This window comes from Flavobacterium sp. MFBS3-15, from assembly GCF_026107645.2.
Lineage (GTDB): Bacteria > Bacteroidota > Bacteroidia > Flavobacteriales > Flavobacteriaceae > Flavobacterium.
In genome coordinates, this window is sequence record NZ_JAPCHV010000023.1 from 1 (window position 1) to 49447 (window position 49447).

The following is a 49447-nucleotide window of genomic DNA, read 5'->3' on the forward strand; positions in this document are numbered from 1 at the left end:
ACAGGATAAAGTCAAACTAATATCTTTTAAAAAGAAAAAGTTCAGACAACTTGAAAATGTCTGAACTTTTATCAAATTTGTATAATCAAAAAATAGTCAACCTATTTTAGGACTAGTCATATTAAAGGGTGTTGATTAACCTCCCTACCGGCAGGCAGGTCTGTGAAATCAGTGTTCCCTTCTAAATAAGGCAATCGCCCTATTGAATACTCTTTTACAGTCTGTTAGCTTTGCTTCATACTAAAATTTACATTTATGAAAGCAAAACTACTAATCAGTGCAATGCTCATTTTTGCCGCCATCGCGACACAGGCGCAAACACTGGGCGAATTCAAGCCGAAAGACCAGTCGTATGGCATGGGCAAGCTTAAGGGAAAGAACCGGATATACATTTCGGGCTTCCAGGTCAATTTCCAGGTATATAATGAAAAGGAGAAGTTCAAACAGGGTGGCTCGATGCTGGGCGGTGGCATGAAGGGTGATGCGCTTACAGGGATTTCTGTAGGACTGGAGGGGCTTGATGAGAAAACAGTGCAGGAAATCACCGACCAATTATACCAGGACTACATCGGCAAGCTAAAGGCGAAAGGTATGACGATCATCCCGGCAGATGAAGCCGGTAAAATAGAAGCATACGAAGGTTTTACCCGAATGAATGGCGGGAAAATAAGCGTTGCTGAAATACCGGGCGTACTCACCTGCACACCTTCCGGTTTCGATTACTATGTAAAAGGGCTTGACAAAGACGGCAAAGAAAAGAAAGGTGGCTTTTTAGGCAATGAGGCCATGAAATTCCCACGCCTGTCTAAAGAACTGAATGATGCCGTTATAGGCAATGTAGACATCACGGTGCTGTTTGTGAGCGACAAAGAAGCTTTTCAGGGCAATGGCGCCAAACTGAAGATAAAGACAAATCTCCGCCTGGTAGACAGCGAGGGCGTGACGATGACCAATGACAGCAAGATCAAGTTCAAAGGCAGCAACACCGTAACGATGGTTACAAGCCAAGTGGCGTTTTACCACGGCAAGATGGGCGCGGGTTCTACATCCGCCTATGTAGGCACACTGGGCAAGCCGTTAGCAATCAACGGCGTGGTAGATGAAAGCACGGTAACAAGCTATGCGGCAGGAAGCAGGGATGCACTCGGTACAAAAACCCTATACGGCACCATGTACAGCGTTACCGACGGCAATACGCAAAACGCTAAAATCATTACGGTTGACCCTGCAAAATACAAGGATGGCGTGTACAAAGCGGCTAAGCAATTCTTAGATTTCCATACAGATGAATTCCTGAAGGCTATATAAATACAGTCCTCAAGACCGTTCTCGATGATTTGTGTGTTGTTAATTGAGTTAGGGATCCCATAAGCCAAAACTTATGGGATCTTCTATATTAAACCGCGATACTGTCAATCGCTTTTTGCAGGGCAATGTCTTTAAGGTTGGGCATGTTTACGCCTTCGGCACGGACAGTCGTGATGTCTGTAACGCCAATGAAGTTAAATACTTTTTCAAGGTATGGAGCGGCAAAATCGAAGTCTTTCATCGGTCCTTCCGAATATATGGCACCTGAAGCCACTGCAAGATACACCTGCTTTCCGGTAATGAGCCCCTGCACGCCATTCTCGCTATAGGTAAAGGCAACACCGGGACGCACCACATTATCCAGCCAGGCTTTTAATGTTGACGGTATGCTAAAGTTGAATAGCGGCACACCAATCACAATGATGTCGGCATCCTTAATTTGCTGCACTGCTTTGTTGGAGCGCACCAGCGCTTCATCATCTGATGGCGCTGCAGAAGAACGCGTCGCTTTTATCAGGTTTTCCTCAAGGTGCGGGAACGGGTCTTTTGCCACATTTATCTCGATGACAGAACTGCCGGGGTATTCGGCTACCAGCTTTTCCACAATGGCATTACCAAGTTTGATACTTATAGAATTTTCGCCACTTGGGCTGGAAATTACATGCAATATATTTTTCATGATTTTTGGTTTATTATTATTGGACAAAATTACGTAACTTTGCTAACTAAAAGTTAGCACTATACTAAAGGTAACTACTTACATTTTTGTAACCGATAAGAAATCATGGAAACTGTATTGGAAACCCCGCTGAAGCTAAAAGCAATGTCAACCTCCGAATGCCAAAGCAGATTGACTGCCGTGGGCGACGCACTATATGTAATTGGGGGTAAATGGAAACTGCGCATCATCATTGCTCTTTGTGAGGGCCACCACCGCTTTAATGAGCTGCAGCGTGTAATCAACGGCATATCGGCCAAGGTGCTTTCTCAGGAGTTGAAAGACCTCGAGATAAACGGCCTTGCAGAACGCCGCGTTACCGCCGACATTCCCGTAGTGGTAGAATATCTTCCTACATCTTACAGCCGCACCCTGCAACCCGTACTCGAGGCATTGGGCAACTGGGGCATGCAGCACAGGGAAAAGTTGAGGGAGGAGGCGAAGTAAGTAGCCTAAGCTGCTTCCTTTCCAAACTTTTTCAGCATCTTATAATGCGATTTTAAAGCGCTGAGGAATGTGGGATTTTCAGTATAAGGCAATCCAAATTCCAAAGCCGTTTCTTTTACGATCTTCCCTATTTTGCCGTAATGGATATGGCAGACTTTTGGGAACAAATGATGTTCTATTTGGCGGTTCAATCCACCCAGGAAGAATGCGGCAAGCGGGCAGCCCGAAGCAAAATTGGCAGTAGTGCGCATTTGGTGCTCGGCCCAGGCTTCTTCCATGTTGCCGGTGGTATCGGGCATGGGGAAATCGGTTCCTTCTACTACGTGCGCCAATTGAAAAACCAGCCCCATGGTAAGCCCCTGCGAAAAATGCATAACCAAAAACCCAATTAGAAACTGCCACCAGGTAATATCCAATACCACTAACGGAAGCACTATGAACAGGAAATAATAGATTCCCTTGTAAAAAAACAGCTTAAAATATTCCATTCGCGGATGATGATTTTCCAGTTGCCCTACCCTGGCCTGGAAGAATTTTTTATAATCCTTACGGAAAGCCCACGAAATGGATGCAAGGCAATACAAGGGGAATGCGTACCAGTGCTGGTACCGTTGCAGGCGGTTTATCGGCTCTGTCTCTGAAATACGGATGAGCCCAGGCGCTACATCAATATCCTCATCATGACCGGGTATATTAGTATAGGTGTGATGCACAATGTTGTGGGTAATGCTCCAAACATAAGGGCTTGCTCCTAAGAGATTGAATACAGCGCTAAAAATTTTATTGGTGATTTTGGAGGATGAAAACGATCCGTGTATGGCATCATGGCACACATTGAAGCCTACAAAAGCTTTGGCCATTCCTAGCAGTACCGCCAATCCAAGCATAGCCCAAACTGGAAATATATTCGAAATGATAAGAAGATACAAGCCGATGAATACCGTGAGGAATATAGCCGTTTTTATCCACATGCCCAAATTGGCATTAGGCGATGTTTGCGAATCTTTGAAATACAGATTTACCCTTTTTCGGGTTGTTGCCAGAAAAGGTGTCCTGGCGGTGTTGTTGAATTTTACTGTAACCATAACATTGGAGCCGCAACATTTATTTACTGTCCAATCGGTATGATTATAAGCTTTTTAGAAGAATTACTGTGTGAGGGATGCTACACTTTTTTCAGGAATTCCTTTTTTGTTGAAGTATATATACAAACGCTAAAATAGTGCCATTAGTTGGAATTTCAATATTATTAACATATTGTTTACGTTATTTCTGTTCTATGAGTACTACATCCTCTTTTGTAATTACATAAATAATATCATTTTCGGCAGGCTCCATTACATAGTTACCGGTAAATTCGCCAAAGGCAGGTAATATCATCTGATTTGGTGAACGGAAAAAACACGGCAGCTTTAGGTATTGCCTACCCATGCCTTCTAACAATACTGCCGGATGTATGTGCCCCGACAGCGTAAAATAATTTTCGCGCTCTTCAGGATGGTGCGTAAGCAGGAAACCGTCGAGAAGCCATTCGCTTACTACGGTAATGCCGAGTCCTTCATATTTATGCGGGGAAATAATGTCGTGGTTACCAGCCACCAATACTATTGGCAATTGCGTTACCCCTACCCAATCCTCGAACAATTGCCACTCATTGTTGAGCGTGCTATGGAAAAGGTCGCCCAAAAAGCAGATGCTTTCAGGATTAAAATATTCTACTACGCTGTCCAGCTTCAGGAAGTTGCGGAATATAGCGTTGCCCGGCAGCGCCGACCCAAACTTGCGGAAGTGTGATATCTTGCCCAGGTGTACATCGCTTATCAGGAGCATGCGTTTTTCTACCCAATAAAGGGCTCCGGAGCAATGGAGGACAAAGGCGCGGTTTTTTATGGTTACTTCGAGGGTCATCGGCTACAGGCAGTCTATCATCTATTATCTCTCATCTCAATTCTACTTCATATAACTCGCCGTCATTTTCTTTATCCTTTCCGCCAGTGTTTCGCTGGAAAGCCTTTCGCGGAGACGGTCGGTAATGATAGGGAAGCTGAACGGCGTAGGCTTTTCGCACTGCTTCCAAACGATCTCCTGCTGCTGTATGCGTTCGAGCGCCATGATCAGGCGGCCTTCCTCCAGCTGGTGTTCGAAGGTTTCCCTGTACGCCTGCTGGAAAAGCAGGTTGGCCGGCTCATAGTCGCGGAATACCTCAAATATAAGCTGCGAACTGCTTTGCAAGTGCTTGGTCTTGACCACTTTTCCGGGATAGCCGGTAAACACTAGCCCTGCTATAACTGCAATGTCCCTGAATTTCCGTCGCGCCATCTCGGTGGCATTGAGGCTGGCCTGCAGGTCGTGGTGAAGGTGCTGCGGCGTGAACAGGTTGTTGTCGAGCACCTGCTGCATATCAATCTCCTGGTCCGACAGCAGCTCGAAGCCATAATCATTATACGCCAGCGAAAAGGTTATTGGCGTGAGCAGGCTGATGCGGTAGGCCATAAGGCTTGCCAGTGCTTCATGTACAAACCGTCCCTCAAACGGGTAAAATATAGCATGGTAGCCTTCGCGGGTTTTGAAAGTTTCAATTAAGAACTCCCCTGCATTGGGGATGATCGACTCTTTTCTTTGTCGTTTGAACATTGGTCCAAGCGCTTGCATCTCCACCGACATATTGTCGGTATTGGCGGCATACAGTTCTTCCCGTAATAATTCGCTCATCTGTGCCGAAAGTGTAAGCCTGCCTCCCATCCAACTGGCGTGGCGTGCTTTGGCTCCGGGGTCGGCGCGGCGCACAATGACTTCGGTGTTCTTCACGCGATGCAATTCCAGCTTTCGTCCCGCAAAGATAAAAATATCGCCGGGATTCATTTTCGATACAAACCATTCTTCGATTGTACCTATATAGCCCCCGCCCAAAAATTTTACAGTCATTACTGCATCGCCCACAATCGTTCCCATCTGCATGCGGTGACGAAGTGCTACGGCCTTGCTGTTCACTTTGTATTTGCCATCAGGCTCCACCTCCACTTTTTTGTATTCATCGTAAGCCTGCAAACTCTGGCTCCCTTTGGTAATGAAGTTGAGGCAAAACTGCCAGTCGTCTTCATCCATCCCCTGGAAACAGAAAGTACTTTTCACTTGCTTAAAAATTTCATCGGGATAAAAACCATCACTTACTGCCAGGGTTACGAGATATTGCACTAATACATCCCAACTGTTGAGGTAAGGAATTCTATCTTCCACTACAGTATCTTTAACCGCACGCTGCAGGGCCGATGCTTCGGCCAGCTCTATGGCATGGGTTGCCAGGAAGTAAATATTGCTTTGCTGTCCCGGACGGTGCCCGCTACGCCCTGCCCTTTGCAGGAAGCGCGCTACGCCTTTGGGACCGCCTATCTGTATTACCGTTTCCACAGGGGCGAAATCTACGCCAAGGTCGAGGCTGGAGGTACACACCACGGCCTTTAACTGGTCATCACGTATGGCCTGCTCTACCCACTGCCTTGTCTCCCGGCTGATGCTGCCGTGGTGCATGGCCATATCGCCTGCAAACTCGGGGTATTTTTCCAGTAAAGCCTGAAACCATATTTCGCAGGCGGAACGGACATTGGTAAACACCAATGTAGACCTGCTTTTCTTTATGATCTTCGCCACCTCGTGTATCAGGTGCAGCCCCATGTGGCCACGCCACGGGTAGGCATCCATTTTTTCAGGGATAACGGATATGACATTAATGCGCTTGTTGATGTGCGCCCGTATCATGACAGAGTTCTTCAACGCCTGTGAGTCGGGCCCGAGTAATACCTCCATGGCCTGCTGCAAATTGCCAATGGTAGCCGATATGCCCCAAACGCGCATTTTGGGAGCTACTGCCTTCAACCTTGATAACGCAAGTTCTACCTGTACGCCACGCTTGGTACCCAGAAGTTCATGCCATTCGTCCACAATGATGGCCGAACAGTTTTTAAATACCGCATCATAGCCTTTGGAAGCCAACATCAATTGCATGCTCTCGGGGGTAGTGACAAGCAAATCTGGCATCTTCGTTTTTTGCCTGCTGCGTTCTGACGATGTAGTATCGCCGGTGCGTATACCCACTGTTAGTTGGGTTTCTAAATCTTCAGCGACACGTTCGGCAGCTTGCTTTATTTCGACCGATAAGGCCCGCAAAGGTGTTATCCAGATGGCTTTCAGGCCGGCCTTGTGTTTCGTTTTGTAATCAGGATTCTTTTTGATGTAGTCGAGAACAATGGGCATCCACAAGGCATAGGTCTTGCCGCTGCCGGTTGGGGCATTCAGCACGCCGTTCTTCCCTTGCAGGAAGGCGGTCCAGGTTTGGGTTTGGAACGGGAAAGGTTTCCAGTTTTTAGACTCAAACCAGGTAGTTGCTATGTCGAAAAGTTGTTCCCTGTTCATTAATTATTAACTATGTTTTATTTTTAAGTCCTCTTCCCAACCCTTCTCCCAAGGAGAGGGGTCGGGGGGTGAGGATCATTTCGGTATCATCGCCTTCAAATCGTCCAATGTGTTCGCGTCCTCAATGGTTTTGTCGGTGCGCCAGCGTAGGATGCGGGGGAAACGCGTCGCCACACCGCTTTTGTGTCGTCCGGAAAGCGATATGCCTTCGAAGCCTATCTCGAAGACCAGTTTTGGCGTGACACTGCGCACGGGGCCAAACCGATCCAGCGTATTTTTCTTGATGAAATCATCCACCATGCGGAATTCGGCATCCGTCAGGCCGCTGTATGCTTTTGCGAACGTGACGAGTTCTTTTGTGCCATCTTCCTTCGTTTCCCACAGGGCAAAGGTATAATCGGTGAATAATGCTGCCCTGCGCCCACTGCCCCGCATGGCATAGGTAAGTACCGCATCGATGGAAAACGGGTCAAGTTTCCATTTCCACCAGTCGCCTTTTTTGCGCCCCACCAGGTAAGGCGAATCCTTTCGCTTGAACATCAGTCCTTCGCTGCGCAGCTCCCTGGCCTTTTCACGCTCCATGATGATATCGTCCCAACACCCGAAATCCACTTGGTCTGAAAGCTGTAAGGGCAGTTCATAATCCTTTACGGCTCCATATAATTCCTCCAAAAGCTGCCTGCGTTCGGTGTAGGGTTTTTGGCGGATATCCTCACCCTGCCATTCCAACAGGTCATAAGCTTTGATAATAACGGGCGTTTTTTTGAGCAAGGCGGCAGATACGGTTTTCCGCCCGATGCGCGTCTGTAAATCATTAAAGCTGCCGATGTTGCCGTCGATCCACGGAAGTATCTCGCCATCGATGACCGTACCATCAGGTATAACTCCCAAAAAACTATTGAACTCAGGATATTTATCGGTTACCAATTCTTCCCCGCGGCTCCACACATACAGCCCGCCTTTCCGAATAATGGTCTGCGACCGTATACCATCCCACTTATGCTCTGCTGCCCAGTCGGCACAATTGCCCAGGCTTTCGGGCTCGCCCTCTATGGCATACGCCAGATAGAATGGATAGGGCTTTGAAAGGTAATCCTCTGCCCTTTCCTCCATCACAAGATTTTGAAACGTAATGCGGTTCGGGTCCCATTCGCCCATAAGCTTATAGGCAAGCAAATCCTCGTCCAGTCCCGTAGCTTTAGAGAGCGCACGGGTCATTAGCTTTTGGCTTACGCCGATACGGAAGCTGCCCGTAATAAGTTTCGTAAATACAAAGCGTTCGTAATAATTCAACGCAAGCCAGTTGGTGCGCAGGTATTCCCTTTTTTCCTCATCGCTCTTCTTTTTCAGGGCGATCATTTCCTGCACATATTCCGTCAGTGTTTTCTCCGAATGGTTTTTTGAAACAGGAATAACAAGCGCAATAGTTTCTGCCAAATCGCCCACAATGTGGTAGGACTCCTCGAACAACCATAACGGGATGTTGGCCAACTCGGCAGCCCATATCCGCAACAATGTAGTATTTACGGGGCGCGGCGGGCGGCGGTGGGAAAGTATGGCAATCGTCCAAACCCTGTCGGTATCGCCCGCATTGTGAAAGTATTCCGTAAGTGCATCCACCTTTACGGAAGTCTTATTGGAACTGTCGAGCGCTTTTATGAGTTCGGCAAAATTTTTCATTTATCCGTCTGCATTTTCATCGGCCAATTCTGCCGGGGTTTTCGTTTTGGCATCGTCTTCATCGCCTTCGTACTGGGTATGTTCGGTGCGGGCATCATAACCCTGCTCACGCAGGTAAGCCGAAAAAATATCGCTGTAGCCGTGCGTGCAGATGATCTTCTCAGCGCCTGTAGCTTTTATACTCTCGAGCAGTCCCTGGAAATCGCAATGGTCACTCATCACAAAGCCTCTATCAATTGCCCTCCTGCGCCTTGCTCCACGAAATGCCATCCACCCACTGGCTGAACCGGTAACATAGGGTGTCATTTTCCGTATCCAGATACTGCCGTGAGCACTTGGCGGGGCAAGAACAATACTGCCTGCAAAGTCTTCTTTCTTGATAAGGCTGGTCACGCGTGTGGTTTCCGGAAAGTCAACCATGGTGCGGAGGACTTCCGTCATGTTCTCCACCGCCCCGTGAGTGTAGATGCGTCCAATTGACGGGTCGAGGTACTTTAATAACCGCTGTGCTTTACCCAAGGTATAGCCAAACAATATCGAGGTGCGCCCGTCGGCTTTGTTCTGAGCCCACCAGTTGTTCACATCAGTCATTACCTCATCCTGAGGTGTCCATTTAAAGGCAGGCAGCCCAAAGGTGTTTTCTGTAATGAATGTATGGCACTTTACTACCTCATAAGGGGTGGAAATGCCATCATCTTCGGTTTTATAGTCTCCCGTAAAAACCCATATCTCACCTTTATGCTCTACCCGGATCTGCGCGCTGCCGATGATATGACCCGCAGGGTGAAAGGAGAACTTTACTCCATTGATGGTAAAAGTCTCGTTCCAGTCCTTGCCCGTCACCACGATGTCACCAAGGCGGTGCTTGATGATAGGCACGTTCATGTGATGGGTTATGTATTGCTTGTGCCCCCAGCGCGAGTGGTCGCTATGGCCATGGGTAATTAGGGCATTGTCCACTGGCCGCCAGGGATCTAGGTACACGTTGGCCTGCGCACAGTAAATACCTTTGTCGTTGAAAGCCAAAAGGGGTTGTTTCATAGTTTCGTTGCCAGACTTATAAAGTTACGAAGTGTTGGCATTTGGCGTAGCGGGATTGACGGAAGTTTAACTTTTGTCTACCCGTTACCTATGCAAAAACGAGGGTTACCGCCATAACAGTCGCCATTAATTTCCAAGTCACTATCTTTGCCGCTTAAACATTTGAAATGTCAAGAGACGAACAACTGAAAGAACGCTGGGAGCAGCTTGTCACAATATTATCTGACCGTTTTGCCGATGGCGACACCCTGGACCTCGATGCCATCATTTACCTAATCGGTGTGCAGGAACTGGGCAAATTCAACCGTAAATTCAAAAAGGATGAAAAGCTGAACCTTATGCACATTGCCATATGTCGCCTATTGGAGCCTTACGGCTACTATGAGTTTGATTTTTTTGATGAGGACGGATGGCCTCACTACACTGTTAAGGAAGAATTGCCACCGTTGAAGGCCGGTGAGCAGAGCATCCTGATGAAAGGCGCAATAGTGGATTATTTTTTGGAAAAAGGCCTTATCAAATAAAAAACCTGTGCCGATAGAGTAGCACAGGTTTTACCAACTTAAAACCAAACCAATTTCTGACGAAGGTCATACAGCTATAACGGCATTGTAGCGCACGTATTTAAAAATTGAGGTGAAGTATCGAATTTTAGCGGTGAAAGGAAAACGCCCGCTCAATTAAAATATGAAAATACTTCCGATTAGCGGCTAAATCACTAAATTTGCGCACTTACCATAGTACACCAATGATTGACAAGATAAAAGGCTACATAGCCGAAGCAGAAGCATTTAAAGCACAAACCAAAGACGAACTCGAAGCTTTCAGGATAAAATTCCTGGGTAAAAAAGGCATCCTGAATGACTTTTTGGCCGAGTTCAAGAATGTGCCAAACGACATGAAAAAGGAATTCGGGCAGGTAATCAACAGCCTGAAGAATGCCGCGCAGGATAAGGTAGCCGCCATTCAGGAGGAAATGGAAAGCAAGGAGCAAAGTACAAGCCTTTACGGCGACCTTACACGCCCCGGAGAGCCATTCCAGGTCGGTTCGCGCCACCCTATATCTATTGTAAAAAACCAGATTATCGATATCTTTTCGAACATCGGCTTCAATGTTTCCGAAGGTCCGGAAATCGAGGACGACTGGCATAACTTTACCGCACTTAACCTTCCGGAGTACCATCCGGCCAGGGACATGCAGGATACCTTCTTTATCCAGACCAATCCGGACGTGCTGCTGCGTACGCATACCTCATCGGTACAGGTGCGATACATGGAAAACAATAAGCCCCCTATCCGTACCATTTCACCGGGAAGGGTATTCCGCAACGAGGCCATATCATCGCGCTCCCACTGCATCTTCCACCAGGTGGAGGGGCTTTACATCGATAAGGACGTTTCATTTGCCGACCTGAAGCAAACCCTGCTGTACTTCACCAAAGAGATGTTCGGCAAGAGCAAGATACGCCTTCGCCCATCGTACTTCCCATTCACAGAGCCAAGCGCTGAGGTCGATATTTACTGGGGTTTGAAGACCGAGATCGACTACCGCATTACCAAAGGGACCGGCTGGCTCGAGATTATGGGCTGCGGCATGGTGGATCCCAATGTGTTAAAAAACTGCGGAATCGATGCGTCAAAATACAACGGATTTGCATTCGGGATGGGTATCGAGCGCATCGCCATGCTCCTGTACCAAATTAGCGACATCCGTATGTTCTATGAGAATGACGTGAGGTTTTTAGAGCAATTTAAGGCGACAATATAGTACGCCTAACACTACTTTATGGTACCCATAGGATGATTTAAGATACCCTTGAAGGGGAATTTTAGGTAGCAATACATCTCCCCGCGCTTTTGACTCAAATGTGACGGTGTCTTCAGCATGTTATTCCACCCTTTTGAGGAGGTAGTTTTCCTGTGGGGCACCCTGTTCGGGGTCGCCAAACTTATCCAGCTTTTTGAGCATGCCATCGCCGACGAGAAATTTGAGGTGGTCGCCTTCCGCGTCGAGGGTAATGGTGCTTTTGGCCGTGTCGAAATGGTACGTGCCGTTGAACACCCGCGGCTTGTCTTCCTGCCCCAGTGCCTGCGAGGCTAACGTATAAGTGCTGTCGCTGCGCACCTCGATTTCAGTTTTCAGTCCGTCGCAGTCCTTCCAGCAAGGGAGGGTGCCGGCGTACTTGCCCATCCAGGTGCTTTGCGGCTTTACGGCAGGCATCGCAGTTCGGGTTGTGTCGAGCGCTGTTGTATCTTGTGTACTTGTTGCTTTTTCGCCATCTTTGCAGCCGATAACCATAACGGCGGCAGCGAGGCACAGTAGTAGCATGCTTTTCATGGTAGTATTTTTACTAAAGGTACTAAACGCCCCGGGCATCCTATCTTAAAGAAATATGAAAAAAGACATCATCATCCCGATAGTGGAAAACGTATATATGGCGGCAGTGCAGGAGTGGAACGACGACTTCATGCAGAAAACCTGGTATGCCTACCTGGTTAACGACAGCGACCATACCCTCGAAAACGGCATTGTGGTTTCGTCGGCGGAGGGTGTGATTGACGGCGAGCCCCGCAAAACCTCCATGCTGCGCCACGTGTTTCAGGAAGTGCCGCCCGTATCGGCGGTAAAGATCGAAATGATCGAGGACAGCGTAATGGTGCTCGACAACCGGTTTATGGTGACCTTCTTTATCGGGAATACGCTGTATGACAAAACCTATGTATTCAAAGCGAATACCATCAGCGAGGACAATACGGAGGAAGTGCCGGTGTTGTTTAAGGATGGGGTGATGGTTTAGAACGGCCTCTTCCTAACCCTCTTAGGTCGCTTCGTCATTCTTCCTCGTGATGACAGGGGAACTGTTGCGTGCCGACAGCCCGTAGCTAACTCATTCACTAATTCAGCCTGGGTTGTACGCTCCTATTGGCAACCCTGAACCCAAAACCCTGAACTCCAAACCATCAAAGCTCCGGATGCTCCAGCAGGTAATCCTTGAGCATTTCGTCGAGGGTCTGGTAGTATTTGGCCAGGTCTTCTGTTCCTACATGCGGATGCTCCAGTGACGGCAGCGTTTCCTGCACCTCGCCCAAATATTTGGACAGCTCGGGGTATTTTTCCTGTATCAGTACCGTAATCTTCAAAATCTTATCGGTGAGTTCCTGCCGGGTTTCCATAGTGTTGCGGTTTAAGGTAAAGGTAGGGAAAAATCCGGTTGCGTGTTTTTGTACACTGTGCACTAATTTTTATTCTCTTATAAAATCATATGTGTCCTTGACTCTGATTTCGTCTCATTTTTGGCGACAAAATGTTTAAAGAATGTAGGTGTACCTAAATTTCCACGATTCCTATACTTTTAAAGAAATCAAAAGTCCCATCATACATATATTTAGGACGTGTTATGTCTTCATCATTCCCCTGAGGAATATAAATCACCATGCCTTGCCTTGCTCTTGTAAGAAGAACACGATAAGAGTTTATAAGATACTTAACCTTATTTTGATCGGAGACATTTTGCCATTTAGTACCTTTAAACTTTTTATAATTCCATTTATTGCAATTATAAAACAGATCACCGTCCCAAGCCACACAAGTCCAGTCAAGTTCTAATCCTTGAACATCAAATTCAGTAGCAACTTCTTCAAGAAAGTATGATGACCTAATATCGTTTTTCTCATTTAGAAACCAATCAGGTGCTTTAATTTTTGCTTTGACATTCAGTCCAAAAGGCCTCAATCTGATCGCTCCTGATGATGCAACTATACCACATCTCTCCGGACCTTTAGTTTTCTCAAGAAGCCACTTCTTTGCAATCTGTAAATCTCTGGTAATATAAATAGGATAATTTTCCTTTATAAACTTGAAGTAAATATCCCTTGCCCCATTTATATTATTGTCAATAATTTCTTGAATGAAAATTGACAACTGAGCACTCCTAAATGACCTTAGTGAAACAGACAAGTGCAAGTCAGATTTAGGGACGGCATCTTTCTCTTCTAAAATAGTCAGAGAGTTTTCGTCTTTAATATAATTTGAATCATCCGTTATTTCAGAAGAATAATATATATCCCAATCTTGATAATTATTTGCAAATGGTTTTATCCATTCTTCCAAACCAGCCTCTCCTGTATTTATTTCTTGCCCTCCCCCAATCAGACAAATAATTGTACACCAATTGTTATGCCTATTCATTACTTCTATCAAAAATTCTGGTTCAGATTTATTGAAGTCTGGAATTCCTTTATTCCTTTGCATGAATTTAGACGCTTGCTCTAACGTCCAGGCTCGTTGCGCTTCATCGAAAATCGTAACTTTCTCAATAGGAGGTTTTGTGTCTTTTAAAGAGGCATCTCTGAAATGATGAATATTTTGAATAAAAGACGTAACATGTGAAGATGCAACCTTTTTAGTTATAGGAACTTTATTTTCTTTTGACGTTTTTACTTTGTCACGACTTAAGGCTTCTCTCAATACATCTACCAAAGGACCATTACCCGAAAGAAATACAGCATGCTCTTCAGCCTCATAATTTGAGCGTAAATTAGCAATATTTAGTCCTGCTAATGTTTTTCCAGCGCCAGGAACACCCGTAACAAAGCAAATAGATTTCTTGTTATTTGCTTTAGAATAATCAATGATTTGAGAAATACATTCTGATGTTGCTGACAAATTTTTAGCCCCTGCATCATTTCTGGATATCTCTTCAACATTATGCATCTTATATAAAGCTGTTGCAGCTTCTATGATGGTTGGAGTCGGCTTATATATAGAATTTTCCCATTCCTCCACATCTATCTTCTCGCAGCCTTTAAACCTGGCTAACGTCTCGACAATAATCTGTTTTAAAGAATCTGCATTTGAGCATAAGGTCTCATAAACATTGTCAAAGCTTAAAGTGTAGGAATTTTGACATATTGGCCCCTTATCCGCAACTAAAATTGGAATAATAACTTTATTATGGCTTCCCTCATGGAAGTTATTCATATCTAACGAATAATCGAAAGTTTGATCTTTTGCATGTTTATCGTATACCTTTGACCCTATTTTAAACTCTATGATAAATATACAATTATCAATAATGATAATGTTATCGACCCTTTTCCCCATACGTGGAATGGTGAACTCAAAATAAACTTTTCCTTTAAAACCTTCAATTTGGCCTTTGAGTAATTGGATTTGTTGCTTCCAAGCATTGGACTGCTGCTTGACTAAATTGTTTAAATCATACTGACCGGCAATCTTACCATAAACACTATCGGTATCTTCTAAAATAAAATTTGCGATAGAAGATGAATAATAAGCCCTATTCATCGAATAAGTCTTTTATTTTTACCTCTAATGCTTTTGCCAACTTCTCAACGACTTCAATAGACACATTTCGCTCACCCTTTTCAATTGTCGGCAAATATGTTCTATCTATTTCTGCTAAATTAGCAAGCCTTTCTTGTGAAAGTCCTTTAGACTTTCGCAGCTCTTTTATTTTAAGTCCAAACTTTTGCTTGATATCCATAAAGACAAAAGTTCATAAATGCAGACTATAAAACAACGGAGTATAGTCGGGTTTTTAGTACATTTGAAATCTATTTATTTAAAAATGAACATCAAACTAAATTACCTCTATCGTGATGCAAGCAATTATAAAAACTATGGTAGCGTGGTGTTTTCTAACTCCAATCATGTTTCATTGCGCAGCATTGAGAGTGCGATAAGGCAAAACCTGATAGATAGTGAATATTTTGTTGCGGAAATATGGCAGTTGCCATCGTTATTTTTTTCAGAACAAAATAAAGATGATCATATTTGGCACGAATATGAAAGTGTGGAGTTCACTTATGATAATGTAAACTTCATCCCAATAGAAGATTTCCTTATGAGACTTATGGTGAAATTAAATTAGAGGGGTACATTACATCCCCACCCTCATCTTATTAGCGGCAAACGCTTCGATGGCCGTAGTATAGTCGGTATCATCCCAGTCGGTTTCCTCATGGATGGCTTCAAATTCCTTGCCCCATCGGATGATTTCGGCAATGTCTTCCCTGGAATCCCCGGAGCAAAAACCCTTTTGCCCGGCAATGAAGGCAATATCGGCAATTGCCTCAAATAATTTAACCTCTTCTACGGTGTGGTGTAAAGAATGCATGTGTCTGTTTTTTTGATTGATGACTACAATGTTATAAAATTTTTCAATACAATCCTTTAACACTACATTAACTTATCAACTATTTATGCTTGCATAGTTTCCTACAAAACAGCGTGGTTACAGGAGAAAACGCAGTAATTCACGGCAATCGGTGATAATTCACAAATTGCGGGCGATAAATGCGATATGATTTTGAATAAGCCTTAAAAGTTAAGGGGCTAAATAATTAATATCTATTTAATTTTTATTTTTACCCCTGAAAAAATACAGGGTATCATGGAAAAAAAGTTAGAAAAACGCTGGATAGCCGCATTCGTCATTACCACTGCCGTTGCCATCGCGGGGTTGTTCTGGGAACATAAAACCGTTAGCGGCCCCACATCCCAATTCAACGCTACCGATGCCATAGTGCCCGCCGATGTGGCCTGGCTGCTCACGGCCTCCTGCCTTGTTTTGCTCATGACTCCCGGCCTGTCGTTCTTTTACGGCGGCATGGTCGGCAAAAAGAACGTCATTTCCACCATGCTCAAAAGCTTCATATGCCTTGGCGTCATCAGCCTGCTTTGGGTAACGGTGGGCTTCAGCCTCAGCTTTGGCGATCCCATAGGCATCACCATCGACGGCACTTACTACGGCCTCATCGGCTCCCCGTCCGACTTTGCCTTTTTTGATTATGTAGACGAGCATCCGCACGTAAAAATGGCAACCACCATCCCGTTCATCCTCTTTGCGCTGTTCCAGATGAAGTTTGCCATCATCACGCCCGCCATCATTACGGGCGCCCTTGCCGAGCGCATCCGCTTCATATCGTTCCTGCTGTTCATCTGCCTGTTCTCGATATGCATCTATGCCCCGCTGTGCCACATGGTATGGCACCCCAGCGGACTTTTGGGTGCTTACTTCGGCGTTAAGGATTTTGCCGGCGGAACGGTAGTGCACATGAGCGCCGGGTTTGCGGCCATTGCCGGCGTGCTGGTGCTGGGCAAGCGCAAAAATGTGGAATACATACCTACCAACATACCGTTCGTACTCCTGGGCACGGGCATGCTTTGGTTCGGGTGGTTCGGGTTCAATGCCGGATCGGCGCTGGCAGCCAACCATACCGCGGCCATGGCGTTTGCCACCACCACTATTGCCTCAGCGTCGGCCATGCTCACCTGGGCGTTCTTCGACAGGCTCAACGGAAGGAAAGTATCGGCACTGGGCTGCTGCATCGGGGCGGTTGTTGGGCTTGTGGCTATAACACCGGCAGCAGGCTTTGTGTCGGTGCCAAAAAGCATTTTCTTCGGGTTTGCCGCGGCCATCGTGTCCAACATCATGGTCAACTGGAAGTCGCTTAAAAAGATCGACGATACGCTCGATGTGTTTGCCTGCCACGGCGTGGGCGGCATCATGGGCATGATACTCACCGCCATCTTTGCCGAGGGCGAAAATGCCAGCCTGCTCCACGGCGGCTGGAGCGTTTTCGGGCACCACATGATGGCGCTGGTACTGGTAGCAGTATTCTCGTTCTTCGGGGCCATGCTGCTCTACAAGTTGACCAACCTGTTCATACCCCTCCGCGTTTCGGAAGAAGCCGAACACCAGGGGCTCGACCTGTCGCAGCATAATGAGATGCTGGGGTAATGCCATTTTAACCACATAGATACATAGCTTTTACTTGTGCTGTAAACCTTAGCCCTGAAGCAAAGCTTCGCTATGTTTTCTTTCACCGGCCTTTATCTTTCGTCACTAAAGGCTATGTATCTATGTGGTTAAATTTTTTGTAGATTAGGCGGTTAAGTATATCTTTATAAAAAGTTTTAGCATGAAAAAGATATACTTCCTGTGCCTGGCCTGCGTAACCATTTCTGCAGCTTATTTTACCGGAAAAAGCGACACTGCCGACATTGCCAAAGAGACCAAAGCCATCAATGCCTTCCTGAACGACTGGCATGCCGCTGCCGCAAAAGGTGACCACAACGGGTATTTTGGTAAAATTGCCGAAGATGGCCGCTATATCGGTACCGATGCCACTGAAAACTGGGACAAAAAAGCATTCCTTGCCTTTTCAAAACCGTATTTTGACCGTGGCAAGGCGTGGGATTTTAAAGCCCTGGAGCGCAATGTATATTTTAGCAAGGACGGCAAAACAGTATGGTTCGACGAGCTCCTCGACACCTGGATGAAGGGCTGCCGCGGTTCGGGCGTACTCGAAAAGGAAGGCAAAGAATGGAAAATAAAGCATTACGTGCTTTCCATGACCGTACCAAACGATGCTACAAATGACATCCTGCCCTTTAAAGGCAAATATGAAGATGCCCTGATCGAAAAAATGCGCCAACAGCCTAAACCATAATCGCAACCGTAAAACTGCGACCGCGGCTGTGACTTTTTAAGCAGGAACCGTACCTTTGTACCATGACAGGAATCGACATCATACTTGGGGGGCTGCTGGTTTACGGACTGATAAAAGGTTTTTGGAAAGGGCTTTTTGTAGAGCTGGCCTCGCTGGTATCGCTCATTGCCGGCCTTTTTATTGCCGTGAAATTCTCGCAGCTGACCGCCAATCTGCTTGAAGGCACTTTGTCCGACGACCCCGCCACGGCTGCCGTCATTGCTTTTGCCATAACGTTCCTTGCAGTGGTGATAGGCATTACGCTGCTGGCAAAAGTATTCACCAAACTTGCCGATTATTCCGGGCTTGGGCTCATGAACCGCGTACTGGGCGGCGTGTTCGGATTCATGCGGATGGTGCTGGTACTGAGCGTACTGCTCAATTTCTTCCTGAAACTAAACTTTAACCACGATCTTGTAAAGAAAGAAACCCTCGATGGCTCTTTCTTCTTTTACCCGTTGGTTGAGGTTTCAACGTATATTTTCCCGGTATTCGAAGATTGGTTCAGGGAATAGCTATTTCAGATTGTAGATTTCAGATTGAGCTGCAGTCATGCCGGCAGCTGTGAGCGTCTTATTCCCCCTTTGGGGTTAGGGGGCTAATTGCTTAATCGCCTCCGACGGTACCCATCCCTCACTATCATCCGGCATCCGCACCTTTTGCCACTGCTCTTTCGTTTCCAATACATTTACTTTTATACCCGCATGGAGAATGAAGGTATCATCCCCCTGTGCCGAGGGCTGTGCTTTTACCTGCACCATCTCGCTGAACACAATGGCAGGATGTTCGCTATCCACCTCCGATTTCGCATGGAAGCCCGCTGTGAGGCTAAAAAGCAACATAACGCCCATCAGTGTCATCCCAGCAAAAAAGCCGCGCTTAAGGGCTGTTTTCTTTGTAAAGTAGTACCCTGCGAACAATGCCAGCACAAGGAAAGCACATACAATGGCTATCCACCCCCAGCTGTCGTAATGGTACATCCCCGATAGGCCGCTCATAAACCCGGACAGGCCCGGTCGGGCCACAGGTTCGATGTTGTCGGTAATAAGCTCACGGGCATACCCGAGGTTGATCTCAATATCCTCATTGCCCGGGTCGAGTAAGAGTGCCTTTTCGTAGTTGTAAATGGCGGGCGCCACCTGTTCCTGCTTAAAGTAGGCATTGCCCAGGTTAAAGTACAGCTCCGCCGACTCCTGCCCACCTTTCAGTATGCCCTCATATGTCGCAATGGCCTGGTCGTACTGCCCCTGCCGGAACTGTTCGTTGCCTTTCTCAAACGCATCCTGTGCAAACAATGCCTGCGTAAGGAATAATAGTATGTATGCTAAGTTTTTCATTGTAATTTATATCAATACATCTCGTCTGCCATTTCCAGCAGGCCGCTTTCCCTGATCTCCATTAAGGAGCCTTCAACGGTATCGGTCTTGCCCTTTATGTTACTTTCTTTTCCCGTGGCCTCATTCATTACGAGGACACCAACGGTCTGTTTGTCTTCTTCCGCAGAGTAGTTGTAATAGATGACATATTTATAGCCGTCATTTTCAAATATGATGTTCTGTATCTCAACCCCGGCATTGGACTTACCTCCACCCCTGCGATAGTAACTGTATTTGAATTTCGGCCAGCTATTTTTCAGGTCACCGGGAAATTCCATCTCTATCTTATCCCCGGTACCAAAGCGGTAGACCAGATACTGGTCATTCTTCTCTTTCGCCAAAACAACTTTTTTGCCCTTATTTGTTTTAAATGAAAAGACAAGCTCCTCATTGTTTTTGACATACTCCGCCTGCGCAAAGATCGCCTGCGAAAGGAATAATAGTAGGTATGCTAAATTTTTCATTCCAAAGTTCCGTTAATAACCCTTTTCATCCCATTTTTGATCAGCAAGGTATTAAAGTTAATCAATAGTCCTAATTTACAGCTTGATAATTTCAGGTACGTAAGCAATTGGGCCAAATGAATATCATGGAGTTCTTCCACCGATTTAACCTCAATAATGAATTTATTTTCAATCATTATATCAACCCTGTAGCCAACATCCAGCCTGATCTCGCCATATGCCAAAGGAAGCGGTTTTTCTTTCTCAATGTATAATCCCGACTTGTATAACTCATAGCACAAACACTCACAATAAGCACTCTCCAATAACCCGGGCCCTAAGGCTTTGTGGACTTTAAGGGCACAATTGTAGACTATTTTTGCTATTTCGTTTTCCGTCATTTATTTTTTAATATAATTTAAAGGTTAGCTTCCATAGTTACTATCTTGCTATTTTTTACCACAAGGATCACAAAGTTTTTTCACTAAGGACACTATAACAAGCGAAACTTTGAAAGGGCACAAAGTTTCGCTTCGCTTTTAAGCTTCCGCATGCAAAAACATACTGCTTTGTGCCCCTCTTCACAAAATTATCCATATAGCTTTGTGGGCTTGGTGTAAATCCTTAGTGTCCCTTGTGGTAAAATAACCCAAAGTGGTTAAAAAACTACATCTGCTTTTCCAAAGCTGTCACCACCGCCACCGCGTTATCATAATCCTGCTGCATCGCCGTACTTGTCGATGGGGCGTACCTCGCAAACTCGCAGTTGTCCATGATCTTCATGAAATCATTCACTGTATCGCTGTCCGCGTTGCGCGAAAGGAGCAGCTCCCGAACGTTCTGCCTGCTCATTTCGGCGGTTTCTATGTCCAGCTTGGCCTTCAGGAAGTTGTGCAGCGCCTTTTCCAGGTGCCTGTAAAACGGCTCCTTGTCGCCCAGGTGCTTTTTCGCTTCCGCCAGGTATTTCTTAGCCAGCTTGTTGGTTTCCCGCACACGGTTGCCTTTCACATCGCCATCGTAGGCTTCTTTTTTCTTCCTTGCAAAAATGATCACCGGAACCAGCAGGAACGGCAGCGCAAGCAATACCCAAAACAGCACCGATCCAAGAAACCCGCTACTGCCGATAGCCTTCAGCGAAGTGCTGCCGGCAATGGTTCGGAAAGGCTCGCGTGCCTCCGGCGCTCCTTTGCCGCTGCCTGACGCGCTTTCGGCCGGGCTTACACCGCCTGCCGGTACGCTCAGCACATCGACCACGATATTATCATAGGCCATGGTGCGGTACGTCTTTAATTTCGGGTCAAACCATGAGAACGACAGTCCCTGTATGGCAAATTTTCCTTTTTTATGGGGTACGATGGTATAGCTGTCCGCCATGTTCCCTTCCATTCCGCTAAGCGGAACGGCTATGTTTTCAGAATGCTCGGGATCGAATATTTCCAGCTCCTTCGGTGCCGATGGCTTTGGCAGGCGGAACAGCTTCATGTTGCCCTTGCCGCTAACCGATACTTCCAGCTTGAGTGACTCGCCGTTGGACAGTGTGGTTTTGGATGGTGTTGCCTTAAACGTAAAGCTGCCCACCGCCCCGCTGAAGTTGGCCGGGCGCCCCTGCTCCGGAAGCGCCTTTACATTAACCACTGTATTCCCTGTAGAAACCATCCTGTTCTCAACCGTAAAGGCATCGTTACCAAAACGGTCTACACGGCCTGTGGGTATTTCCAGTGCCAGCGATGCCGTCATGGGGTCGAGTTCGATCTTGCCGCTCTTTTGCGGGTAAAGCACCGCCCTGCGCAGCACCACGTAGTTGTGGATTTCGCCCTTGAACATCCCCTGCTGTACCGACTGTTGGTTCTTCGGCACATCCTCTACCTGGCTCCAAAAATCGGGGTACTGCGGGTTGTCGGCCTTATCCCACGCGCGAACGCCTGTGCCGACTTTTACATACAGCTTGTACACCACATTCACCGGCTCGTTGATATAGGGGTTTGGGTTGCTTACCTCAGCCACAAGCTGCACATTGCCCAGCGCCTTCTGCATCTGCTTGCTGTTCGGCGCATTCGGGTTTACTGCCATGCCGTTGCCAACAGCCGCGGTCACGGTCACTTTGAACGGTATGGTCTTGTACACCTTGTTCTTTATCTCGATGGTAGCCTGCCCAATGGTAAATGTCCCGCGTGATGTAGGGGTCAGGAAGTAGGTATAAACCTTATTATACGTCTGCTTTTTGTTGACCCAAAGATAATTGAACGACTGAATCGGCCCCGAAACATTGAATCCTTTGAAAGACGGCGGGTTAAAGTTGTCGCCGTCCTCGTTCATGGTAAATTCCAGCTTCATGGTCTCGTTGATGCCAAGCGTCGTCCTTTCGGGAATGGCCTTAAACTCCACCTGGGCATAGATCCCCTGGATGCAAAAAAATAATATGAATGCTATATATCTCTTCATTATTCAAAAATACAAACCTCCGCTTTTTTAGCTACGAATTACACGAATTTCTTCCTTGCTTTAGTTATCACATTCCAAGTTGGCAAGAAAGATTGCCGCGCTCCGTTGCACTACGCCCGCAATGACATTCATGCCCGCTTACTCATTTCCATTAATTTCTTCCGCCAACAGTGTTATGTCATCCACCGTCATTGCGGGGAGGAACGACGAAGCAATCTTTCCATTCAGTCCCAAGTAATTCCTAATGAACGATTGCCGCACTCCGTTGCACTACGCTCGCAATGACACCCGAACCCACATACTTTTATCCTACAGCAAGAGTGTTACGTCACGTCTACCTCTCCTTTGGAGAGGGCCGGGGTGAGGACTTTGCGGCATGAGTGTAATTCGTGGCTAAAACCCTTACCAATCTTTCTCCTGCTTCTTCGGCTGGGCTTTCACGCGTACGCCTTTTACCCTGTCCTGCACTTTTTTCTCCTCGTTGTTCATCGCGTCGAGCAGACTCTCCATCCGCTGTTTGGACGGGTCGTCCTTCGCCGGTTTCGGGTCGCCCTTTTCATCGGCGCCACCCTTATTTTGCTGTGCGCCTTCGCCGCCGCCCTTAGGCTCGGGCGTATCCTTGCTGCCCCCTCCGTCGGCCTTTTCGCCACTGTCGCCACGGTTTTTCTGCACGTTGCTCTTATTGTCTTCCTTGTCGTCCTTCGGCGGGTCCTTGCGGTCGTCTTTTTTCGGTGGCTTGGGCGGGTTCTTGTCCAGCATCTCCTTAGCCAGCGCATAGTTATAACGCGTTTCATCGTCCAGCGGGTTGTTGCGCAGCGCATTTTTATACGCTTCCACAGCCTTTTGGTAATCCTTCACCTTCATGTAAACATTGCCCATGTTGTGCCACGCCTTGTGCTTCTCGGGCTTGGTCACAGCCTTGTCTACCGCGCTGGCGTAGGCTATCAGCGCCTCGCTGTACTGCTTCTGCTCATACACGGCGTTGCCCAGGTTATAATCGGCCGCTGCCTTTGCAGGCTCTTTCGACTTCGATATCCTGTAATCGGCCTCCGCGTTACGGTACGCCTTGTTCTTATATTCCTCATTGCCGCGTGCCATGTCATTATCGGGCTTTTGCGCGAATGCAAAAACCGGGATCATCACCAGCAATGCCATCATCAGTCCCTTCATGATTCTTTCTCGTTAAAAAGGTTCAGTTTCTTAATCCACGCTGTTTTGCGCTCCAGCAGGAACATGTCGATGATGAGCAATAACAATGCCGCGCCCAGGAACCATTGGTACTGCGAATCGTAATCCGATACCTGCCTCGATGCAAATCCTTTCTTGTCGATGTTCTCCAGCGCTTTTGCCACATAGTCGGCTACTTCGCGGCTGTCGTTACCCGATACATACCCGCCGCCTGTCACCTTCGCCAGGTCCTTCAACGGTGCCGGGAAAAGTTTTGTGGTCACGATCTGCCCTTCATTATCGCGCTTAAAGCTTTCGGTCACGCCATTGCGTTTTAACGGGATGTTGCCGCCCTTCTCGGTGCCGACGCCCACCGTAACCATTTTGATGCCTTTTTCAGCCAGGTCTTCGGCAGCGCTAAAACTGTCCTGCCCGTGGTCCTCGCCATCGGACAATAATATCACCATCTTTCCTGCCTTGGGGTCGTCAAAATACGAAGCCGACATCATCAGCGCCTCATTGATGGCCGTACCCTGCGACGATACCATGTCGGTATCCATCCCTTCCAGCAGCATTTTCGCCACGCTGTAGTCGTTGGTTATCGGCAGTACGGGAAACGCGCTTCCGGCATAGCCGATGATGCCCACCCTGTCGGCGCCCAGCTGCTTCATGATCTGCGAGACTATTTGCTTGCTCTTTTCGAGGCGATTGGGCGCTACGTCTTCGGCCAGCATGCTCAGCGACACGTCTACCGCGAATACTATGTCGGCACCCTGCGTTTTTACAACCTCCTTGCGCATACCGGCCCTGGGGTTGACCAGTGCCAGCACCAGCCCGGTGATGACCAGAAGCATGATGGTAAATTTGAGCCCCGACTTGAATGCCGAACGCTCCGGCGAAAGTTGCTGTACGATTTCGGGACTCCCGAATTCGCGCTGCTTTTTCTTCTTCCAGTACAGGTCGTACGCATACAGCCCTGCCAGCACCGGGATGATGGCCAAAAGATAGAAGTATATGGGTTTGTCCAGTACGTACATGTTAAATAAAGCTGCGGTATAAGGTCCGGCGCAGTACCGCCTCAAGGACTAACAGCCCGAGCGCGGCCCACACAAAAATGCGGAATTTCTCCTCGTAATTAAAATATTTCAGTTCAGGGATCTCGCTGGTTTCCAGCTTGTCGATCTCCTTATAAATTTGAGCCAGCCGGTTATTGTCGGTCGCACGGAAGTACTTGCCCCCCGTTTCTTTAGCTATGTCTTCCAGTAGCTGCTCGTCAATTTTCACGGGTGCCATGCGGTATATGATTTCCCCCGAAAAAGGATCCTGCGTCCATGGGAACTCCGCATTGCCGTTGGTACCTATGCCTATGGTGTACACCTTCAGCCCAAACTCCTTTGCAATGGCCGCGGCGGTTTTCGGCTCTATAGAACCACCGTTGTTCACACCATCGGTCATCAGGATGATGATGCGGCTCTTTGCCTTGCTTTCCTTGAGGCGGTTTACGGCGGTTGCCAAGCCTGTTCCTATAGCGGTGCCGTCTTTTATCATCAGGTTGCCGAAGGTAATCGACTCTATCGCCTGCTTTACCAACTGCTTGTCGCTGGTTACGGGTATCTTGGTATAAGCTTCGGCGGCATACAGTACCAGCCCGATGCGGTCGTTGGTACGCGCCCCGACAAACTCGGCAGCGGTTTTTTTAAGGGCTTCAAAACGGTTGGGCTTCAGGTCCTTTGCGAGCATGCTGCTCGATACGTCGGCAGCCAATACGATGTCGATACCGTTCACCGATCCCGCCTTGCTGCTTACATCGGCCGTGCGCGGGCGGGCAAGCGCCACGATCATGCAGGTCATGGCCAAAAGGCGGATGATGAACAATGCCGGCTTCAGTTTCGCCTTGAGCGACGGTGCGGCTTTAAACCCCTGTACCGAGCTGATGCGCAGCGTGGCCGATTGCTGTTTCCTTTTCATGAAATGCCAGCCCGCAGCCAGCGGCAATAACAGCAGCAGCCAGAAAAAACCTGGATGTAAAAAAGTTATCTCGCTCATGGTTGCTGTTGCTGGTTTTGCTCCGGGTCCTGCGCCTGCTGTTCACCCTGCTGTTTAACCGCAGTAAATTCTACCGAATTTTTTATGCGTTTCACAATGTCTTTGGCATAGCTGTCACCTTCTTCGTGTATTATCATTACCTGCTGCACGCCCTGCTGCTGCTTAAAGTACATTATTTCATATTCCGCCCTTTTCTTTTCTTTTGTAACCGGGTCGGGTATCGTCATGGTGCCGTAAGCCCGCAGCCCTTCGGTGCCGTGTTCGGTTTTAAAGCCTTCCTGTTTTTGCAATATGCCTGTCACGCCCTGTGCTTCCCATTCTTTTGCTGTAGCATCAAATGCCTTGAGCAGGTCGATATCCACAGGCTGCTTAAATACTATGGTGGCCACTGCAACGTGGAAATTATCAAACAGCGAGCCGTATTCAAACAGCTGCATTTCGCTGATGTTCTGCACGGCTTCCTTTGGAACGTTCTTATACACCTTCGTATTACGCTTGAGCACCTTGGGCGTTTCAATGGTCACGGGCGGTATGCCGTACTCGCTCTTTACCCATTCGGCATCCAGCAGCTCCTTGGTCGGGTGGCCTATCAGGTTATCTTTCAGGAAGTCGAACCCTTTGGTAATACCTATATAGATCGCTATCCCCACGATCAGGCCTACTACCCCGCCACTGACGGCAAGCACGCGCTGCCGCTTTTTCTTTTGCAGCAATATTTCGGCCTGGCGGGCTTTTTCTTCTTCCGATGGCTCGATGGGTTCCACCTCTGCCGGAAGGTTTTTATCGATGATGATGATGGTGTTCTCTATCCTGCCCCTGTCCTGTGCGATGATGTGGCCGTCCGGTCGCGACAGGGCAAATTTGGCCATGTCGGCATTGCGGAGCACTTTTTCGAATTCTTCATAAACCGATTCGTCAATGCGCATGTCCTTTCGGGCAACGGCCTCGCGCATGGCATCGATCAGTTCGGTAGTGGTGCTTTCCATCGCCGGTATGCGGATGGTTTCTTCCAGATAGGCACGGGCAATGTTGGCGAGCTCGCTGTAGTATTCCTTTACATGCCCTTTGGAGAGCAGGTCAGCCCTTTCGAGGCGGTTGAAGCTGATGCGTGCTTTTTCCTTTGGCGAAACATATTCCTGCTTCACTTCTTTCACCGGCTTCAGCTTTTTGTAGTAGCGGAATACCAGGTAACCGATGCCACCCAAAATGATAATGCCACCCAAAATGTACAACCACAGCCAGCTGCGCGATTCGGCGGCAATAACGGGCTTGATGTCGTACATTTTTTGCTTGAGGGTATCCACAACAATATTGTTTACCTCAATGGTAAGCGGCTTTGTCTGGAACGTTTTGTTGTTGATGATCACCGGAAGCTTCGGTATCTCGTACCTGCCGGAATCGAACTGCGTGAGCCCGTATTTTTTTACCAGCTCATACAGCCCGTCCTTTTCGATGGTGTCGGTCGGGTAGGCTTCCAGTACTTCCAGCTGCCCGAAATTCTTCCCTGCGGGGAAGCTCACCTTCGCGCCTTTGTTAGCCGTTGCCTTCAGCGTAAGGTTGAACTGCGACCCAATGCGGATCTTCGCCGAGTCGATGCTGGCCTGAACGCCGGGCTGCTGGGCGAAAGCCGTAGTGGCTGCCAGCAGTAAAAGCGCTATGTATGTTTTCAATTTTTGTATTCCCATATCCATTAACCCCTGCTTTTAAAATAACCCAGCAGCTTGGTCACATATGATTCCCCCACCTGCGCGCTCACCGTACCGGCACCGCACCGGCTAAAGGTTTCCCTGAAATAGTTTACCCTTTCGGCATAGTGCTTTTCATACTGCACCCGCACGGCTTTCGATCCCGTATCTACCGCTACTACTTCACCCGTTTCGGCGTCGGCCATTTCCACAAAACCTATGTCGGGCATTTTTTCCTCGCGTATGTCGTGTACCCTCACGCCGGTTATGTCGTGCTTTTTCGAAGCGATCTTCAGCGTATGCTCGTACCCGGCATCCATGAAGTCGGAGATCAGGAACACGATGGCCTTTTTCTTCTGTACCCCCGAGAGGAACTTCAGCGCCTGCGAAAGGTCGGTCTTCGGGCTTTCCGGATTAAACTCAATTAGCTCGCGGATGATGCGCAGCACGTGCGACTTGCCTTTCTTGGGTGGCACGTACAGTTCTATTTTGTCCGAAAAGAGTATCAGCCCTATTTTGTCGTTATTCTGCGTGGCCGAAAATGCCATGGTCGCGGCAATCTCGGTCACCAGGTCTCTCTTGAACTGGGTTTGCGACCCGAAGCTCTCCGACCCGCTCACGTCGACCATAAGCATCATGGTCAGTTCGCGTTCCTCCTCGAATACCTTTACATAAGGCTCGTTGTAGCGCGCGGTCACGTTCCAGTCGATGGCCCGCACGTCGTCGCCGAACTGGTACTGGCGCACCTCGCTAAAGGTCATCCCGCGCCCCTTGAACGACGTATGATATTCCCCCGAGAAGATATGATCGCTCAGCCTCCGGGTTTTTATCTCGATCTTGCGGACTTTTTTTAGTATCTTTTTTGTATCCAAATCTTTTGTTTAAGGTTTAAGGTTTAAAGTTTAAAGTTGCCTGCAGGACGTGCTACTTTCGCACAGAACTTTAGAAAAAACCTTAAACTTTAAACTTTTAAACTAAAAATTAAGGCACCTCAACCTCGTTGATGATCTTATTGATGATGTCTATCGAAGTGATATTCTCGGCTTCGGCTTCGTAGGTGATGCCTATCCTGTGGCGCAATACGTCGTATACCACAGCGCGCACATCTTCAGGGATCACAAAGCCCCTGCGCTTGATGAACGCATAGCACTTGGCGGCAATGGCCAGGTTGATGCTTCCCCTTGGCGACGAGCCGAAGCTGATCCACGGCTTGATTTTTTCAAGCTTATATTTCTCAGGGTAGCGTGTGGCAAACACGATGTCGAGGATGTATTTTTCTATTTTTTCGTCCATGTACACCTCGCGTACGGTTTGCTGCGCGCGGAGTATCTGCTCAATGGACACCACCTGGTTTACTTTTTCAAATGCCCCTTTCAGGTTCTGGCGGATCACAAGGCGCTCCTCGTCCATTTTCGGGTAGTCGATAACGGCCTTGAGCATAAAACGGTCCACCTGGGCTTCCGGCAGCGGATAGGTTCCCTCCTGCTCTACCGGGTTTTGCGTGGCCATTACCAGGAACGGCTGCTGCAATTTGAAGGTTTCCTCGCCAATGGTCACCTGCTTTTCCTGCATGGCTTCGAGCAGGGCACTCTGTACTTTTGCCGGGGCACGGTTGATCTCATCCGCAAGGACGAAATTGGCGAATATAGGCCCCTTTTTTATCGTGAACTCATTCTGCTTGATGTTGTAGATCATGGTTCCCACCACATCGGCAGGAAGCAGGTCGGGCGTAAACTGTATGCGGCTGAAGCTGCCGTGCACGGCCTGAGAGAGCGTGTTGATGGCGAGTGTTTTGGCAAGCCCCGGTACGCCTTCCAGCAATATGTGCCCCTGCCCGAGAAGCCCTATCAACAGGCGCTCCACCATGTATTTCTGGCCTACTATGACCTTATTCATTTCCATTGTGAGCAGGTCGACAAAGGCGCTTTCACGTTCTATTTTCTCGTTGATAGCCCTTATGTCCAAAGCCGCGGTATTTTCATCCATGTCCTGAAATTTTTTGGAGGTGTGAATTTAATGATGTAAAGCTAACGAAACAAATAGACTTTTAATATATTTTGGGCTTGTTAACGAGTTGTTAAACAACAAAGGCAAAAAAATTTAACCACATAGGCACATAGAAATAATGCCTATATAATTTAGGAGACATATACGCACATAGATGAAGCCAGCTTCATTCTCTGTGTATCTATCCGCGACTTATTAAGAGAATCAAAAACTATGTGCCTATGTGGTTAAAAATAAGTAATGGTGGTTATGCCGATACTATTTTTCCTATTTTTATGGCTTTCAAAAAAACATCCCATACAAATGAGCGTAAACCTGTCCCCCATAATTGCGGGAACGATGAATTGGGGCGTGTGGCTGGCCAACTATAACACCGCCCAAATGATACAACTGATGCATGAATGCATTGGCTATGGCATCACTACCTTTGACCATGCCGACATTTACGGCGGCTATACTACCGAAGCCGATTTTGGAAAGGCATTCGCCGAAAGCGGCATTCCGCGGGAAGCGATCCAGCTGATATCCAAGTGCGGCATCCAGCACACCCTGGGCGACCGCGTAAACAAGGTAAAGCACTACGATTATTCGAAAGAGTACATCATTTGGTCGGCTGAAAACTCGCTGAAATTCCTGCAAACCGATTACCTTGACATACTGCTCCTGCACCGCCCAAGCCCGCTCATGCAACCGGACGAGATAGCCGGGGCAGTAGAAAAGCTGAAAAGCGAGGGCAAGATCAAAGAGTTTGGGGTGTCGAACTTTACCAACAGCCAAACCGACCTGATCCGTTCGCGTACGGAAGTATACTGTAACCAGATCGAGTTTTCGGCCACCCATTTTGAACCGATGCTCGATGGCAGCCTGGACTACATGCAGGTGAATGGGATAAAGCCATTGGCCTGGAGCCCGATAGGTTCGGTTTTCAAAACCGTAACGGAACAGTCGGACCGCCTGAAGCTGCTGCTTTTGGAACTGGTGGAAAAATATGAAGTGACCGCCGACGTGATATTGCTGGCCTGGATTATGCAGCACCCGGCGGGCATTGTCCCGGTAACAGGGTCGTGCAGTAGCGACAGGCTCAAAAACCAGGTAAAAGCCGCCAGCCTGAAACTGGAACTGCAGGACTGGTTTGCGGTATGGACGGAAAGTATGGGGAATAAAGTTCCTTAGTTTTCAGTCGCAGTCGCAGTTTTCAGTCAGGTGCCTACAGTTAACGGCATGAGTGAAGTTCAATTTAAAATCTGAAATCTGAAATAAAATAAATGAAGACAGCATTAATAACAGGTGCAACCAGCGGCATAGGCAGGGCCACGGCACGGCTTATGGCCAAAAACCATTTCAGGATCATCCTCTGCGGGCGCAGGGAAGACCGCCTGGCGGAATTGCAGGATGAGTTTTCGGCACTCACCAAAGTGCATACGCTGAACTTTGACGTACGTAAAAAGAAAGATGTGGCACAGGCTATTGCATCGCTCCCGGAAGATTTCCGGAACATCGACATCCTTGTCAACAATGCCGGCAACGCCCACGGCCTCGACCCCATTGAGAATGGGGATGTGGACGACTGGGATGCGATGATCGACATCAACATCAAGGGATTGCTGTATGTGTCCAAAGAAGTGATACTGGGCATGGTGGAGCGGAAGCACGGGCACATCATCAATATAGGCTCCATTGCAGGAAAAGAGGTTTACCCTAACGGCAATGTGTACGCCGCTACCAAGCATGCTGTGGATGCCATTAACCAGGGCATGCGCATGGACCTGAACCAGTACGGCATCCGCGTGGGCGCGATAAACCCCGGCATGGTGAATACTGAATTTTCGGAAGTGCGCTTTAAAGGCGATACGCAAAGGGCAGAAAACGTGTATAAAGGCATGGAACCGCTAAAAGCTGAGGATATCGCAGACATTATCGTATTTGTGGTAACAAGGCCGTACCATGTAAATATTGCGGATTTGCTCGTTTTACCAACGGCACAAGCTTCAGCAACAATAGTGAATAGATTATGATGAGGCTAAGCAGAAATATAGTTTTTATTGGATTATTTGCAACTACATTGAGCATTAGCTGTAAAAAAGAATCTGACCAACCTGAAAATCCTGCATCTTCAAAAGCGCTGACAATGAGAGACTCTATCGAATCAGGTCCGAAAGAAACCACCGTTTTACCAGATGATTTCCATGAAATGTACAATAATCTATCTACTGATGGTATCGGCGTAATTGTAGCAGAAGAAAGCTTCGGATTAGGGGATAAAGTGATAATCCTTGACAATGAGCAAAAACCAGTAACCACTATTGTGCTTGAGGATGAAAAACAAATATTGAGATTGCAATGCCTCGATGAAGATAGCCAGTATTACACTGTCAATTGGAAAAACAGCCCTGCGTTGGTTGCCAAAGAGCCGGGTAAAATAAAATTAGAAACATGGAATGAGCATATCCTGAATATATGCTGTATAGACTTTGATGAAAAGACTAATCCTTTAAGGGAGTTCCCGGATGATGATTCAAAAACGATTGCAAAAGAGAAGGATGAGCTTTATATGCCGGTCGAAGTAAAAGGTGAATGGTTGAGGGTATCATGGGGGCATCAGGAAAATGAAAAATCCGCCTGGATAAAATGGCGTAATGAAAAAGGCATTATACTTGAACTATTCTATTTTGCCTAAGCCATGATAAACAAGCGCTTACTTATAAAAAACCTGCTGGCTCACAACGATGAGAGCAGCTTTTATGATAAGAAGCGCCAACTGAACCTGCATACTAAGGAGGGCAAAGGGAAATTCGTAAAACATATCTGTGCGCTGTCCAATTCCAATCCGTCAAACAACTCCTATATTGTCGTGGGCGTGGAAGACCAGGACAATGCGATAACCGGTACCGACTTTTACGACGACAGCCGCATACAGAACCTCGTGAACGCCTATCTGGAAAACCCGCCGACCATTCAGTATGAAAACGTACCGTTTCCAAGCCTTTCAAAAGAGAAAGTGGTGGGGCTGGTAACGATAAAGCCGAAGCAAAACGGGAATCCATCTTATTTTAAAAAGAATATTTATACCATTCCGGCAGGGGCTGTATTTGTGCGTAGGGGAAGTAATTCCATCCCCGCCGAAATGGAGGATGTCCTTACTGAAAGCCTTTCAAACGCCGATATTGTAGCCCAGATAGAGAACGGCTCGCGCAACAGCATTGAACACACGCTGGAAGGCGTGATGGATTTTATAACCAACCGCCACAGGGATATGACCGCCAAATACAAGGTTTTCCAGGAACTGTTCATAGTCTGCTGGGCAGGGCATAAAAAAGTGGTAAAGGGTAAAACGTATTTTTCGCGGGTGGATATCGAGCTGATTAACGAACAGGTAAAGCTGTTCTACTCTGCGCTGGACGAAGTAAGCATTAACTATACCGATGAAACTTTTTCGATAACCGAATATGTAGCCCTGGGTCTGAACGATAAAACAAGCTACTATCCGCTGGAGGAAGTAAGCATCAATTTCCGGGAGAACGGCTACTATACCATCGATACACAGCTGCTTTTTGACCCGCCGCAGTACAACCGGAAAATGATGTACCACATCTATAATTCGAACATTGCGTTACTGGCCAAATTAGAGAAGGGTGTGCCACTATCCGATAGCGAACAAAGGGACATAAGGAACCTGCCCTCTACGCTCATGATATGCCACCTGAACGGGTTTACCGAGGCCAAGCGTAAGCTGGGGGAGGCCAAGCCGCTGCTGAAAGCTTACCCCGACCAGGAAGTGTATGTGTCGTTTAAAGAAGCGATGCGGGTTTTACGGAAAATGAAGTACGATAGTGTCGGATAGAATTTGTATATTGGATTATATTTAAACCCATAATGAGCAGAAACTTAGTTATTGGCGACATACACGGGAGTTACAAAGCCATTAGGCAGATCATAGAACGCGCAAAAGTGACGGCATCTGACCGGCTGATATTCCTGGGCGATTATGTGGACGGCTGGGGGCAATCGCCCGAAGTGATTGACTACCTGATTCAACTTAAATCGAAGTATGAATGCGTTTTTATACGCGGCAACCACGACGACCTGCTGATGCGTTGGCTGAAAACCAACGAATATACAGATGAATGGTTCAATCATGGCGGCTGTATCACCATGGAACGTTATAACACGCTTAGCGAGGAAAAGAGGCAGCTGCATATCTTATTCCTGGAAAGCCTTACCGACTACTTCGTAGACGACAGCAACCGCCTGTTCGTCCATGCCGGGTTTACCAACCTGAACGGGGTAAAGAACGAATATTTTTCACGGATGTTCTATTGGGACCGTACGCTGTGGGAAACCGCGCTTTGCCTCGATCCGTCCATCGGCCACGACGATCCGCGCTACCCGAAACGCTTTACGCATTACAAAGAGATATTTATAGGCCATACGCCCGTAACACGTATTGGAAAAACCGTACCGGTGCAGATGGCCAACATCTGGAATGTAGACACCGGTGCGGCATTCAAAGGACCCCTCACCATAATGGATACCGACACCAAAGAATACTGGCAGAGCGAGCCGGTTTTTGAACTGTACCCCGACGAAAAGGGCAGGAATTAGGACTTTTGCAGACAGGCAGGCAATGATGAACAGTTGTTATCTTTTGGTTAAAAAGATAACACAAAGGGGCGGCATGAAACTTAATTGCTAATTTTAATTAAAACCCTTTTCATGAGTCCTTTCGAACAATACCCTATCATCAGGGCACATACCGAATACCTTTGCAGTTTTTTGCAGGCCGAAGACTATGTACCCCAGCCGGTTCCCTTTGTGAGTCCGCCGAAATGGCACCTGGCCCACAGCACCTGGTTTTTTGAGGAGTTCCTGCTAAAAAAACATCTTGAAGGTTATATCGAATTTGATGCTGACTTCGGCTATCTGTTCAATAGTTATTACAATACGGTAGGAAAGCGGATACTGCGCGCCCAAAGGGGAAACATCACGCGCCCTTCAACCGAAAAGATATACGACTACCGCAGGCATGTAGACCGGCACATGGAAATCCTGGCCCGCACGAAAAACACCGATCCGGAGCTGCAAGGCACTGTTTTGCTCGGCCTTAACCATGAGCAGCAGCACCAGGAATTGCTGCTAACCGATATTAAGTACATACTGGGTCACAACCCTTTGTTTCCTGCGTACAATGAAACGCTCAACTGGGAAGCGGCGCAGGAAGAAAATGCCGGATTTATTACGGTTCCCGAAGGGATATACACTATCGGGGACGACGGCAACGGATTCAGCTTTGACAATGAGCATGGCGTACACAAAGTTTTGCTTGATGCCTTTGAAATTTCGGGCAATCTTGTTACCAATGCCGAATATATGGAATTTATAGAGGCCGGGGGTTACTCCAACTTTCGCTACTGGCTGGATGAAGGCTGGAGCTGGGTACTGGGGAATGATATCCACGCGCCGATGTACTGGCACAACATTGACGGTAAGTGGTACCAATACACCCTTGGCGGGCTGCAGCAGGTACATTCGGCGGCAATGCTTACCCATATCAGCTTTTATGAGGCCGCCGCTTATGCTGAATGGAAAGGCATGCGCCTGCCTACCGAATTTGAATGGGAAGCCGCATCCCGGCAGCTCAACTGGGGCAACCGCTGGGAATGGACCCATAGCGCCTACCTTCCGTATCCCCGTTTCCGTAAGCCCGAAGGAGCCATAGGGGAATATAACGGCAAGTTTATGATTAACCAAATGGTGCTTCGCGGAGCCTCCTGCGCCACGCCGGCCGGGCACAGCCGGAACACCTACCGAAATTTTTTCCATCCTGATGAACGCTGGCAGTTTACCGGCATCCGTCTCGTAAAACTCTAGCATTTATGAAAACTACCACCTTAGCAAACCCTTTCGCAGAAGATGTAATCAAAGGACTGACAGCGAAACCGAAATACCTGCCTTCCAAATATTTTTATGATGACCGGGGCAGCCGCATTTTTATGGAAATCATGGCCATGCCCGAATATTATCCCACGGCATGCGAGTTCGAGATATTGTCGCAGCAGTCGGCCGCCATTGTACAGGAACTGCCGTTTAAAAGCCCATTTAACGTGATTGAGTTCGGCTCCGGCGACGGAATGAAAACAAAACACCTGCTAAAGGCTTTGATGGAAGCGGAGGTTCCTTTTACCTATATCCCTATTGACATATCCCGGGAAGCTATTGACACGCTTGAAGCCAATATAAAGGAGGCTTTGCCAGCAATAGACCTACAGCCGCAAACGGGTGACTATTTTGAAGTGCTCAACAGCCTGGACAGTGACAAACCCGCGCTGTTCCTTTTTTTGGGAGGCAATATCGGCAATTATAAAGATCATGAGGCGTTGGAGCTGCTGAAAAAATTTCATAAAAGCATGAAAACCGGCGACGGGCTGCTGATGGGAATGGACCTCCAGAAAAATCCGCGGGTCATACAAAAAGCATATGACGACCCGTATGGTGTGACACGGGCATTCAACATGAACCTGCTGACCAGGATAAACCGCGAACTGGATGCAGACATCAACACCGACCAGTTTGAATTTTACTGCGATTACAATCCGCAGAGCGGGGAGGTAAACAGCTACCTGGTGAGCCTCAGGAAGCAGCATTTTCACAGTACGGTGCTCGACACTACGTTTTATTTTGAAAAAGACGAGCTGGTATGGACGGAACTCTCCCGTAAGTATACTTTAGAAGGCATAAACGCACTGGCACAATCAGCACGTTTTTCGGTTGCCCGCAATTTTATGGACTGCCGGCACTATTTTACCGACAGCTTATGGGTTAAGTAAAGGCTGCCCGGTGGGGCAGCCCTTATCACAAAGCCTTTTTTTCCTTCTTTTCTTTGGCTTCCTTTTTCCTGGATTTTTTATCCAGCCGCTGCTTGTCCTTAACCCTTTTTATGTGGTCGTCCATAGCGTTCATGTAGCAGGTATTCATGGCAGCTTTTTTGGCATCGGTATAATAGTCTATTGCCGTGCTGTACATTTCGTATTTCTCATACAAAAGGCCCGACAGGCAGGCCAGCTTTGCCTTATCTGCGCCCGGCACTTTTTTGCCCAAGCCGATAATCTTCAGCGCCTCATCTATCCTGTCCAGGCTGATGAGCATTTCCGCATACTGGTAGTATGCCGGCAGGTAATCGTTGTCCAGGTATAGCGCCATCCTGTAATAGAACTCCGCCTGCTTATAGTCCTCCAGCTGTTCCTCGTATATTTTGCCCATAAGGAACTGCGCGCCCGTATGCTCGCTGTCGGCGGCTATGACATAGTGCAGTTTTTCGATGCATTCCTCCACATTGTAAGGGTAATTGTCCCTTGCCTGGATGTACATCACTTCATAGGTTGAAATTCCCATTGTTATTTTTTTTTTGTTACCTGCAAGGTCCGCGGAACCTTGCAGGTTTGTTTATAATTTGTTAAAACACCTACAAGATTTTAAAACCTTGCAGGTGCTACACTACCCCCTGTCCATCCTTACGATCTTCGGGAGGAAAGTGCCCACTACATCCACCAGTTCGGTTTGGTGTGCCATAACCTTTTTGATGTCCTTGTAAGCCATGGGCGCTTCGTCGAGGCCTGCGCCCAGTAGCGTTACACCATTATCCTTCAGCACCTTTTTGAGTTCGCTGTGGGTAATGGAGCGCTTGGCTTCGGTACGCGACATCTGCCTGCCCGCTCCGTGCGAAGCAGAATTTAATGACAGCGGATTGCCCTTGCCCCGCACAATGTAGCCCGGCGCCGTCATCGATCCGGGGATGATGCCCAGCACATTTTTTTGTGCCGGGGTTGCCCCTTTGCGGTGCACGATCAGTTCCTGCCCGTCAACGATCTCCTTCCACGCAAAGTTGTGGTGGTTTTCGACCATCGCCAGCGGACGTTCGCCCAAAGCTTTTGCTATGCGCCTATGGATGTCGTGGTGGCATGCCGAGGCATAGTCACCCGCAAGGTTCATGGCAATCCAATATTCCTGCCCGTCGTGGGTGTCAAGGTCCAGCCAGCCAAGATGCCGCGCTTCTTTGGGCAGCGGTGTCTGCTTCATGGCAAGGTCGGTGTAATGCTTCGCCACATTGGCCCCGAGGCCGCGCGACCCGCTGTGCGACAACACACCCACATACCTGACCGGCGGCACCCTGAACTCATTCTCCTCACCCAGTACCTCCACAATGCCAAACTCCACAAAGTGGTTGCCACCGCCCGAACTTCCCAATTGTTGGAACGCTTTGGTCTTTAGCTTTTTCAGCAGTGGGATTTCCCTGAACGCGTCACGCTCAAAGATTTCGTGGTCGTTGGGACTGCGGTGCACTTCGTCAGGCCCAAACTTTGTGTGTGTTTCGAGTAGGCCCACATACTTGTCCTTATGCCCTTCGATAAACAAAGGGTTAATATCAAAGATGCTCAGGCACATACGGCACCCGATGTCTACGCCTACGCCATAGGGTATCACGGCATTCTCTGTTGCCAGCACGCCCCCTATTGGCAGCCCATATCCCGAGTGCCCATCCGGCATCAGGGCGCCTGCCCTGGACACGGGGAGCTTCAGGGCGGTAAAGAGCTGCTCTTTGGCGCCTGCCTCAATCTCATTCTCACCGAAGATGGTGAACGGCGCACGTGTAGTGTTCAGCTTGCGTGCCTCGGTCTTTTTGGCTTCGAGCAATGCTTCGGAAATTTTCCCGAATGTGCCGTCGCCTTTGAATTTTCCAGGATCCGCCAGCACTTCCTTTAGCATCATGAGCGCTTTGGGTTTCGATTCTTTTTTGAAATGCTTCTGCATGATATCCATCGCAATGCTGATGGATTTGTTTTGCGGATATCCTATGTCGATGAGGTCTTTGCCTCTTAGTTTTAATTTTGCCATAATTTTTTAAATTTTAATTAGTCTAATGCAGCAGCTATGAAGAACTGCTGCATTTTGCCATCAATATGATCATCTTTATTATAAAAAAGATGATATATTTCCAGCTGTCGTCATCACGCATACCTGAGCTGTAAGGCCTTTCATAATATACCGGCTCACGATACTGCGGCTCCGGCACGGGATGCCCGCCCCGGTAGGGCACAGCCGCAGGCGCGGGCGCAACATATTCCTCTTCGTAAAAAGTGTCATCCGTCAATTTCTCAACATTGGCCCATTCTGCCACTATTGCCCGAGCTTCCTCAGAAGGCATCTCGTTGAACTTCGCCTTCGCCTGAACGATCGCCATGGTTTCGATAGCGACTTCTATCGTTGCCAGGATGTCGCAGCCTTCTTCGCCTGGAATGTACTTCCGCAATGAGAAGATGGCAACGGCACCTATGGTACAATCGTAGGCATAATCGGCCACGCAGTGCGACTGTTCGGCACCTTCATCGTACAGCGCCTGTGAGGTACCCAGCTGTATTATCCTGAAGATACCGCTTTCTTTTTCAACCTCGTAGTCCTTAACACCGCACAGCTCCCAGTCGCTAAATTGCTCCGCTGCCCGTTTTTTGGCCAGTTCGGCATGGTATTCGGCTGCCCTTTTGGCTACCGAGGCCCATGTCCTGCCCCTAAGGCTGTAAGCGTTATCGGCCACATACATGGCATTCAGGTATTCCAGCACCAGTTGCAACTGGTCGAACGCGATGGGTGTTTCTACTTTAGCCACAAACTGTATCACGGCCAGTGCAAACACCGGGTTATGGAATCGCTCCAGCTCATGCGCCCAGGCAATGGCCTCGGCCCGTGCAGGTGTCGCGCCGCAACCCATTGCCTGTGCCCTGCGGATGGCCTGCACTATGGTAAACTGTTTGGGCGTATTTCGGAACGCGTGTGCCATTTTTGCCGTAAAGCCAGCCGGGAGTATGCCCAACGACTGAACGCTGTCGCCACGGCCCAGTTTCACATAGCAGTACATATGTATCCGGTTGTTGCCTGCAAAGGCATATTCCATGAATTCCGGCACATCGTACTTTGCAAAGCAGTGCCGTATCAGCGATCCCAGCTGGCCTTCGGCGGTCAGGCTGTCTTTTTTCCATTCGGCTATGGGCCGCACCGTTTTGTTGCCAAATGCGGCGATATTAGCCACTATTTCTATAAAAGCAGGGTTACGCAGCACAGCGTAGCATTTTTTGTAATGCAGGTGCAACAACAGTGTCCGGAAGGCGTCGCGCTTCCACTCCGTTTGTCCCATATAAGCAAACTGTACCCGGATGGCGCTTTCCAGCGTACCCCGGTAACCCTGCAGTGCAGGCGGTTCTGCGTACAACCTTTCTACCATGCCCCGGAAACCGGATACGGCGGCTGCTTTTATTGCTGTGCTTTGTGTTTCCATTGCCTTTGTTTTGCGGCAACACGGTTGCCTGGTTACGTTTTGGTCATTTATTGTTTATTATTTTCTGTTTATTATTTAACCGCCCCTCCCACCGCGGCGGGCACCTCCCGCTTTGACGGGACAGGCTCTCCGGGGAAGGGGAAGAGCTACACTGGACCTCACCCCCAGCCCCTCTCCAAAGGAGAGGGGGACAGCTACACTTGTATCGGTTAGTCCACCCAACCCTCTCCATTGGAGAGGGAGCCGGGACGTGCCAACAGTACGTCTACTTTGCCATAGAGATGTTGAAATAAAAAAGCCCGGCCATAACGGGACCGGGCTTGCCAAAAAGGCAGTATTCCTCCTTTCACAAGGGAATGTGCGGTCCTGCGTGGTGAGCCTGCCATAGGGCAGCCACCATCGAATTGTCCTGTATGTGTAAACTATACTTGTTCATGTGCATAAAAAAACCCGGAGCCTTTTCAGGTCCCGGGTTGCTATATTTTGTATTCAGATACGTTTATCCAAAATTTCGGCACGCACAACCCGGGCCATAATGAGGGATGCTTCCCACATTTTTAAGCTCATATGTTGATTGTGTAAAACGCATGGTCTGAATTTTTAAATTTCTGTTGTTGTTAATAATCGGATGCAAATGTAGGCTAATTTCCTTACAAACAAAATTTTGGACGCAATTTGAATTTAGAATAAATATACACAAAACAGGGTATAAAAAAAACGGGGCATAAAGCCCCGTTCTTAGTATGTATGTCCTAACCTACTGATTAGTTAATAACAATGTCATCAAGCTGCATAGTTGTAGTTGGGCCTGCAGGGTGTGCTCCTGTATATTCGAAGATCACAAAACCTGTTCCTGTAGTTACAGGGATGTTGTAAGCGCCACTTGCAGTGAAGTTTGACGCATATCCTGTAGACGGAGCCGAATTGGCAATGGTAAAGTTAGATGTAATATCTACCAATGTAGCTTCAGCCACTACTGAACCTGCTGTATAGTTTGTAGAGTAGTACACTTTAAGCACCTGGCCATTGTTGTAGCCATCTTTAGTCTTGAACGAAAGTGTTGCGCCACCCGCAAAGTCAACCGGCACAATGAAGTAAGTCTTAGCTGTAGCGTTAGTATTGTGAGCAGACATCTGGATGTATTTGTTGCCGCCGAATTGAGTGATTGCCCAATACCTTGGCCCTTCTACTGCATCATTTACATATTTAGCATAAGTAGACTGCTCAGCACCGTAGTTAATAACAGAACCCGGAGTGAAGCTTTCGAAATCTTCAGTAAAGTTACCTGAGAATACGATCTCAGTACCGCCTACTGCCGTTTCGCTAACGCCAGGGTTACCGCCGCCGTTTTCAATTCTGTCTTCAGTTAGGTTGATGTCGCTGCTGTAACGTGATACAAACTGGTAGGTAGTGTTGAATTTAGTTAGGATACCCCTTATCTTACCGCTGTTTGGTGATACCTGCATACCTGCATATTCAGCAAATGAACTTGTCCTGAATGGGATTTTGATCGTTTCTGATGCAGAATTAGTTATGTACGTAAGTGTTTGTCCACCGGCATCAACGTTCGCAGCGTTGTAGTACGTCTGGTTTAGAGAAGCATCAGTAAACTGAGAAGCATCAAACTCAATAAGCTTACCGATATAGCTATCGTCAACATCGGCAACGCTAATGTGGTTTACAAGGGTTTCTTCGTCCACAACCTCACACGACCTTATAATGTGGTCCCTGTAAAGCTCTGTAGGGATCTGCCCCACGTTACCGTTATACAGCGCACCTATTTGCAGCGTATTACTCCTTACTTGAGTATATAGGCCCTGAAGCTTGATATACACTTTACGCCCTACACCATAATCAGAGAAAAGATCGGCCTGGTTTACCTGTACGTTAAAACCTATTTCGCCGTCAAGCGAGTTGAGGTAAAGCGTTTTGTAGAAGTTACCACCCCTGTCGCTTGATACCACAACGGCTTCAATAATATCATCAGCTGAATATTGTACTGCAGATGTTGTAGCCTGTGTTAAAATATCCTGTACTGTTTTAGTAACAGTTATATCCTGGTCGACACACTCTAGCGTAGGTATGCCATAATCATCATCATTCACACAGCTTGTCAGTACACCTGCTGCAAAAGCTGCAAATAAGACCGGTTTTAAAAAAGTTGCTTTCATATTAATTTTTGTTTTTTTAGAAGTTGATGTAAAGGTTTACGAAGTAATTCCTTCCGTAACCATAGAAGTATTTAGGACCGAATGAACGTGTTGGGCCCGAATAATCCCTGCTAAGCTGGGTAAAGTTAGCATTTCTTGCCTGCTCAAAGCCACCTGTCCTGTATGAAAAGTCGAAAAGGTTGTTAATGCTGGCAAAGAAACCAATGGTTTTTTGTCCTATTCTCCACGATTTACCTCCGTTAAGGTTAAATATCGTTGCGGGGTCAAGTTTCTCCTGTTTCAACAGCCTCCTTGCCGAAGCTTCGTTGGCGTTAGGGTCAGGGAAACCATCAACATCTTCGTTATTGATGAAAAAGTTGTCAGTCCTCAACAATGGCGAGATGTCGACATAGTTATCAGCAAGGTAGTTGATGCTACCGCTAATCCACCAAAATTTTGGATCACGGTATTCAAGGTCAAACGAGTAGGCCTGTTGCGGCATGCCCGGCTGCTTGTAATCTTTCATTGTAGCACGTCCGAAGTTTACCGACGAACGGATGTTGTCTATATTAAGCCTTACGTTAGGGTTGCTGTCGTAGGTGTACTGGCCATAGGCCGCAACTGCTGTAGCCTTGATGGTAGAGGTAAGCTGGTATTCAACTCCTAGCTCCCCACCCATATTCTTTTTAGAAAGGCCTGTAACAGCCTCCGAAACAAATGCGTTACCGGTACTTATTTCCAATCCTTCGTCAGTAAGTACCCCAAGGCCTTCGCTAAAATAGAAAGCAATGTCAGTAGCATCGGTAGTCCTTGAGTAGTAACCTGTAAGGCGTGCTTTTAGTTTAGGAGCCCTAATGATGTAGCTTGCATCGGCACTAAAGATCCTTTCGTTCTGAAGGTCTGGTACGATGTTATTGTTTACCCTTGCGTTAGGGAATGTGTTCCTTAACGTTGGCGCCTTTGTCATGTAGATCGTGTTGAAATCAAGCATGTGGCGGCCAGTTATTTTATAAGTCATGCCACCTTTGAAACCAAAGTTTTCAAAAACGCTTTCTTTGCCCTTGCCGAAAGAATTGTTGGCATAGTTACCATTCCTGTACACACCTTCCCTTTGGTACTCTGACCTAGAGAAGCTTTGTGCTAGGTAAAAATCTACCTTGTTGTATGTAAATTTGAACTGCGTAAAGGCATCGATAACATCGGCCGTCAATTTATAGTTGTAACCAAACCTGTCACCCACACCCACAACCCTGTCAGGATTGTTAAGGTCAGACTGTCGTCCATCTCCTGTAAGGAATGGGTCGATGTCTGCGTATCCGCTACCCCCTAATAGATCAAGCAGGTTCTGGAAGTTGTGTGAGTTCAGTTTCCTGTAGTTAATACCCGCATTAAGGGTGATGTTGTCTGTAAGCTGCGAGTTAAGGATAGAGTTGGCTGTAAAGGTCTTGTCATCTGTCCTGTCCTCATAAAGTACCGCAAGGCTCTCACCATTTTCTACGTTATCCCTGTACAGCTTGTCCCAGTCAATCTGCCTGTTGGCAAGGAACCTGTCTTTTGCAAGTGCAGCAAAAGCTAAGTTATCAGGACTATCTCCCACATACATATCACCATTATAAGCTGTCGTGTAGAAACTCGGAAGATTTCTGTAATAGGTAGGATCCGGGTTTCTGGTAAGGTTAAAATCAAGACGGCTGTTGCCTATTGTTCCAAATTGGTAGGCTACGTTAGTATTCAGCGTATTCTTCTCATTTATTTTCCAGTAATGGCTCAGCATCAGGATAGGCTCTTCAACATCTTTGTCGCGTGAGTTCCTTTTCTTGCCATCCTGCCAACCCCAGTAGGAGTTGTATTTTTCACCGGCAAGGTCTATAACTTCCTGAGTATTTGGCGAGTTTTTACCCCTGCTGTTCTGAGCATATATACCTGTAAAGTTAATGCTGTGGTTATCGTTTATTTTCTTTTCAACGCTCACAAAGAAAGAGTTTGCGCTGTAATCAGTACCTTCAAAGTAACCTTCCTGAGCCCACCTTCTTGAGCCTGAAACTACATAAGCCCATCCGTTCTTATCAAGTCCGGACGCATAAGTAGCCATAGCCCTCCAGCTGTAATTAGTATTTGTTCCCGAGAACGAAATACGGCTTCCCGGCCTGAATATCGAGGCCCTTGTATTGATTTCCTGTGTTCCAAGGATACCGCCAAAGGTATAATCAGATGGAGCCGAGCCAATGGTAAACTCCTGGTTACGCGTAGCATCGTTAAGGCCTCCCCAGTTGCTCCACTGCGGCCTGCCGTCATAAATCTTGTCCATTGCTACGCCGTTGATCATCGTCTTTCCGTATTCGTTGTCCAGACCACGAACCCTGAAACGGGACTGCCCGAAATCGAAAGCTGCTGCCTGCATGAACACATCGCGTGATGCCTGCAGAAGGCCTGCCGTACTTTCCGATCCGCCATTGTCGTCACCAAGGTCGTTCTCCGTGAGTGTAATGAGGCTTAGCTGCCTTTCGGTGGTAATGTCCTCATCTAGGGATACAACACCAAGGTCAAGCGGCTGTCCGGCAACAACCTCAAGGGTAAAGTTTTGCGTTACGAACCCGGTTGTACCTACCGATACTACCTGGCTGCCTTCGGGTACCTCTGCAAATACAAATATACCTTCTGCATTCGTCAGGGCCGACTGGTTGGTACCCTGCAATGTCGCCACTACGTTTTCGAGCGGCTTTTGCGACTTAGAATCGACAACTTTACCTTGTACAGATGCCGTCTGCTGCGCCCAAGCACAGAAAACCTGCATTACAAATAAAAGACTGATTACTAGTTTTTTCATAAATAAAATTAAATTAATTCTCTTTTTCGTCAAGTTAAATATTTCTTAACGGGCGCAAATGTACATCATTTAGAAATATTATTTACTTTTGGCACCTGATTTGTTACAAAACTTGACGTTAAATTAATATTTGTTATATGATAAAAAGATCTGTTTGGTTGCTTGTGGTGCTTTTCAACATTATTATTGCCCAGGCGCAGGACAAAAAGTTTTCGGTTCACACGATAGCTTTCTACAATGTTGAAAACCTGTTTGATACCATAAATGACCCAACCGTAAATGACGAGGAGTGGCTGATGAATGGCAGGCAAAAGTGGACAACAAAAAAATACAAAAAGAAACTTGCCAACCTGTCGCGCGTTATTGCCGAAATAGGAACCGGTGAAAACCCTAACTCACCAACCATAATAGGTCTGGGTGAAGTAGAAAACCGCGGTGTGCTGGAAGACCTTATCAAGCAGCCAGCGCTAATCAATAAAGATTACGGCATTGTTCACTTCGATTCCCCGGACAAAAGGGGTATCGATGTAGGCTTCCTGTACCAAAAGAAACACTTTAAGCCTACCAGCTACAAAAACATCCCGCTTATCATAAGGGATGGATACATTGCCGAGGTAGAGCAAAACGATGATGCCAAAGAAAGCGGTGAAGCCAAAGTAACTGCCGAATATACCGGAAGGATATTTACCCGCGACCAGCTGGTGGTTACCGGCCTGCTTGACGGTGAAGAGGTTAGCTTCATCATCAATCACTGGCCTTCGCGCTCAGGTGGTGAAAAGAAAAGTTCTCCCAACCGTGAGGCTGCAGCCGCACTTAATAAAAAGATAATCGATTCGCTGTACAAAATCAACCCGAATACAAAGCTCATTACCATGGGCGACCTTAACGACGGGCCCTACAACAAGAGCATCAAAAAAGTGCTTGGCGCCAAAGGGGTTAAGGAAGAGGTAAAACAGGGCGGCCTTTACAACCCAATGGAAGAAATGTCTGAAAGGGGAATAGGCACACTGGCTTACCGCGATGCATGGGATCTTTTTGACCAGATGATCATTACCGAACCGCTAATCAAGAAAGATTACACTTCGTTCAGGTTCTGGAAAGCGGGCGTGTATGACAAGCAGTTCCTTAAGCAGCCTACAGGACAGTACAAAGGCTACCCACTACGTAATTCCAACGGCGAAGTTGGTTTCAGCGACCACTTCCCTGTTTACCTTTACCTGATTAAGGAAATAAAATAAGACAGAAACCGGCCTTAGCGCCGGTTTTGTTTTTTACGCTCTAAATTTACCCTTTAATGTAAAACGTCCTGTCGGCACGTCCCGGCTCCCTCTCCTTTGGAGAGGGCTGGGGTGAGGACTCGGCATGAGTGAAGCTACCTTTACAAAGTAGCTGCCTCAGGAGAGGGCCTTTTTTAACCTCCATGATTTTTATCATTCTTTTAAGCGATTATCTCCTTACCTTAGTGCTGACTAAATTTTATACCCATGCCACTGCTCAAACCCTTCAACCTCAATAAATGGATAGACGATAACCGCCACCTGCTGAAGCCGCCGGTAGGTAACAAAAATATTTACCCGCTGGCTGAGGATTACATCGTGATGGTAGTGGCCGGACCCAATGCACGCAAGGATTATCATTATAACGAAACAGAAGAATTATTCTACCAGTTGGAAGGAAGTATCAAGGTAATCGTACAGCATGAAGGCGAGCGTAATGAAATGGAACTTAATGCCGGCGACATGTACCTGCATCCCGGTAAAGTGCCTCATTCCCCCGTGCGAAGCGAAGGTTCAATAGGCCTGGTCATAGAACGCGTGCGTGCAGGCAAGGGCTTTACCGACGGGCTTTTATGGTTCTGTGAAAACTGCAACCACAAGCTGCATGAAGTGTATTTTGAACTGACTGATATCGAAAAAGACTTCCTCCCCCACTTTAAGCGTTTTTACAATTCCGAAGAATTGCGTACCTGCGATAAATGCGGCACCGTAATGGAAGCCGACCCAAGGTATACGGTCGATTAGTTCCGGGTTACGGGTTCGGTGTTGCCGGTTAGCCTGAATGATTTTACCACAAAAACGACAAATATTTCACAAGTTTCACTACTAGCTTTTGTGAACATTGTTTTTTTTAATGCGCGCCTCATTGTGAAAAATAAAGCTATGAGGACTTATTTCTTAAAAACTTCGCGCTGCGTTACTTTTACGAAACAGTAACCTATTGCATAATAATTACCATACAGTCACTTAATCTCCGGTAAATTATTAAAAACACAAAAAAGATATATCTTTGCTTAAAATAACATTAAACTATAAAAAAGTTACAATGGCAACACTTACAGACCAGTTCGGGATTCAGGAAGCCCTTGCAAAATTGGGCATCAAAGAACTTAACGACGGAACATCGACCGGAAGCAACAGCTTTGCCAACGGTAAAATCATAGAATCGTACTCACCGGTAGACGGTACGCTTATCGCGAAAGTGAAAGCCTCTACTGCCGACGACTACCAGGCAGCCATGGCTAAAGCCGAAGAAGCTTTCAAAGCGTGGAGGCTGGTACCTGCACCCAAGCGTGGCGAGATTGTGCGCCAAATGGGCGATGAGCTACGCAAGTTCAAAGAGCCTCTTGGGCAATTGGTATCGTATGAAATGGGCAAGAGCCTGCAGGAAGGCCTTGGCGAAGTTCAGGAAATGATTGATATATGCGACTTTGCAGTAGGTTTGTCGCGCCAGCTGTACGGACTTACCATGCACAGCGAAAGGCCAATGCACAGGATGTATGAGCAATGGCACCCGTTTGGTGTGGTAGGCATCATCTCGGCATTTAACTTCCCGGTAGCGGTTTGGAGCTGGAACTCTATGCTGGCGTGGGTATGCGGCGACGTGTGCATCTGGAAGCCAAGCTCAAAGACACCCCTTTGTGCCGTGGCCTGCCAAAACATCATCAAGACCGTGTTAGAAAGAAATAACGTGCCGGAAGGTGTTAGCTGCCTTGTGGTGGGTAACGAGTCGGGCGACCTTATAAATAACGACAAGCGTATTCCGTTGGTGTCTTTTACGGGCTCTACAAGGATAGGCCGCCACGTATCTAAAACCGTTGCAGAGCGTTTTGGCAACACCATCCTTGAGTTGGGGGGCAACAACGCCATCATCGTATCGGAGCACGCCGATATAAGCATGGTGTTGGTAGGTGCAGTATTTGGCGCTGTAGGTACCGCCGGGCAAAGGTGTACAACTACAAGGAGGCTTATCATCCACGAAAGTGTATATGACAAAACTGTTGAAGTATTGAAAAATGCTTACGGCCAGCTGAAGATAGGCAATCCATTAGACAGCAATAACCACGTAGGCCCGCTTATCGACAAAGGTTCGGTGCAGGATTACCTGAACGCTATTGAAAAAGCGAAGCAGGAAGGCGGAAAGATCATCGTTGAAGGCGGTGTGATGGAAGGCGAAGGCTACGAGAGCGGCTGCTATGTGAAGCCGTGCATCATTGAGGCAGAGAACCACTTCCACATCGTTCAGGAAGAAACATTCGCACCCATACTTTACATCATGAAATACAGCACCATAGAGCAGGCTATAGAATTGCAGAATGGTGTGCCGCAAGGTCTTTCTTCATCGATATTCACCAACAATATGCGCGAAATGGAGCTATTCCTTTCACAGGCCGGTTCCGACTGTGGTATTGCCAACGTGAATATTGGCACTTCAGGTGCTGAGATTGGCGGTGCCTTTGGTGGCGAGAAAGAAACCGGCGGTGGCCGCGAGAGTGGTTCCGATGCATGGAAAGCCTACATGAGAAGGCAGACCAATACCATCAATTATGGTACGCAGCTGCCATTGGCGCAGGGTATCCGTTTCGATTTGTAATACAACCTGACCTTATATAAAAGGCCCTGTCTTAACTTTAAGACAGGGCTTTTTTGGCTATATAAGCCGTCTTGGCAATGTTTTTACTCACCAGACAGGCTACTCAGTCTTTAGGGGCTTTTAAGCCCGCAAATCGGCTATAAACTTTATACAGATGTTCCGGGAATAATGTCAACAGTAAATATATGCCAAATATTTACCCTGTCCTTCGCAACCCTAAGAGAATTCCTGCATCTAATGAATGATCAAAAATCGAATCAGTAGTGTTTATTTCCCCGATGAAGGAAGGATTGCAATGCAATCCTTCCTTTTGATTTTAGGACTTATTGCATCGTTGCATAGGCGTTCGTATTCCGTTTCATTCTATTTGAAGGTTATCCGTAAAGCCAAACAAAAAGCGGCCCCGATTGGGGCCGCTTTCCTATAGAAATTGGTTTGTTACATCTTTATTTCTTCACGATGATGAACTCTGAGCGGCGGTTTTGTGCGTGCTGCTCTTCGGTACATCCTGTGCCGCAGTCCACCTTAGGCTGGCTCTCGCCGTAGCCTTCTCCGGAGATGCGTGCCTTGGCAATGCCTTTGGAGATCACGTACTGGACAGTAGACTTCGCCCTGCGGTTAGACAGCGCCATGTTGTACTTGTCAGAGCCGCGGTTGTCCGTGTGGGCTTTCACCATGATCACCATGTCAGGGTATTTTTTCAGTGTCTCAACAAGGTTGTCAAGTACAAAGGCTCCCTCCCTGGTGATGTTGCTCTTGTTGAACTCGAAGAAGATGTCGTCAAGGACTACTACCGGCTGCTCCGGAGTTACCGCTATCGGCTCAAGGTCGATGAACACTTTAGCCTGTGGGTTCTTGCCTGCAGGAACTTTAGAGGTACCATTGCTGTATTTCTCCATGCTGCCCTGAAGGCCGTAGTTGCGGTCACAGTCTACATTGTAGGTTACCATGCCCTGGCTGTCGGCTGTCCTGGTCTCGATCACGTTGTT

The 49447-nt window shown here is 47.5% G+C and carries 46 protein-coding genes; 19 read left to right on the top strand and 27 right to left on the bottom strand.

Going from position 1 to position 49447, the window contains the following annotated elements; all coding sequences use genetic code 11:
- The first annotated feature begins 255 nt into the window (after nucleotides 1-255).
- A complete protein-coding gene (locus OGH69_RS16745) occupies nucleotides 256-1308 on the top strand; it encodes a hypothetical protein (protein ID WP_265175643.1) in 1053 nt (350 codons plus the stop codon).
- An 88-nt stretch (nucleotides 1309-1396) separates the two neighbouring features.
- On the opposite strand, the gene OGH69_RS16750 is transcribed toward OGH69_RS16745, so the two are convergent.
- Complete coding sequence (locus OGH69_RS16750; RefSeq protein ID WP_265175644.1) at nucleotides 1397-1987, bottom strand: FMN-dependent NADH-azoreductase; 591 nt, start codon at nucleotides 1985-1987, stop codon at nucleotides 1397-1399.
- Between the two features lie 105 nt (nucleotides 1988-2092).
- Here OGH69_RS16750 and OGH69_RS16755 point away from each other — a divergent pair, with 105 nt between their 5' ends.
- Entirely contained in the window at nucleotides 2093-2473 is a 381-nt protein-coding gene (locus OGH69_RS16755) for a winged helix-turn-helix transcriptional regulator (RefSeq protein WP_265175645.1), read from the top strand.
- A 5-nt stretch (nucleotides 2474-2478) separates the two neighbouring features.
- On the opposite strand, the gene OGH69_RS16760 is transcribed toward OGH69_RS16755, so the two are convergent.
- The 5 genes from OGH69_RS16760 to OGH69_RS16780 form a co-directional block, all read right to left on the bottom strand.
- On the bottom strand, nucleotides 2479-3558 hold the full coding sequence (locus tag OGH69_RS16760) for a fatty acid desaturase family protein (protein WP_265175646.1): 1080 nt from the start codon (nucleotides 3556-3558) through the stop codon (nucleotides 2479-2481).
- 181 nt (nucleotides 3559-3739) lie between these two features.
- Nucleotides 3740-4381: a ligase-associated DNA damage response endonuclease PdeM gene (pdeM, locus tag OGH69_RS16765; protein ID WP_265175647.1), complete on the bottom strand. Its 642-nt coding sequence runs from the start codon at nucleotides 4379-4381 to the stop codon at nucleotides 3740-3742.
- A gap of 42 nt (nucleotides 4382-4423) precedes the next feature.
- On the bottom strand, nucleotides 4424-6883 hold the full coding sequence (locus tag OGH69_RS16770; protein WP_265175648.1) for a ligase-associated DNA damage response DEXH box helicase: 2460 nt from the start codon (nucleotides 6881-6883) through the stop codon (nucleotides 4424-4426).
- 75 nt (nucleotides 6884-6958) lie between these two features.
- The gene (locus OGH69_RS16775; RefSeq protein ID WP_265175649.1) at nucleotides 6959-8563 is read right to left on the bottom strand and encodes an ATP-dependent DNA ligase; all 1605 of its coding nucleotides are present in this window, start codon (nucleotides 8561-8563) and stop codon (nucleotides 6959-6961) included.
- On the bottom strand, nucleotides 8564-9604 hold the full coding sequence (locus OGH69_RS16780; protein ID WP_265175650.1) for a ligase-associated DNA damage response exonuclease: 1041 nt from the start codon (nucleotides 9602-9604) through the stop codon (nucleotides 8564-8566).
- A 167-nt stretch (nucleotides 9605-9771) separates the two neighbouring features.
- Here OGH69_RS16780 and OGH69_RS16785 point away from each other — a divergent pair, with 167 nt between their 5' ends.
- Nucleotides 9772-10128 (top strand): hypothetical protein, encoded by a 357-nt coding sequence (locus OGH69_RS16785; RefSeq protein WP_265175651.1) that lies wholly within the window; start codon nucleotides 9772-9774, stop codon nucleotides 10126-10128.
- A gap of 224 nt (nucleotides 10129-10352) precedes the next feature.
- Nucleotides 10353-11372, top strand: coding sequence for a phenylalanine--tRNA ligase subunit alpha (gene pheS / locus OGH69_RS16790; protein ID WP_265175652.1), 1020 nt, complete (start codon nucleotides 10353-10355; stop codon nucleotides 11370-11372).
- 120 nt (nucleotides 11373-11492) lie between these two features.
- Here the strand turns inward: pheS and OGH69_RS16795 are convergent, their stop codons facing one another.
- A complete protein-coding gene (locus OGH69_RS16795; RefSeq protein WP_265175653.1) occupies nucleotides 11493-11942 on the bottom strand; it encodes a copper resistance protein NlpE in 450 nt (149 codons plus the stop codon).
- A 55-nt stretch (nucleotides 11943-11997) separates the two neighbouring features.
- On the opposite strand from OGH69_RS16795, the gene OGH69_RS16800 reads away from it, so the two are divergent.
- Nucleotides 11998-12402: a hypothetical protein gene (locus tag OGH69_RS16800; protein WP_265175654.1), complete on the top strand. Its 405-nt coding sequence runs from the start codon at nucleotides 11998-12000 to the stop codon at nucleotides 12400-12402.
- A 163-nt stretch (nucleotides 12403-12565) separates the two neighbouring features.
- Here OGH69_RS16800 and OGH69_RS16805 read toward each other — a convergent pair whose 3' ends face one another.
- The 3 genes from OGH69_RS16805 to OGH69_RS16815 form a co-directional block, all read right to left on the bottom strand.
- Entirely contained in the window at nucleotides 12566-12778 is a 213-nt protein-coding gene (locus tag OGH69_RS16805; RefSeq protein WP_265175655.1) for a hypothetical protein, read from the bottom strand.
- Nucleotides 12779-12932: 154 nt separating this feature from the next.
- Nucleotides 12933-14912 carry a DUF2075 domain-containing protein gene (locus OGH69_RS16810; protein ID WP_265175656.1) on the bottom strand — a complete coding sequence of 660 codons (1980 nt, stop codon included), beginning with the start codon at nucleotides 14910-14912 and terminating at the stop codon, nucleotides 12933-12935.
- A complete protein-coding gene (locus OGH69_RS16815; protein WP_265175657.1) occupies nucleotides 14905-15111 on the bottom strand; it encodes a helix-turn-helix domain-containing protein in 207 nt (68 codons plus the stop codon). Before OGH69_RS16815 ends, OGH69_RS16810 begins: the two co-directional genes overlap by 8 nt.
- An 84-nt stretch (nucleotides 15112-15195) precedes the next feature.
- Between OGH69_RS16815 and OGH69_RS16820 the strand changes: the two genes are divergently transcribed.
- Complete coding sequence (locus OGH69_RS16820; protein ID WP_265175658.1) at nucleotides 15196-15498, top strand: hypothetical protein; 303 nt, start codon at nucleotides 15196-15198, stop codon at nucleotides 15496-15498.
- A gap of 9 nt (nucleotides 15499-15507) precedes the next feature.
- Here the strand turns inward: OGH69_RS16820 and OGH69_RS16825 are convergent, their stop codons facing one another.
- The gene (locus OGH69_RS16825) at nucleotides 15508-15744 is read right to left on the bottom strand and encodes a hypothetical protein (RefSeq protein WP_265175659.1); all 237 of its coding nucleotides are present in this window, start codon (nucleotides 15742-15744) and stop codon (nucleotides 15508-15510) included.
- 276 nt (nucleotides 15745-16020) lie between these two features.
- On the opposite strand from OGH69_RS16825, the gene OGH69_RS16830 reads away from it, so the two are divergent.
- From OGH69_RS16830 to OGH69_RS16840, 3 genes are all read left to right on the top strand, one after another.
- Nucleotides 16021-17370: an ammonium transporter gene (locus OGH69_RS16830; protein WP_265175660.1), complete on the top strand. Its 1350-nt coding sequence runs from the start codon at nucleotides 16021-16023 to the stop codon at nucleotides 17368-17370.
- Nucleotides 17371-17551: 181 nt separating this feature from the next.
- Entirely contained in the window at nucleotides 17552-18082 is a 531-nt protein-coding gene (locus tag OGH69_RS16835; RefSeq protein WP_265175661.1) for a nuclear transport factor 2 family protein, read from the top strand.
- A gap of 62 nt (nucleotides 18083-18144) precedes the next feature.
- Nucleotides 18145-18636 (top strand): CvpA family protein, encoded by a 492-nt coding sequence (locus OGH69_RS16840; RefSeq protein ID WP_265175662.1) that lies wholly within the window; start codon nucleotides 18145-18147, stop codon nucleotides 18634-18636.
- Between the two features lie 75 nt (nucleotides 18637-18711).
- Here OGH69_RS16840 and OGH69_RS16845 read toward each other — a convergent pair whose 3' ends face one another.
- The 10 genes from OGH69_RS16845 to OGH69_RS16890 all read right to left on the bottom strand — a co-directional run bounded on the left by OGH69_RS16845 (nucleotide 18712) and on the right by OGH69_RS16890 (nucleotide 29266).
- Complete coding sequence (locus OGH69_RS16845) at nucleotides 18712-19458, bottom strand: tetratricopeptide repeat protein (RefSeq protein WP_265175663.1); 747 nt, start codon at nucleotides 19456-19458, stop codon at nucleotides 18712-18714.
- Between the two features lie 11 nt (nucleotides 19459-19469).
- On the bottom strand, nucleotides 19470-19961 hold the full coding sequence (locus OGH69_RS16850) for a hypothetical protein (RefSeq protein ID WP_265175664.1): 492 nt from the start codon (nucleotides 19959-19961) through the stop codon (nucleotides 19470-19472).
- Nucleotides 19958-20341 (bottom strand): GxxExxY protein, encoded by a 384-nt coding sequence (locus tag OGH69_RS16855; RefSeq protein ID WP_265175665.1) that lies wholly within the window; start codon nucleotides 20339-20341, stop codon nucleotides 19958-19960. The genes OGH69_RS16850 and OGH69_RS16855 overlap by 4 nt, the downstream gene beginning before the upstream one ends.
- A 265-nt stretch (nucleotides 20342-20606) precedes the next feature.
- On the bottom strand, nucleotides 20607-22382 hold the full coding sequence (locus OGH69_RS16860; protein ID WP_265175666.1) for a BatD family protein: 1776 nt from the start codon (nucleotides 22380-22382) through the stop codon (nucleotides 20607-20609).
- 402 nt (nucleotides 22383-22784) lie between these two features.
- Nucleotides 22785-23552: a tetratricopeptide repeat protein gene (locus OGH69_RS16865; protein WP_265175667.1), complete on the bottom strand. Its 768-nt coding sequence runs from the start codon at nucleotides 23550-23552 to the stop codon at nucleotides 22785-22787.
- Nucleotides 23549-24586 (bottom strand): VWA domain-containing protein, encoded by a 1038-nt coding sequence (locus OGH69_RS16870; protein ID WP_265175668.1) that lies wholly within the window; start codon nucleotides 24584-24586, stop codon nucleotides 23549-23551. Before OGH69_RS16870 ends, OGH69_RS16865 begins: the two co-directional genes overlap by 4 nt.
- A gap of 1 nt (nucleotide 24587) precedes the next feature.
- The gene (locus tag OGH69_RS16875) at nucleotides 24588-25595 is read right to left on the bottom strand and encodes a vWA domain-containing protein (RefSeq protein WP_265175669.1); all 1008 of its coding nucleotides are present in this window, start codon (nucleotides 25593-25595) and stop codon (nucleotides 24588-24590) included.
- Nucleotides 25592-27265, bottom strand: coding sequence for a BatD family protein (locus OGH69_RS16880; RefSeq protein ID WP_265175670.1), 1674 nt, complete (start codon nucleotides 27263-27265; stop codon nucleotides 25592-25594). Before OGH69_RS16880 ends, OGH69_RS16875 begins: the two co-directional genes overlap by 4 nt.
- Before the next feature lie 20 nt (nucleotides 27266-27285).
- Nucleotides 27286-28152: a DUF58 domain-containing protein gene (locus tag OGH69_RS16885; protein WP_265175671.1), complete on the bottom strand. Its 867-nt coding sequence runs from the start codon at nucleotides 28150-28152 to the stop codon at nucleotides 27286-27288.
- A gap of 109 nt (nucleotides 28153-28261) precedes the next feature.
- Nucleotides 28262-29266, bottom strand: coding sequence for an AAA family ATPase (locus OGH69_RS16890; RefSeq protein WP_265175672.1), 1005 nt, complete (start codon nucleotides 29264-29266; stop codon nucleotides 28262-28264).
- Between the two features lie 324 nt (nucleotides 29267-29590).
- Here OGH69_RS16890 and OGH69_RS16895 point away from each other — a divergent pair, with 324 nt between their 5' ends.
- The 7 genes from OGH69_RS16895 (at nucleotide 29591) to egtD (ending at nucleotide 36111) form a co-directional block, all read left to right on the top strand.
- Complete coding sequence (locus OGH69_RS16895; protein WP_265175673.1) at nucleotides 29591-30460, top strand: aldo/keto reductase; 870 nt, start codon at nucleotides 29591-29593, stop codon at nucleotides 30458-30460.
- 92 nt (nucleotides 30461-30552) lie between these two features.
- On the top strand, nucleotides 30553-31302 hold the full coding sequence (locus OGH69_RS16900; RefSeq protein ID WP_265175674.1) for an SDR family NAD(P)-dependent oxidoreductase: 750 nt from the start codon (nucleotides 30553-30555) through the stop codon (nucleotides 31300-31302).
- Nucleotides 31299-31964 carry a hypothetical protein gene (locus OGH69_RS16905; protein ID WP_265175675.1) on the top strand — a complete coding sequence of 222 codons (666 nt, stop codon included), beginning with the start codon at nucleotides 31299-31301 and terminating at the stop codon, nucleotides 31962-31964. Before OGH69_RS16900 ends, OGH69_RS16905 begins: the two co-directional genes overlap by 4 nt.
- A 3-nt stretch (nucleotides 31965-31967) precedes the next feature.
- Nucleotides 31968-33128: an ATP-binding protein gene (locus tag OGH69_RS16910; protein WP_265175676.1), complete on the top strand. Its 1161-nt coding sequence runs from the start codon at nucleotides 31968-31970 to the stop codon at nucleotides 33126-33128.
- 32 nt (nucleotides 33129-33160) lie between these two features.
- Nucleotides 33161-33889, top strand: a complete 729-nt coding sequence (locus tag OGH69_RS16915; RefSeq protein ID WP_265175677.1) for a metallophosphoesterase family protein — start codon at nucleotides 33161-33163, stop codon at nucleotides 33887-33889.
- A gap of 111 nt (nucleotides 33890-34000) precedes the next feature.
- On the top strand, nucleotides 34001-35155 hold the full coding sequence (gene egtB / locus OGH69_RS16920; protein ID WP_265175678.1) for an ergothioneine biosynthesis protein EgtB: 1155 nt from the start codon (nucleotides 34001-34003) through the stop codon (nucleotides 35153-35155).
- Between the two features lie 5 nt (nucleotides 35156-35160).
- On the top strand, nucleotides 35161-36111 hold the full coding sequence (gene egtD / locus OGH69_RS16925) for an L-histidine N(alpha)-methyltransferase (RefSeq protein WP_265175679.1): 951 nt from the start codon (nucleotides 35161-35163) through the stop codon (nucleotides 36109-36111).
- A 25-nt stretch (nucleotides 36112-36136) separates the two neighbouring features.
- Here egtD and OGH69_RS16930 read toward each other — a convergent pair whose 3' ends face one another.
- From OGH69_RS16930 to OGH69_RS16950, 5 genes are all read right to left on the bottom strand, one after another.
- A complete protein-coding gene (locus OGH69_RS16930) occupies nucleotides 36137-36676 on the bottom strand; it encodes a tetratricopeptide repeat protein (protein WP_265175680.1) in 540 nt (179 codons plus the stop codon).
- Nucleotides 36677-36778: 102 nt separating this feature from the next.
- The gene (locus tag OGH69_RS16935) at nucleotides 36779-38176 is read right to left on the bottom strand and encodes an RtcB family protein (RefSeq protein ID WP_265175681.1); all 1398 of its coding nucleotides are present in this window, start codon (nucleotides 38174-38176) and stop codon (nucleotides 36779-36781) included.
- A gap of 34 nt (nucleotides 38177-38210) precedes the next feature.
- Nucleotides 38211-39611: a PcfJ domain-containing protein gene (locus tag OGH69_RS16940; RefSeq protein ID WP_265175682.1), complete on the bottom strand. Its 1401-nt coding sequence runs from the start codon at nucleotides 39609-39611 to the stop codon at nucleotides 38211-38213.
- Between the two features lie 764 nt (nucleotides 39612-40375).
- Nucleotides 40376-41782 carry a DUF5689 domain-containing protein gene (locus OGH69_RS16945; RefSeq protein WP_265175683.1) on the bottom strand — a complete coding sequence of 469 codons (1407 nt, stop codon included), beginning with the start codon at nucleotides 41780-41782 and terminating at the stop codon, nucleotides 40376-40378.
- Nucleotides 41783-41798: 16 nt separating this feature from the next.
- Nucleotides 41799-44588, bottom strand: coding sequence for a carboxypeptidase regulatory-like domain-containing protein (locus OGH69_RS16950; protein ID WP_265175684.1), 2790 nt, complete (start codon nucleotides 44586-44588; stop codon nucleotides 41799-41801).
- 137 nt (nucleotides 44589-44725) lie between these two features.
- Between OGH69_RS16950 and OGH69_RS16955 the strand changes: the two genes are divergently transcribed.
- From OGH69_RS16955 to OGH69_RS16965, 3 genes are all read left to right on the top strand, one after another.
- Nucleotides 44726-45826, top strand: a complete 1101-nt coding sequence (locus OGH69_RS16955; RefSeq protein ID WP_265175685.1) for an endonuclease/exonuclease/phosphatase family protein — start codon at nucleotides 44726-44728, stop codon at nucleotides 45824-45826.
- Between the two features lie 246 nt (nucleotides 45827-46072).
- Entirely contained in the window at nucleotides 46073-46609 is a 537-nt protein-coding gene (locus OGH69_RS16960) for a 3-hydroxyanthranilate 3,4-dioxygenase (RefSeq protein ID WP_265175686.1), read from the top strand.
- A gap of 301 nt (nucleotides 46610-46910) precedes the next feature.
- The gene (locus OGH69_RS16965; protein WP_265175687.1) at nucleotides 46911-48458 is read left to right on the top strand and encodes an L-piperidine-6-carboxylate dehydrogenase; all 1548 of its coding nucleotides are present in this window, start codon (nucleotides 46911-46913) and stop codon (nucleotides 48456-48458) included.
- A gap of 446 nt (nucleotides 48459-48904) precedes the next feature.
- Here OGH69_RS16965 and OGH69_RS16970 read toward each other — a convergent pair.
- Nucleotides 48905-49447 (bottom strand): OmpA family protein (locus tag OGH69_RS16970; RefSeq protein WP_265175688.1); only part of this gene is annotated, 543 nt, incomplete at its 5' end.

Bases quoted from the DNA above. Each gene is read 5' to 3' on its own strand.
- OGH69_RS16745 (WP_265175643.1), top strand. From the start codon at position 256: ATGAAAGCAAAACTACTAATCAGTGCAATGCTCATTTTTGCCGCCATC.
- OGH69_RS16750 (WP_265175644.1), bottom strand. From the start codon at position 1,987: ATGAAAAATATATTGCATGTAATTTCCAGCCCAAGTGGCGAAAATTCT.
- OGH69_RS16755 (WP_265175645.1), top strand. From the start codon at position 2,093: ATGGAAACTGTATTGGAAACCCCGCTGAAGCTAAAAGCAATGTCAACC.
- OGH69_RS16760 (WP_265175646.1), bottom strand. From the start codon at position 3,558: ATGGTTACAGTAAAATTCAACAACACCGCCAGGACACCTTTTCTGGCA.
- pdeM (WP_265175647.1), bottom strand. From the start codon at position 4,381: ATGACCCTCGAAGTAACCATAAAAAACCGCGCCTTTGTCCTCCATTGC.
- OGH69_RS16770 (WP_265175648.1), bottom strand. From the start codon at position 6,883: ATGAACAGGGAACAACTTTTCGACATAGCAACTACCTGGTTTGAGTCT.
- OGH69_RS16775 (WP_265175649.1), bottom strand. From the start codon at position 8,563: ATGAAAAATTTTGCCGAACTCATAAAAGCGCTCGACAGTTCCAATAAG.
- OGH69_RS16780 (WP_265175650.1), bottom strand. From the start codon at position 9,604: ATGAAACAACCCCTTTTGGCTTTCAACGACAAAGGTATTTACTGTGCG.
- OGH69_RS16785 (WP_265175651.1), top strand. From the start codon at position 9,772: ATGTCAAGAGACGAACAACTGAAAGAACGCTGGGAGCAGCTTGTCACA.
- pheS (WP_265175652.1), top strand. From the start codon at position 10,353: ATGATTGACAAGATAAAAGGCTACATAGCCGAAGCAGAAGCATTTAAA.
- OGH69_RS16795 (WP_265175653.1), bottom strand. From the start codon at position 11,942: ATGAAAAGCATGCTACTACTGTGCCTCGCTGCCGCCGTTATGGTTATC.
- OGH69_RS16800 (WP_265175654.1), top strand. From the start codon at position 11,998: ATGAAAAAAGACATCATCATCCCGATAGTGGAAAACGTATATATGGCG.
- OGH69_RS16805 (WP_265175655.1), bottom strand. From the start codon at position 12,778: ATGGAAACCCGGCAGGAACTCACCGATAAGATTTTGAAGATTACGGTA.
- OGH69_RS16810 (WP_265175656.1), bottom strand. From the start codon at position 14,912: ATGAATAGGGCTTATTATTCATCTTCTATCGCAAATTTTATTTTAGAA.
- OGH69_RS16815 (WP_265175657.1), bottom strand. From the start codon at position 15,111: ATGGATATCAAGCAAAAGTTTGGACTTAAAATAAAAGAGCTGCGAAAG.
- OGH69_RS16820 (WP_265175658.1), top strand. From the start codon at position 15,196: ATGAACATCAAACTAAATTACCTCTATCGTGATGCAAGCAATTATAAA.
- OGH69_RS16825 (WP_265175659.1), bottom strand. From the start codon at position 15,744: ATGCATTCTTTACACCACACCGTAGAAGAGGTTAAATTATTTGAGGCA.
- OGH69_RS16830 (WP_265175660.1), top strand. From the start codon at position 16,021: ATGGAAAAAAAGTTAGAAAAACGCTGGATAGCCGCATTCGTCATTACC.
- OGH69_RS16835 (WP_265175661.1), top strand. From the start codon at position 17,552: ATGAAAAAGATATACTTCCTGTGCCTGGCCTGCGTAACCATTTCTGCA.
- OGH69_RS16840 (WP_265175662.1), top strand. From the start codon at position 18,145: ATGACAGGAATCGACATCATACTTGGGGGGCTGCTGGTTTACGGACTG.
- OGH69_RS16845 (WP_265175663.1), bottom strand. From the start codon at position 19,458: ATGAAAAACTTAGCATACATACTATTATTCCTTACGCAGGCATTGTTT.
- OGH69_RS16850 (WP_265175664.1), bottom strand. From the start codon at position 19,961: ATGAAAAATTTAGCATACCTACTATTATTCCTTTCGCAGGCGATCTTT.
- OGH69_RS16855 (WP_265175665.1), bottom strand. From the start codon at position 20,341: ATGACGGAAAACGAAATAGCAAAAATAGTCTACAATTGTGCCCTTAAA.
- OGH69_RS16860 (WP_265175666.1), bottom strand. From the start codon at position 22,382: ATGAAGAGATATATAGCATTCATATTATTTTTTTGCATCCAGGGGATC.
- OGH69_RS16865 (WP_265175667.1), bottom strand. From the start codon at position 23,552: ATGAAGGGACTGATGATGGCATTGCTGGTGATGATCCCGGTTTTTGCA.
- OGH69_RS16870 (WP_265175668.1), bottom strand. From the start codon at position 24,586: ATGTACGTACTGGACAAACCCATATACTTCTATCTTTTGGCCATCATC.
- OGH69_RS16875 (WP_265175669.1), bottom strand. From the start codon at position 25,595: ATGAGCGAGATAACTTTTTTACATCCAGGTTTTTTCTGGCTGCTGCTG.
- OGH69_RS16890 (WP_265175672.1), bottom strand. From the start codon at position 29,266: ATGGATGAAAATACCGCGGCTTTGGACATAAGGGCTATCAACGAGAAA.
- OGH69_RS16895 (WP_265175673.1), top strand. From the start codon at position 29,591: ATGAGCGTAAACCTGTCCCCCATAATTGCGGGAACGATGAATTGGGGC.
- OGH69_RS16900 (WP_265175674.1), top strand. From the start codon at position 30,553: ATGAAGACAGCATTAATAACAGGTGCAACCAGCGGCATAGGCAGGGCC.
- OGH69_RS16905 (WP_265175675.1), top strand. From the start codon at position 31,299: ATGATGAGGCTAAGCAGAAATATAGTTTTTATTGGATTATTTGCAACT.
- OGH69_RS16910 (WP_265175676.1), top strand. From the start codon at position 31,968: ATGATAAACAAGCGCTTACTTATAAAAAACCTGCTGGCTCACAACGAT.
- OGH69_RS16915 (WP_265175677.1), top strand. From the start codon at position 33,161: ATGAGCAGAAACTTAGTTATTGGCGACATACACGGGAGTTACAAAGCC.
- egtB (WP_265175678.1), top strand. From the start codon at position 34,001: ATGAGTCCTTTCGAACAATACCCTATCATCAGGGCACATACCGAATAC.
- egtD (WP_265175679.1), top strand. From the start codon at position 35,161: ATGAAAACTACCACCTTAGCAAACCCTTTCGCAGAAGATGTAATCAAA.
- OGH69_RS16930 (WP_265175680.1), bottom strand. From the start codon at position 36,676: ATGGGAATTTCAACCTATGAAGTGATGTACATCCAGGCAAGGGACAAT.
- OGH69_RS16935 (WP_265175681.1), bottom strand. From the start codon at position 38,176: ATGGCAAAATTAAAACTAAGAGGCAAAGACCTCATCGACATAGGATAT.
- OGH69_RS16940 (WP_265175682.1), bottom strand. From the start codon at position 39,611: ATGGAAACACAAAGCACAGCAATAAAAGCAGCCGCCGTATCCGGTTTC.
- OGH69_RS16945 (WP_265175683.1), bottom strand. From the start codon at position 41,782: ATGAAAGCAACTTTTTTAAAACCGGTCTTATTTGCAGCTTTTGCAGCA.
- OGH69_RS16950 (WP_265175684.1), bottom strand. From the start codon at position 44,588: ATGAAAAAACTAGTAATCAGTCTTTTATTTGTAATGCAGGTTTTCTGT.
- OGH69_RS16955 (WP_265175685.1), top strand. From the start codon at position 44,726: ATGATAAAAAGATCTGTTTGGTTGCTTGTGGTGCTTTTCAACATTATT.
- OGH69_RS16960 (WP_265175686.1), top strand. From the start codon at position 46,073: ATGCCACTGCTCAAACCCTTCAACCTCAATAAATGGATAGACGATAAC.
- OGH69_RS16965 (WP_265175687.1), top strand. From the start codon at position 46,911: ATGGCAACACTTACAGACCAGTTCGGGATTCAGGAAGCCCTTGCAAAA.